The sequence below is a fragment of the Streptomyces sp. NPDC001493 genome (assembly GCF_053597235.1).
On record NZ_JBSFHV010000040.1, the window covers coordinates 1 to 52,745 of the forward strand.

Genomic DNA, 52,745 nt, shown 5'->3' on the forward strand with positions numbered 1-52,745 from the left:
CGGTTGAAGGTCGAGCACCTGTCGAAGGACCGGGACGCCCCACCGGTATGGCTGTGGTCCTCCAGAACAGGCGCCACCCCCGACGACGTGGACCGCTCCTGGCAGGCATACCTCCGCCGCTTCGTATCCCACGTAGTACACGGTCTCAACTTGCAGGCAATTTTGACGACGCGAGCACGCTGCTGGTCAAGGGTGTCGAGGCAGGAGTCGAGGGGCGGCTCATCCTCACCGCAGCCGAGGAAGGCACTGCAGAGCCGGCCGGAACCGCGCACGCACCGCACCAGTAGTCTCAAGATCAGTGAAGGCGCTGGGCTGCCCACGGTCGCTCGGGCGCGATGGCCTGGGCGGCTTACGCCTCGAATGGGGCGTGTCCGGGCGAGACCAGGAACCCTGGTAGACCGACCGACCTCCTCTGTGCTGCTCAGGCGTGGACAGACTGCGCCCGGATCATCCCGAGGGATCCGCCTCGCTCGCCCGCGAGACCGGGTGGCCGCACCAGTCCGGGATTGTCCGCCGTGACGCTCGTTTGACGCTCTGGCCCCCTTCAAGCTGCACATCAAGCCAAGAATGCGCCTCTGACCTCGCCCTTTCTATGGCCTGCTCAGGCCGATATCTTTCCGATGACGCACCACGTGGAGTGCGTGGCGATCCTTGAGCCGGTGAAGAAGGACGACTGACCTGCGGTTTCTCCCGTGCGCATGATGTGCGGTGTGGGCGTTGCGGGCGATATCTCGCCGCCCATTGAGATCCCCGACTGTCGCTCACAGTCCGTGGTGGGGGACGGTGAGCGCCGTGACGGCCAGGCACTCACGGGTGATCCACCGCCCCTCGAAGTGACCGAGTTCTTGGCCGGCCAACAGCGGCTCGGAGCCGAGTAGCTGGGCATGGAAGCTGCCCTGGGCTGCTGCTCCGGGGTCTTGGGCGGAAGGTGATGTCGGCTTCGTCGAAGCCCAGCGATTGGCCGGTCAGCGGGAACCACGCCTTGTAGACGGACTCCTTGGCGCTGAAGAGCAGCCGCTCCCAGCAGATGCTCGGCCGCCTCGTGGACAGGAGGGCGAGGTGGTCGCGTTCGGCGGGGAGCGAGACAGCGGGCAGGATGCCCTCGCGGAGCGGGCTGTGGGGTTCGGATCTCCGCCTGCAACGCCCGCCGCAAGCGCCCGAAGTCCGCACGCCGACTCCGCGATGACCGCCTCGTCGCGGACATCCGCCGCATCCACACGCACTCCGGCGAGACCTGCGGAGCCCGACGAACCCATCGACAGCTGCGGCGTGAAGCCATCACGGCAGCACGCTGCACCGTCGAGCGGCTGATGCGCGAGGACGGCCTGGAAGCCGTCATCCGCGGGCAACGCCGCCGCACGACGATCCCCGAACCCTTGTTCGCGAATGATCGTCGGATGGCAGCTCGCCACCCACATGCGCACCGATCTCCCACTCGACGCCCTGGAAATGGCCCTTGTGGCGGCGCGGGGTCAAGAAAGGATACGGCCTGATTCACCACAGCGACAGAGGCTCGCAATACGTGTCCATCCGCTACGGCGAGCGCCTGATCGAGGCCGGTGCGACCGCGACCGCGTCCGTCGGCTCCGTCGCCGACAGCTACGACAACGCCATGGCCGAGGCCCTCAACGGCTCCTCCAAAGCCGAACCGATCGAACACCACGGCCCCTGGCGAGACGCTGACCAGGTCGAACGTGCAGTCGTCCAGTGGGTCGGGTGGTACAACACCGAACGCCTCTACTCCGCCCTCGACTACCTCCCACCCGAAGAATCCGAGGCCCGAAACCACCGATCCCAGGCGACCACCAACACCGCTTGAAACCAAATAAACCGGCCGCTACGAAACTCAGGGCAACTCACCTTTGGGTGCGCAGGCCCTCGACGCCCTCGGCCTGATAGCGGCGGTGCCAGATGTATTACGCCTGCCGGGAGATCCCGAAGTGCCGGCAGGACATCGCGACGTTCCCGGTGACTTCCTCGACATGACGTATGACAGCGGGGCGCCGATTGGCCTCCCGGTCAAACGGCTTGGCTGGGCTCGAGTTCGACATGGTGATCTCCGTAGTGATCGGAGGCCCAGGTGTAAACCGTGATCCTCCGTTTTCGACTCAACTGTCTGGACTTGCATGTCCAGTTCGACCCGCCGAGCCGTGATCAATTCCCGAAGGTCCGGTTCGGCGTCCTCGGCCACGTTGATGCCCCTCTCGCCCGAATCGTATGGGCGTTTTTGCGCTGCGATGACCGCCCGCGATCGATACGAGTACAAAATCGCCGACTCGCGTCAGCCCCAGTGAGCAGCGGAAACGAAGTTGGTTGTACATTGAACGCCTCCTGCGGTCAGGACCCTTGACGTGCAACTGCCAAGTGAGTCACGATCATGCAACAGCAAGGGCAGTGCGAGGGGAACCTCACGACAACGGTCATTCAACGGTCATGTGCGCCCTCAATTCCGCGTGCATCAGCCGGTTGGTGAGCGGGCGACCCGGGCGGATCGGCGGGACGCAATGTGAGTACTCCGTACCGCCCCTGAGGTCGTAGGCAGTTGATGCGGGGAGGAGAACAACGATGGATGAAGAGACCTTCTACGAAGAGGGCAAGAAGTATCTGCGTGAGATTCTGGGCGAGACCGACCTGGAACTCGGCTCGGATACCGAACTTCTGGAGTCCGGCTTGCTCGACTCATTGTCGGTCCTGGAATTCTTCTTCTTCATAGAGGAAGTCAGGGGCGCGCCGATCGATCCGGAGGAGGCCAGTCCGCAGTCGGTCTCCACGCTGCGCAACGCTTACAAGTTGGTGCAGTTGACATGACACTCACCGTCGGGCAGGTGCACGCGGGTTGGGCCTGGCAGCGGGAGATCTGCAAGAAGGCCGGTTCGGTCGGCTATGTAGGGATGATCACCGGGCTGATGGACCAGCTCGGTCGCGACCCCCGGCTCACCGAGTTGCTCACCTCGGAGACGCAGGACCCCATCCAGTCCGCCCAATGCCTCAGGCTGCTGGGCGCGGTCAACCGGGTCGCCCTGGCGGAGAACGCCTCCTGGATCACCGACTACTACCCGGTCTACGGCGGGCAGTGCGATGTCGATCGACTCGTTCCGGCATTTCTGACCTTCCTTCAGGACCGGTTGCCGGCGGTGCGGCGGGAGCTGTCCGCCAGTGTGCAGACCAATGAGGTGGGACGAGCGGCTCCGCTGTCCGCCGCGATCAATTACGTGGCCGAGGCGACAGGAATGCCGGTCCGGCTCCTCGAGGTCGGTGCCAGCGCCGGTCTCAATCTCCTCCAGGACCAGTTCTTCGTCGCCGCAGGCGAACGGAGCTGGGGGCCCGAGAGCTCGGCCTTGCAGCTGACCGGGCAGTTCAAGGAAGGCGATCCGCCGACCAAAACCCCGGAGGTCGTCGAACGCAGAGGCTGCGACCTCAACCCGATCGACGCGCGCGACTCGAGGTGCATGGACCTCTTGAGATCGTTCGTGTGGCCTGAGCGCGTCGAGCGCATGACCCGGCTCAACGCGGCGCTTGAGATCGCGCGGTCCGCTCCCGCTGTCCCGATCGATGCGGACGACGCCTGTTCGTGGGCATCCGAGCAACTCGCCACCCGCCCGGCAGGCCAGGTCACCGTGCTCTACCACTCCTTGGTCCTCACGTACTTCGATGACGCCGAACGCGCCAAGTTCGCGGACATCGTCCGCGCCCACGGCGCCAGTGCCACCGCCGACCGGCCGCTGGCCTGGATCTCCATGGAGCCGAGCGAGGCCGTCTCGGCCGTGGTCGAGGTCAAATGCGAGCTGTGGCCCGAGGGGCGGCGCCTCCTGCTCGCCCGGTGCACGCCGCACGGCGGGGAGGTGCGGTGGGCCCCGGAGGAGATCCCGGCATGAGTGCGGACACCCTGCTCGAGATCTACGAGCATCAGGCAGCGAGCACGCCGGACGACGAGGCGCTCGTCTACGCCCGCGTTCCCTATGAGGGGACCACGCTGACCTGGCGTGAGCTGCTGGAGCGTAGCCGGGAGCTCGCATCGAAGCTGCGGGAGGCCGGACTCGGCCCGGCAGGCCGCTGCGGCGTGGTCATGATCGACCACCCGGACGTGCTTCCCGGTGTGCTCGCCGTCTGGCAGGTCGGCGGCGTGCCGGTCCTCCTGGACAGCCAATGGGGGCGCGCCGTCACTCACTCGGTGCTGCGGTTGAGTGCCGTTGAGACGATCTTTGACGCGGCCCGTGGCACCTGTGAAAGGGCTCCGGCCGCCGACACGGATCCTCCCCCGTTGCCGGTGGACACCGCGCTGCTCAGCTACACCTCGGGCTCCACCAGCGACCCGAGGGGAGTGGTGCTGTCACACAGTCAGCTGCTCCATGCCTATCGGGCCGGCGGTGCCGCGCTGACCGAGCTCCTGGGGCAAGGACGGCGCCGCTTCGGCGTCACCATGCGTCTGTCAGGTCTTGGCATCCTCGGTATGAACTACCTGTGGCCCGCTGTCATGGGACTGCCCGTCACGGTCCTTCCCGAGCTCTCCGTTGCCACAGCCAAAGACTATTGGGCGAGGCTCAGAGAGCACGATGTCGACGTCACCTATCTGGTTCCGCCGCTCGTCGATCTCCTCACCAAGATGTCGGTGGATCCTGAAGCCGAACACGGGCACACCATCGCCTGTCTGTCGGGTGGCGCAGCCCTCTTCGAGCAGTCGCAGCGGGCCATTCAGGAGAACTGCCAGGCCGTACTCCTGAATGTCTATGGCCTCACCGAGGTCTCCTTCGCAGCATTTTTCGGAGATGTCGGACCTGACGGCCGAGGGACACACTCCATCGGCCGGCCCAGGACCGTGACAGCGAGGCTGCGGGCAGCGGACGGCAGTATCGTCGACGGCCAAGGAGAAGGCGAACTCGAACTGCGTGGGCCAGCGGTAAGCCACGGCTATTACGCAAACGACAGTGCGAACAAGGAATTGTTCCGGGAGGGCTGGGTCAGGTCCGGCGACCTTGCCCGCAGAGACGCAAGCGGCTGCTACTCGATCATTGGCAGGTACAAGGACGTGGTGCTCAGAGGGGCATTCACCATCTATCTGCACGAGATCGAAGAGGTGGCCAACGGGCATCCCGAGGTACTGGAATCGGCGGCAATCCGACTTCAGCTGCCCTCCGGTGAAGATGTGGGTCTTCTCGTGCGAGTGGCACCGGGGCAGGATGCGGAAACCGGGACCGCAGACCTACGTAAACACCTCGCTCTGGAGTTGGGGAACCAGCGGGCACCACGCCGCATCATCAAAACGACGGAACCACTTCCTCGACTGGCACAGCACAAGATCGACCGTCGCGCTGCCCAAGCGCGATGGAATGCGCTGAACTCGACCGACGCCAAGGAGTGAACATGACTGCAACAGAATTCGACCTGGACTGGGCGAAGTTCCGACGCAATGGATTCCTCGAACTCGGACCTCGCCTGTGTGAAAGCGACCGGCTGGCCGTGCTCGAGCACTTCGACAAGCTGGATGCCGCGGACCGGATTCCGCCGGGCTATCAGGCGCAGTACGACGAGGAGGAGGGAGAGGCGCGCAGGCTGCGCAAACTGCGTCGGCTCCTGTGGATGGACAAGAAGCTCTACGCGCCGATTCTCCTGCGGATGGGGGCGGTCGACCTGGCGGAGAAGCTCATCGGTCCGAGTGCCGTGGCGATCCTCCACGCGGCATTCCTGAAGCCTGCCCGTATCGGCACCCACGTCGCTCCTCACCAGGATCAGGCTCTGTGGGAGCGCCATCTCCCCGGCGTGTTCAACATGTGGGTCGCTCTGACCGACGTGTCGCCTGCCAACGGAGGTCTGCACGGCTTTCCGGGCTCGCATGTCCATGGCGTGATCGAACACCGCGACGACCCCGAGCACCCGTGGCACGAGACCCTGAGCTACAAGGTGCCCGAACTCGGCAAGCGGCACGACTTCGTGCTCAAGCCCGGCGATGCCGCGATGTGGGAAGCCACTTTCGTGCACGGGAGTGAGCCGAACACCTCTGACGAGGACCGCCGTGGCATGGTCGTGGTCTTCGCGGACAGCGCCGCGGCGAACTTCCAGGAGCGTGACGTCATGACGCTCGAGCAGATACGTTCCTTCGCCGGGGCTGGAGCCAAGTCGGACTCAGCGTGACCAACGACGGGGTCCAGGTCGAAGAGCGGAACGCCAAGCCAACACTCTGGGTTCCGGGGTTCCGACTCTTCTTCACGGCCCGGGCCACGTCGCTGTTGGGGGACGCGGCGCTCCCGGTCGCGATCACTGCCGCCATGCTGCAGGCCGGCTACGGCATCTCGGGTGTGGGATACGGGCTGGCCGCACAGTTGGCGCCGTTCGCGGGATTCATGATCTTCGGCGGGGTGCTGTCGGACCGGCTCGGCGCACGGCGACTGATGATCTTCGCGGACTTCGTGCGCCTGGCCGTGCAACTCGTCTTGGCCGGCCTGTTGTTGACCGGAAGACCGCACCTCTGGGTGATCCTCGCGCTGCTGGCCATGCTCGGCACCGCCGGTGCACTGTTCCAGCCGGGCGTGGCCAGCGTGACTCCCAGGCTCGCGTCCGATGTGCAGCGAGCCAACGCCACCCTGCGCATAGCGGAGTCGTCCACCGTCGTCTTCGGCCCGGCTGTCGCGGGCGGGCTGCTCGCACTGATGCAGCCCGCCGCTGTGATGGCCTTCGACGCCCTGACGTTCGGCGCCAGCGGCTGCTGTCTGCTGCTGTTGCGCCTGGCGCCACTGCCCGAGACCGACGGGCCGAAGGGATCGCTGCGCAGCGATCTCGTCGTGGGCTGGCGTGAGTTCGTGGCGCGACGGTGGCTGTGGCAAGTCGTAGCGGTCTGGACGTTGTTCCAACTGGGTTCCTGGGGGCCGACCCTGACCCTCACCAACGGCATCCTGGTCGATCGACTCGGCGCTTCGACCTTTGGGTTGGTCATGTCCGCCATGGGACTCGGCAGCGTCCTGGGCGGAGTGATCGCGATCAAACTGCGTCCGACGCGACCGCTTCGTGCGGCCACCATCGCCATGCTCGGCTACGTGCTGATTCCGCTGAGTTCGACATTCGACCTGTCGGCTCCGATGCTCGGCGCCTGCTATTGCGTCGGCGGGGCGAGCATGGCGTTCTGGGGCGTCATGTTCCACACCAGCGTACAGACGCACATACCGGTCCAGTTCCTTGGTCGAGTGCACGCCTATGACGCGGCGGGCTCGCTGATGATGAAGCCGGTGGGGCAGGCGCTGGCCGGCCCTGTGGCCGGAGTCGTAGGTGCTGTTCAGCTACTCCATTTCGCGACCGGCATAGGCATCGTGGTTTGTCTCGTTCTTCTGCTGCTGCCTGCGGTCCGCAATCTCTCCGGAACGAGTGTGGGGGACACATATGCGCATTGACATCGCCAGCAGGGCTTCCCACGGAGCCGCGTGGAATGAGGACTTTGCCGCTGCGGCGTTGCCGGCCGTGGGGCGCGGTGGCGTAGCCATCGTGCTCGACGGCGTCAGCGCGCCTGTCGCCCCTGGAACGGGGTGCTCACACGGCACGCCGTGGTTCACCACCTCGGTCGGGGGCAGCCTGCTGGAGCTCGCGGCCAGGATGGACCGGCCCTTCGCCCAGTGTCTGGCCGATGCGATCTCCAGGACGACCGACCAGCACTTCGGAGTATGCGATCTCGGGCATCCGCGCACTCCACAGGCGACGCTGGCGGCGGTCCGCTGGGACATGGACCACCTCGAGTACCTGGTTCTCGGCGACAGCGAGGCGATGGTCGAGACCACGGCGGCAGCTGCGGCGGAGGTGCACTTCCTCCGTGACACGCGCGTGGAGGACGTCAGGGAACGAGAGGACATGCGGCGCTGGCGGGCTCGGCTCGATGCCCTTCCCATCGGATCCGAGGAGTGGGAGCGCACCACCAAGGATTACCAGAAGTTTGGTGACGCCTTCCGAAATTCAAAAGAGGGCTTCTTTACGGTGGCCGCCGATCCGAGTGTGGCCGCGGAGGCAGTGAGCGGACGCTTCTCGATGGCGGAGCTCGCCGGTGTCGCGCTGCTGACAGACGGCGTGACGCAAATTACCGACATATTCGGCCACAGTGACCGCCGCGAAATCTACCGATCGCTCAAGGCGACCAGTTGCCAAGAGGTGATCGACAAGACCAGGGCGCTGGAGCTGGCCGACGAAGCAGCTACCGAGTTTCCCCGCAGGAAGGCATCGGATGACGCTACTGCCGTCCTGATCGAGTTCTCCGAGTAACCGTCGTTTCGCTGAGAATCCGTCGTGCTGCAGGAAGTTGGATGAGATATGAACGACGACAACGAACTACTGGAACTTAATCCATCCCAGCTGCGAAACCACCGCAATTGGTCCGATGCCGAGCTGCCGGAGCGAGTTCAGACGCTCGTCGTGTCGCCGATTGAGCACACTTCCCTGGACGCCGCAACGCAGGCACTGAGCGAACTGATCAGTGCACACGAGGGACTCCGCAGCCGCTTGTGCCACGACGACCACGGAATCCCGCGGCAGCGGGTGATATCGGCACGTGAGGCACTCGCCAAGATCCAGGACAGCATTGAGACGAGGCCCTACGACCCCGACGAGAACCTCTGGACCACGGTTCTGGTTCAGCCACGGGAGTCGTCGGTCAAAGCGGTGTTCTACGTCGCGGGGGATCACGTATCGGCGATCAAGCTGAGCCTTTCGCATGTCTTCGTCGATGCGCTCGGCAAGCAGGCGGTGGCCGCCCACCTCGCCGAGTTGCTGCGGAAGAGCGGCAACACCGCGCACAGCATCACACCGCAGGCGAGCACCTACGCGCAGGGCATCGAGCACCCGGATGTCCAAGAGAGCACCGCGTACTGGAAATCAGTGCTCGCGACCGCGCCGCGGTCTTGCACGTACGGTGCGGGAGAGCGGCCGGAGACCGAGCAGGCTCAGGTGTGTCAGGTGCCGCTGGACCGGGGTACGACGGACCGGCTGGTGGCGACCTACCGTAAGTTGCGCGTGTCTCCGCAGACGGCGTGGGTGGCCGCGCTGAGCACGGTGGTCGGCCTGTTGTCGGGCCAGCATCGGCACACGTTCAAGACCACTCACGGGAATCGTGCGCTGCCGGCGGAATTCCGGGCAGTCGCGCAGATCGCACAACCCTTCTTCTCCGTCGTGGACGGTGACCTCGAGGACACCCTCCGCACGCGACTGGAGAAGTCGGGCAAGGCGCTCGACGCGGGCACCGGAAACACCATGTACGACGCGAACGCGCTGCTGGACTGGATCAATTCCGAGGAGCGCTCCAGTGGCGCGGTGTTCCAGCCCGCCTTCGAAGTGAACTACGTGCCGACGATCCGCCGCGCACACGCATCGTTCCTCTACGGACCGGCCCCGGAGCGGCTGCGGAACGTGACGATGCGGTACGACCCGGCTGCGGGCAAGCCGGATCTCGCCCTCACCATTCGCCACTTGCCGGATCCGCTCCTCCTGCTCACCGTGCGCGGACCGCTGTGCGCGGAGCGGGACGCACGGAAGATCCTGGACCACGGACTCACCTTCTTGGAGGCGCTGGGGGAGAATCCCGACCTGCCCATCGCGGAGTTGGGGATTCCGGAACTCGGCGCGCGGAGCTCGCTGCTGTACGGGCACCGAAGCGAGGTCGCCATCGATCCGGAGATGACCAGGCGGTTGCTGCTCTCCGTACGTGGCGTCACAGGTTGCGAACTGACTCCCCGGCACACAGAAGACGGCTCGTTGGTGCTGCACGCGCGGCTGTCGGTGCGCGGCGTGCCGGACGAGAAGGAACTGCGGGCCCAGTTGCGCCGAGCGCAGCCGTGGTACGCGGGTGCCGTTGTTCCTGACGTACTTGTCATCGAGCCCCAGGGCGAGGGCGCCGGAGAATCTGAGGAGGGCGCGTGAGCCGGCGGGTTCTGATCACCGGCGGCTGCGGGTACGTCGGATCTGCCCTGGTGAGCAGGCTGGTGCGAGACGGCGGATATCACGTGACCGTTCTCGACAATGGACTGATTCCGGGCTGGCGCATGGAGGGAGGCCCCGTTGACTACATCGAATGCGATGTGCGTGATATCGATGATTGGTCGGCGGTGCTGAAGAACGTGGACTGCGTGGTTCATCTGGCAGCAGTCGTGGGCGATCCGGCAGGCAGCATCAACACCGAGTTGACCTGGGAGGTCAACTACCTTGCCACCGTGCGGCTGGCCACGGAGTGCCGTAAGGCAGGGGTGGCCCGCTTCGTCTTCGCCTCTACCTGCAGTAATTACGGTGTCGTCGACGATGTGGCGGACATCGACTCACCTCTGCAACCGCAGTCGGTGTACGCGGAATCCAAGGTCCGCGCCGAACACCATCTCCTGGTGAGTCAGGATGTCGGATTCACGCCTGTTATTGTGCGCTTCGCCACGCTGTACGGGTTGGCGCCCCGCATGAGATTTGACCTTGCGGTGAACGTGATGACGGCGCACGCGGTCCGTAACAGCAAGGTCGAAGTCCATGGTGGAAAGCAATGGCGGCCATTCCTCCACGTCAACGACGCCGCGAAGGCGCTGCAACTGGCCATGGAAGCAGGCGCCACACCCTCCGTACCGCAGGTGTACAACTGCGGCTCCGATGCGGACTGCTACCAACTCGGTGACATAGGCCGGCAGATCGCGGCCGAGGTGCCAGGATCTGAAGTCGTCACGTTGGATTCCGTCACCGACGTACGTGATTACCGGGTCAGCTTCGAGCGCATGGAGAAGCACCTGGGGTTCCGCCCGGACATGAAGGTCGTCGATGGCATCAGGGAGATAAGGGACTCGCTCATCGCAGGTGAGTTCACCGATTACACCCATGAGCGCCACAGCGACTATCTGTCCATGTCCGCATCCGTCCAGCGCGGTGATCCGGCTGGACGGTGCCGGTCCGGCCGGGGGCATTCGGAGGTCACCACTGATTGCCGCGCGGGAAGTGGTGTATGACCGAGATGCACAGTGCACCGACAGCAGTAGCGGGGGGCTGGCTCGAAGCGGACCTGTCCGCTGACCCTGAACAGTGGCGTCTCCCTGTTCCGCAGGAAGTCGCATACGAACTGCTCATGTTGGCCCGCGATTTCCTTGACGAGGCAGCGGAGAAGAACCCCGACGCATCACCTCCCCCGGTCGGGCCGGCAACGCGTTCCCTGGTCGGACAGGTACAGCGGCGTCTGGCCGGCTTCCCCGGCTTCGTCCAGCTCACCGGGTTCCCGGTGGACGGCGAGTCCGAACTGGTGGAAGCGGCGTACTGGCTGTTCGGCAGGTTGATCGGTACGCCCGTTTCGCAGACACGTGCGGGAAATTTCATCGCCCGGGTCGAGGACCAAGGGGCGAAGATCGCAGTTCCTACCCAGCGTGGCCACCACAGTTCCAGCGCCCTCCCCTTTCACGCTGATCGTACGGACGTCATCGGACTGCTGTGCATCCGCGCCGCCGCCGAGGGCGGACACAGCCAACTCGTTTCGAGCAAAGCCCTCCACAACCTCATATTGCGCGAACATCCCGACCTGCTGGCGGTGTTGTACCAGACGTTCCCGCACGACCAGCGAGGCGAGGCGCCTCCAGGTCGTCCCGACTGGTGTGACCTTCCTGTGTTCAGCCGGTTCGCAGGGGATTTCGCAGCCCGCTATGTGCGGCGCTTCGTCGAGGGTTCCCAGCGTCATGCGCAGGCACCGCGGCTGACCGCCGAGCAGGTCGCTGCCATGGATCTCATGGACGAGCTGCTCCACCGGCCGGGAGTGGCGCTGCAGATGGAACTGCGGCCGGGCGACATTCAATGCATCAACAACTTCCACATCCTGCACGCCAGGAGCGCCTTCCGTGATGCCGCAGGTCCTGACGAGGGCAGGTTGCTTCTGCGGCTGTGGCTCTCCTTCGCGGACAGTCCTGCCCTGCCGCCCGAATACGCCGACATGTACGGCAGTACCACCGGCGGCGCGTACCGGGGCGGGGTGTGTGCGGCAGGTGCTGGTCTGACTCGGGCAACGAAGAGGGGCGACCATGAATGACCGGGCGGTGCGCATCGTCGACGCCACGCTGCGGGAAGGAATGCAGGCTGCCAACGGCGCCTTCACCACGGAGCAGAGCGTGGAAGTGGCTCGATCTCTCATAGCGTGCGGTGTCGACATGGTGGAATGCGGGCACCCGGCGATCGGCCACCAAGAGCAGCTTCGGGTGGCAGCCGTAGTGGAAGCCAGCGGTGAGGTGCCTGTTCTCGCACACGCCAGGGCGAACAACAACGACGTCGATGCGGTGGCCAAGACCGGTGCCGACTGGGTGGGCATTTTCCTCGGGGTGAACGAGATTTCACTCAACAGCAGGCTCCCCGGCTACAGCAGAGACGACGTGCACCGCAAGATCGACGAATCCATCGGATGCGCACGGCAATTGGGCCTGAAGGTGCGGTTCACCGTCGAGGACAGCAGCCGTACCGACTTCGACCTACTGGTGGCGACGTACACCAGAGCGGTCGAAGCGGGCGCTGACCGGATCTGTATCGCCGACACCGTGGGGGTGCTGGAACCGGGGGCAATGGGCGAACTCGTGCGGAGGCTGGTGTCGAGCGGCCTTGACGCCGAGATCGAGGTGCATCTGCACGACGACAGAGGTCTCGCTCTCGCCAACGCACTCGCAGCCATCGACGCCGGCGCCACCTGGGTCTCCACCTCGGTGAACGGGCTCGGGGAGCGGTCCGGAATCGTTGATCTGGGCGCGCTGCTCGCCAACCTGCACCACAGGGGCAGCCGCACGTGTGCGGACGGTCAGCGGCTGCGCGACCTCAGCCGTCGCGTCGGCGCCTACTCCCGGTCGGCGCCGGACGACCGACGGCCCGTCATGGGCAAGAACGCATTCCGCCATGTGTCCAAACTCCATCTCATGGCGGTGGAACGCGATCCCTCCTCCTACGAGTGGATTGCTCCTGAGCTGTTCGGAGCCGAACGGTTCATCGGCGGTGACGGACTGCCGAGGACCGCGGCCGAGTGGATCGTCAAGCCGCCGATCGTGTCCGCGACGGAACTGCGTCACCACCGCGCAGGACCCGGCGACCGATTCGTCCTGGTGGACGACAGGTTCGTGGCCGGCGCCGGCCAGTACTGCATCGCCCGCCGCATCCCCGAACTCGACAACTACGGTGCCGGGCACGTCGATGGCCATGTGCACCACTGCGACAGCCTGTTCGTCTTCCTCGGCACCCAGGAGGAGTACCAGGGTCTCGAAGTGGACGTGCACCTGGGCGAGGAGTCGTTCCGGGTGCTCAGCCCGGCCGCGGTGTTCATCCCCTCGGGGGTGCGGCACAGCTACCAAGTGGTCGCCGGTTCCGGCACCTACCTCAACCACGTCCTGGCCGGCGACTACAACAGCAGTCTCCTCGATCCGCCGGTCTCCGGCAGCGGGGACTGACCGTGTGCGGCGTGGTGGGTGTCTCGCTGACACCGCACACGGGGCGACGGCCGGCCGGCGAAGTCGCAGCCCGGGTCCTGGAGCAGCTACTGCATCGCGGGCCGGACGGCTGCGGCCTCGTCGATCACGGAACCGCGGCCTTGGGGATGGCCCGGCTCCGGATCCGGAGCAGACACCAGGACTCCGTGCCCTTCGCCGAGTCGGATGCCGTCTTCGCGTTCAACGGTGAGGTCTACCGTGCCGACGGCCGCGTGCCGCAGGGCGGTTTCGAAGAGGCCCGGCGGGCCGGCGAACCGGACGCGGCAACCGCGGTGGACGGGATGTACGCGGTGGTCAGCGGGGGCCCTGACGGGACGCTGCGGGCCGTGCGCGATCCGCTGGGCATCAAACCTCTCTACCTGCGCGAATCACCGGACGGCGTCGTGGTCGCTTCCGAGGTGGGGCCACTGGTGGATGTCTTCGGCCAGGCTCCGGTCAGGCCCGCGGCGTTCGCGCAGTTCCTGCTCAGCGGGCGCCGGGTCGTCGACGGCGGATCGTTCTTCGAGGGGATCAGAGCGGTCAGGCCAGGAGAGCGGCTGACCCTGCGCGACGGGCGGATCACGCAGTCGGTCCTGACACCTCCGAGGCCTTCTGCCCCCGGCATGCCCGAGCCGGCGGAGCTGCGGGCCGCCCTCGAGACGTCCGTCGACCAGATGCTGCTGACCGACCGCCAGGTGGGTCTTGCCGTCAGCGGTGGTTTGGATTCCACCTTGGTGGCCCGGCTGCTCGCGCGGCGCGGCATCCGCGATCTGCCCACGGTCAGCGTCCGGCCCCAGGACACCGGCGACGGGGTCAGCGACCTCAGCGACCTGGGTCTTTCCGATGACGTCATCGGAACCTGGCGGCACCGCTCGACTTCGTTCGGCCCGGCTGACCTGCTCGCCGGGCTGCCGGCCGCAGTCCGGTCGATCGGTGAACCGGTGGCCATGTCGAGCCTGCCGATGTACCGGGCGCTGGCGGAGCTGGCCAAGGCCAGTGGGATCACGGTGCTGCTGGTCGGTGAAGGAGCGGACGAACTGTTCGCCGGCTACCACCGCTACCGGGCGCTCTACGCCGGTGCGTTCACGGATCCCGTCGACTTCTACCTCCCGGACGAGCGGCTGGAACTTGTCACCGCACTCCTCGGAAGAGACGCGTGTGCCGACGCCACCGGAGAGCTGAGGAGGGCGATAGACCGATCGCGGACGGCCGCCGCGGAACGCCACGGCGTCGAGCCCAGCGTCGTCGACGTGGTACGGGAGCACGAGTACGAGCACAGCCTCGAACCGCTGCTGCGTCGCACCGACCATCTGTTGATGGCCGAGGGCATCGAAGGCAGAACGCCTTTCCTGCACGGTGGAGTCGCCGAACTCGCCAGGCGGTACCCGGCGCATTCGCTGGTGCGTGGCAGCCTGACGAAGGCGGCGCTGCGCGAGGCATTCGCCGACCTGCTCCCGCCGTCCTACGGCGTGCAGCCGAAGCTGCCCTTCCGCGCCCCCGTTCGCGAGTGGCTACGGGGCGGCCTGCTGCCGCGGGTGGACCGGACTCTGGCCGACGCCACCGAGTCGCTGCACCAGCGCCTGGGTGTGCGGCCTGCGGGAATGCTGCTGTTGCGTGAGCGTCTGGCCGCCGGTGACGCGGTGGCCTCCACCCTGGCGTTCGCGCTGTTGTCCACCGTGGAGTGGTTCTGCTGGCTGGATGACTCCGCGGCCAGGAGCGAGGCGTCGGTCAGTGTCTAGACACCGCCGGCTGATCGTCGCGCTGCACGGGTACGGCGGGACGGGGGCGGGGATCGCCGGAGTCCTGGCCGCGGCCGCGGACGACAGCGAGGGCCAGGACATCCGCACGGTGGTCGTCGGCCCGGACGGGCCGTGCACACCCAGGTTCGCCCGGGAGGGGCATGCCTGGTTCGAAATCTCCTCGCAGCCTTCGGTGATCGCGGAGCGGTCCCGCCGGGCCGCCCCGGCCGTGGCCGAATACATCGCGCGGATGCAGCAGCGCCACCGGGTACCGGCGCGGCATACCGGTGTCGTGGGGTTCTCCCAGGGCGCTTCGGTGGCCGCCATGGCGTTGGCCGGCTCGTCACTGTGCGAGCGAGCCGTGCTGGCCTGCGGCCGGATACCGGCTCCGGACACCGGGCACGCAGGACCTGACGGACCTGACGTCCTGGTGGTGACCGGAGGGCGCGACCGGTTCGTGCGGCACGACGCGGTCCGCGCGGATCTGGACTCGGGATACGGTCGGCGCGCCCGCCACATCGTGCTGCCCGAACTGGCACATGAATTCACCGAAGAAGTTGCGCGGATCGCCTTGGCCTACCTTACGAGCGCGGAGAGTTGAGCTATGGACTACATCAAGGAAATGCGCAACCTGGTGGGAACCAGGCCTCTGCTCCTTCCCGGAGCACTCGTCATCGTGGAAAGGGAAGACGGAAAGATCCTCCTCACCCGGCGCACCGACACGGGTGAGTGGAGTCTGCCCGGCGGTCACATGGAGCCTGGTGAGACCATCCAGGACACGGCGCGGCGAGAGGTCCGAGAGGAGACCAACATCGAGGTCGGCGACCTGGAACTGGTCGGAATCTTCTCCGGGCAGAATTTCTACTACAAGTACCCCAACGGGGACGAAATCTTCAAGGTCACGATCGTCTATTCGGCGCCACTCCTGCCGAGCGAGGTCCGCCCCGATCGCAGCGAGGTTCTGGAACTCTCCTATTTCGACGTCGGCCGGCTGCCCGACAATCTCTTCGACCAGGAGCGCACCATCATCGAGGCGTACGCCGAGTCTCGTACGGCGGAGTAGCGGATGACGGGGCGTACCCGGCCCGAGGTCCGACACGGTACGCCCCGCGGCCTCCTCCAAGAACTTCCTTGGAGCTGCGCTACGACGAGGCCAGCCACACCCCCGACGGCTCCCCGAAAGCTTCCGCGGCCCGGTCCCAGATGATTTCGCCCCGCCTGATCGTGACGTCCGGGCGACCGGTGAAGGTGGATCCCTCGTACGCGGACCAGCCGCACTTCGACTGCACCTGGTCTGCCGTCATGAACCACGTCGCCGCACTGTCGAAGACGACGAAATCAGCGTCGTACCCCACATCGAGGCGGCCCTTGCGTGAGTCGAGGCCGAACAGCTCCGCGGGGTGCTGCGAGCAGAGGCGTGCGATGAGACCGAGCAGTTCGTCGGGCGTACGGTCCGGCCAGCGGCGGCGCATTCCCGTGAAGACCGCGGGCAGCAGTTCCTGAACGCCGGGCAGGCCCGGCGGGGCGTCGGCGGGGGAGAGCGTCTTCTCCTCGGCCGTGTGGGGGGCGTGGTCGCTGCCCAGGGTCGCCAGATCCTGGTGGAGCAGCGCCTCCCAGAGGCGGCTCTGGTCGTGCTCCTCCCGGATCGCGGGGCTCAGCCTGATACGGGCGCCCAGGCGCCGGGTGTCCGTCCGGGTGAACGAGAGGTGATGCGGAGTCGCCTCGAAGGTGAGGGGAAGGCCGGAGTGCCGGGCCGCTGCCAGGAGGTCGCACTCCTCGGCGGAGGAGACGTGCAGGACGTGGGCCGCGGTGCCGTACCGGCGGACCAGTTCCGCGATACGGGCCGCCGCGACGATTCCGCCGCTGCGCGGGCGGGCCGGCTCGTACGCGGAGTACGAGAGCGGCGGCGGCAGATAGGTGTCGAGGAGCGAGAAGACACCGCCGTCCTCTCCGTGGAGCACGACACGGATGCCGTGGTCCGCGGCCACGGAGAAGATCTTGCTGAGCACGCTGTGGTCGTGGATGACATCGGGGGCCGTGTGGTGGCCGGCCATGAAGACCTTGACGGAGGTCGCCACCCGCGGGTCGAGGTCGGCCAGAGCGTCCACGCTCTCCGCACGTACCCCCATGTGGAAGCGGAAGTCCACCAGAGATCTGCCCTCGATGAGGGCGGCCTTGCGGAAGGCGCCCGCCGTGTCGTGCAGGGGCGGGCGCGTGTTGGGCATGTCGATCACCGTTGTCACCCCGCCCGCGGCAGCCGCCCGGCTGCCGTGCTCCCAGTCCTCCTTGTGCGTGAGACCCGGGGTACGGAAATGGACGTGGGAGTCGATCAGGCCGGGCAGGATGTGGCGTCCGGCGGCGTCGATCACGCGCGTGGCGGGCGGCAGGGGAGCGGTCGCGGGGAGGACGGCCGCTATCCGGCCGTCCCGTACGGTGACCGTGCCCGTGCGCACACCCTCCGGGGTGACCAGCTGTCCCCCGTGGAGGACCAGGTCCAGCCGGTCCGGTTCGCGATTGTCGGTCATGACGGGAAGCCCTCCTGGGTAATCAGCTTCAGGCAGAGTTCGTTGGTGGGACCCATCAGGCCGACAGCGCGAACGTCCCGGGCCAGTCGGTTGACGGGGTGGTCGCGCAGGAAGCCCGCGCTGCCGAGTAGTCGCTGCGTCAGCAGGCAGACCTCCTCGGCGACGGTCGACGCGATCACCTTGCTGTGCAGGGTCGCCAGACCGGGGCGGGCGTTGTCGCGGCGGCCCGCGCTCTCGACCGCGGCGCGTGCGCTCTCCACGCGTCCGGCCAGCTCGGCGAGGTGCCGGACGGCGAGGGCGTCGGCGCCGCGCTTGCGGACGTGAACCTCGGCCAGCCGGTGGACCGCGTCCGCGATCCCGACGGCGACGGCTCCGAGAGTCGCACCCGTCTCGCGGACCCCGGCGATGATGGACGCCGCCTTGCCGAGCGGGCCGAGAGCGGCTCCGGCAGGGACGAAGCAGCCGTCGAGTTCGACGGATCCCGTGGCAGAAGCCCGCATGCCCACCAGGTCCATGCCGGTGTCCGCGACCAGCCCGGGTGTGTCCGCTTCGACCAGGAAGAAGCTCTGGCCGTCGCTGCCGTACGTGGTGTCCGTGGAACCGGGCCGGGAGGTCTGTGTCAGTACGAGGTACACCTGCGCGAGCCCGGCCCCGGTGGTGAAGCTCTTGGCGCCGTTGAGCACCCAGCCGCCCGGCGCGGCAACCGCCTCGGTGGCGATGTTGCGCTTGTCCGCGGACGCGCCGGTCTCGCTCCACGCCGACGCGGCCAGCCAACGGCCGTCGGCGAGGCGCGGCAGCCAGTGCGCGCGCTGCTCGTCGGAGGCCCATTCGGCGATCCGGGAGGTGACCGCGAAGTGCTGGAAGAGGATGATGGCGACGGACGGATCGAGGCCGGCGACCTGCTCGACGATCCGGTTCACCAGGAGGGCCCCGCCGCCGTCACCGCCGAACTCGCGCGGCACGGCCGTGGCAAGGATGCCGGATGAGCGCAGGGCGTCCAGGACGGCCCGCGGCAGCCGTCCGGCGCGGTCGGCCTCGGCCGCGTGGGCGTGCAGTACTTCGTAGAGGGCGGCGTACCGCCGGCTGAGTACGGTGCGGTCGGTGACGGCCGGTGGCGCGGTCACACCGTCAATGGCGTCCATGAGGTGGCCTCCTCAGCAGTGTCGAAGGGGTGGACAGCAAGGTCGGTGAGAGGGGCGTCGGGTCCGATCGCGAAGGGACCCGAGAGCAGCCGCGCCTGTTTCCTCCTGACGCTCACCCACTGGAGGAGCGCTTCGGGCTGCTGGTGATCGGACCTGACCTCCGCCACCGCGCGGCCACCGGCGGTGTCGATCTCTATGCGGGCCGATTCCTGAGCCGTCCCGCGGTGGAGGCGCCCGGGCACGGTGCCCGGCACGGTCGCGGCAGTGGCCAGGCACGTGGTGCCGGTCAGCGCGAGGGTGGGATGCCAGGAGGGGACCGAGATGGCCCGCGCGGACAGCCGGTTCTGCTCGTACGAGCCCACGGCCGCGACCTTGGGGAAGACACCGGCGGGGTCCATCTCCAGCATCGCCGAGGCGGCCCGCCTGATGCCCTGCATCTCCTCGAAGACCTCGCGCCCCGCGCCGAACAACGCGGCCCGGGTGTGCAGTCCCAGATCCCGGGCGTCGACGAAGACGTAGGGGTTTCCCAGTGAGACGAGTGAGACGTCGTACTCCGCCCCGGCCGCGGTCACCCGGTCGAGCGGGCGACCCGTCATCAGTACGTTGCTGAGCGCGGTGCCCGGCTGCTGCACCAAGTGCAGGGTGAAGCTGCCGCTGCCGCGGCGGGATTCGTCCACCTCGCAGACGACGTGGTCGCCGTTGTTGAGGACCCGCAGCCGTACGCGGTCTCCCGGCGCGGGCCGCGCCACCAGCCGTCGGGCGCCGGCGACGAGCACCGAGGCCACGATCGAGTGGCCGCAGCTGCCGTGGAAGTCAACCGCGTCGAGCGATTCGGGCAGGCACTGGACGAACCGGTAGTCGAGGTCGAACAGGGGATGGGGCGAGGCCGAGATCAGTGCGATCTTCAGGGTGTTCTGGTGCCCGTCGCGCACGAGCTGACGGCGCACCTCGGTCAGGAGCGGACGCAGCAGGTGGTCGGCTCGGGGGAGGCCTTCGGCGTCGAGCACCAGGGTCGGACACGGCGCCCCCGACGCTTCGGCGAGGTATCCGATCATGCAGCCAGCCCACCGCTCAGGGCGGCGGCCGTCGTGCGTCCCGTCGCTCCGGAACCCGTCGCCGGAGCGAACTGCTCCAGCCACAGTTCGTGGACCAACAGCGACCACAGGGCCAGCGCCGACCGGTCGTTGGGGCGGGCGGCCTGCTCGGCGAAGAGCCGGTCCACCGCGACCGGGTCGAGCAGGGCGTGCCGGCGCAGCCGCGCCGGCTCCAGCAGGTCCCGGGCGAAGGTGTGCAGAGCGGTTCCCGGAACCAGCATCGCGGCGATGGGCAGCGTGAACGGCTGTTTGGGCCGTGCCAGCACGGAGTCGGGCAGCAGCCCTTCGGCGGCCGCGTACAGCACGCGCTTGACCCGGCCGTCCCCCACTTTGAACGCGGTGGGCAGGCCGGTCGCGCAGCGCACCACCGAAGGCTGGCAGAACGGCAGCCGGGCCTCGACGGAGGCCGCCATGCTCAAGTGGTCCACCCTGCGCAGGTGGTAGGCGGGCAGCCGGCTTCCGGTCTCGAACGCCGTGAGGACCTCCAGCCGGTCCCCATCAGCCGAGCCGAGCGTGTCGGCGATCCGGTCGGACGCGGACCGCCGGGACCGGATGAAGTCCCGGTAGGCGGGTGAGTACAGGTTCTCCCGCACGGCCCGCGGCACGGCCGCGAGCGCGTCGAGGTACCCGGTCACCCAGTCGCCGTCGGCCGGCACGTCGAGAGCCGTCCGTATCCGGTCGTAGCCCGAGAAGAGCTCGTCCGCGGCGTCGCCGGTGAGGGCGACCCGGAATCCGGCGTCCCGCACCGCGGTGAACAGCGCGTACGTGGAGAGCGTGATCGGGTCGGCGTTGGGCTGGCCGAGGTGCCAGACGACGTCCTGGAGCAGTGCGGGGAAGTCTCCCGGGTCGATCTCCACCTGATGGTGGCGGGTCCCGCTGCGCCGGGCGACCTCGCGGGCGAAGTGCCGTTCGTCGTGCGGCCACTCGCCCGTGTAGGCAATGTTGAAGCTGTGCAGTTGCGGGGCCGACTCGGCGGCCAGGGCGGTCACCAGGCTGGAGTCCAGGCCACCGCTGGTGATCACCGAAACCGGTACGTCGGCATGGATCAGGCGTTCCGTCTCGAGGCGCAGCAGTTCGCGTACCCGGGCGGCGGCTTCCGCCAGGGTGGCGGGGGCATCGGCGGCCGGCGGCGCCGGGCGGCGGATCGGACGCAGTCCCCGGGAGCGCGTGACGGTCAGTGTCGTGGCGGGCGGCAGGACCCTGATCCCCTCGAACATCGTGCGCTCGCCGAAGGGGGTCTTGGTGGACAGATACTCGTCCAGACCTGCCTCCCGTACGCGGGCGGGGACTCCGGGGAAGGCGAGCAGGGCGGGCAGTTCGGAGGAGAAACACAGCTGCGCGGTGCGCTCGTCCCAGTGGTAGTACAGCGGCTTCATCCCCACCTCGTCGGTGGCCAGCAGCAGGGTCGGCTCCCCGCGCAGGTCCACCACGGCGATCGCGTACATGCCGTCGAGGTGCTGGGTGAAGTCCGGCCCGTACTCGGCGTACAGCGCGGGGAGTACGGATCCGTCACAGGAGTCGTCGAAGCGGTGGCCGAGCGCGGCGAGGCGTGCGCGCAGCTCGGCGTGGTTGTAGATCTCGCCGTTGAAGACGACGGCGAGGTGCGGGCCCAGCCGGTACGGCTGGGCGCCGCCGGACGGGTCCGTGATGGCGAGCCGGTTGGCGCCGAGCGCCCAGCCCGCCCCTACGGCGCAGCTCTGGGCGTCGGGGCCGCCGTGCCGCTGGACGGCGGACACCGTCCGCAGCTCGTGGCGGGACACCTGGGCATCGAAGTGACCGAAGATTCTGCACATGCCGGACTCACCTCACCTCGGGCGACACACGGGCCCGCTGGTAGAGCATCGGATCGAAGGGGGTCGGCCCGCCGCAGGTGGCGAACCGGGGGCCGGCCGGATCCGCGCCGTCGTGCCGGGTGCCGTGCGGGACGCCCGGGGAGGCGTAGAGGACGTCGCCGGGTGCGGCGTCGTACCAGCGGTCCTCGAGGTAGAGCTGTCCCTCTCCCTCGATGACGATGAACGCTTCCTCGCTCTCGGGGTGGATGTGCACGTTGAAGTACTCGCCCGGGCTCATCACCCCGCAGTGCAGGCAGAGTTGGGGCGTGCCGGTGCCCGGCCAGAAGAGGAAGTTCATCGTGGCGGTGCGGTCGGAGGCCGCGGCGTGGCCGGTGCCGCCGAAGCCGCGCAGCTGGGTTTCCTCGTTCCACAGCGTGCTGAAGCGGCGGGGGTCCGTCCCCGGTCGCCGCCCGTCGAGCAGTCGGCTGCGCCATACGTACGCGGTGAGAGTGCCGCCCGTGTGCGCGGTGAGCGAGTACGAGTCCCCCGTGGGCGCGTACACGGCGCCCGCTCGCGCGATCTCGGCCTTCTCGGTGCCCGAGGTCGCGGTGCCCGAGCCGTCGAAGACGACAACGACGTTCTCCTCGTCCGGAGCGTCCCGGGGGTGCCACTCGGCGCCCGGCGGCACCCGGACCACGTCGAGGCGGACGATGCGTGCGCCCAGGTCGGGGCCCACGGCGGTGGCCACGTCGCATCCGTTCTCCGGCCGGAACTCCAGTCCGGCCGCCCGGACGATGGCCCCGTTCGCTCGCTCGGCGGTCATCCGGCACCCTCCTCGGATGCCGGGACGCCACCCTTGCCCCAGTGGCTCCGCTCCACATCACGGACGATCACGGTGACCGCCTCGGCCGGGCAGCCGGCGATGCGGGACACCGAAGCGGTGACCTCCTCGATCAGTTCGCGGCGTTGCTCGTGTTCGGTTCCACTCCACCAGTCGACGGTGACAACAGGCATGGCAGGGCCTTCCATGGGGCGGGTACGGGAGAAGGGGCGCGGGAGCGCCGGTGCGAGCCGGACGACGGGTCAGACGACCTCGGGCGAGAGCCCCGCGGCGATGTAGAGGTTCGCGTCGTACGGCACGGGGCCGCCGACGGAGATGAACTGCGGGGCCGCATCGGCGCCGTCGGGGTTGCGGGTGCCGTGCAGGACCCCGGAGCGGGCGTACACGCCGTCGCCGGGCTCCATGTCGAGCCACTGGTCACCGAGGAAGAACTGGCCGCGGCCCACGAGGGCGAACAGGGCATCCTCGGCGCCCGGGTGTCCGTGGATGTTGAAGGTGTTCCCCGGAGCGGCCACCCCGCTGTTGATGCACAGGTGGGCGCAGCCGTTACCGGGCCAGTGCGGGAAGTTCATGTACGCGCGGGACTCGTTGTCGACCGGGGCGATCTCGCCGGTACCGGCGAACTTGCGGATGGCCGAAGTCGAATCGTGCACGGTGTTGAAGAGCGTGGGGGCGGTGCCGCGCGGTGCGCCCTCGGGGAGCGGAGCCCGCCAGAAGTACACCGTCAGCTCCTCGCTCGTGGCGGTGAAGGAGACAGGGTGGCCGGTGGGCGCGTAGGCGGTGGAGCCGCAGCTCACGTCGGTGGACTCGCCGCCGACCTGGGCGCGTCCCAGGCCCTCGAAGACGATGGCGGTGGTCTCTTCGGTGGTGTACTGGTCGGGCATCCAGCTGGCGCCCTGCGGGATCCGTACGATGTCGACGGAGACGTACTCCGCTCCGACGTGCGGGCCCACGGGACGGCTGATCAGGCAGCCGGCCTCCTCGGTGAACTTCAGCTCCTTGCGGCGGATGATCAGGCCGAAGTCAGGGTGCTGCGCCATGTCGGTTCCTCTCGGTGGAGTGGGACAGGGTGGGCGGATCAGGGTGCGGACACGTGGCGAGTGACGATCGACGCCAACTCGCCCATGGGCCGGTCCAGGGCCGCGTCGAGGGCGGGCACGAGCCGGTCGCCGTACAGCCCGGCGTACAGAGGCAGCGATGGTTGGCCGCCCTGTTCGGTGAGGGCCGCGCCCAGTTCTCCGGGCAGCGGCAGCAGCCGGTCGAGGCTGATGCCGGCGACCCCGAGGAACTGCGGCGGCTTGTGGGGCTCGCCGAGCTCCGCGAAGAACCGGGACAGGACACCGGTCATCTCCGGCTCGTACGACGCCATCCGGTCGGCGCCGATGGCAGCGGAGGGGCCCATCCGATGGGCATGCCCGACGTTGATGTAGTTGGGGCAGATCAGGGTGGTTTCGGGCCGCAGCGGGTCGGGGGCGCCCAGCTCTCCGGCGGCATCGGCGGTCAGTTCCTGGAGCAGGTGGTCAGGACCGATCCTGCGGAGTGTGAAGCCCTGCCGGTAGAGGGTTTCGTGCCAGCGGGGGAACTGCCCCTGGCGCAGGGAGAAGGCGTTCATGAGGTCGACGGGGATCTCGACGGTTCCGTGCGGGAGGTGCAGGCCCACCTCCCGCTCCAGGGCCATCCGGTACATCATCGCGAAGTAGGCGAAGTTGGTGGCGTGCCGGGCCAGTCGCACGGCCCGTGCGTCGCGGGGCGCGAGTTCCCCGCCCTCGGGCGCCTCCGTGCCCGTGGCCCGACCAGGTACGGACTGGGTCAGCAGAACCCGGTGCTTGAAGCGGGGTTGCTTGCTGAACAGCTGAGTGCGTGCGAGCTGTCCCCGTGCGTTCAGCCGCCACCAGACGTGCGGCTTCCAGCGGTTGTCGCTGAGGTTGTTGTGGGTCAGCTGGGTCCGCAGGTGTGATCCCTCGCCGCCGTCGGCGCTGCCCGCGGTGGCGGTCAGCAGCCGCAGGCAGAACCAGGGAAAGGTGACCATGGGGGCGAAGGCGTTCATGCTCACATGGGTGGAACTGTGCACCACCATCGGTGAGTTGATGAACCGGTGCAGGGAGTCGTCGTCCCAGCCGAGCAGGGCTCGCACCTCGTCCCTTTCGGCGGCCGGGGCCCGGTGGACCCGCTGCTCGTTCTCCCGTACGAACTCGGCCAGTTCCCGGCGGCGTTCGCGCGTCCCGGAGTCGGGGGGCCCGGCCGGCTGGAAGGCGCCGATCGCCTCGCCGAGCGTGGGGCCCGCTGGTGCGGCGTCGGGCCGCGCCGGGCCGGGGGAGACGGTCAGGGGTGTACCGGTCAACGCCCCGCCTCCTTGGCGTGCCCCGGCCCGGGCGAAGAGCCGGGCGGGACTGACGGTCCCGATGCCGAGGTCCAGCGCATCCCGGTTCCGCACCTCGGCTCCGAGGCGGCGAGCCGCTCGACGATCTCCGGAGGGAAGCCGGCGCGGTGACGGGTGCAGTCCTCGGCCGTCAGTCCGAAGTCCGGGTTTAATTTAGTGAACACGCAGCTCTCCGATTCTGTGCGTACGGAACGGATGTGCGGGAAATTCAATTGATCAGCGGACGTGAAGCTACCCGCAGTCGAGCACCATGGCAATGAGTCAAAAAGTGAAGCACGTCACATGACAGTCGTGCGGTCCGATCGATAGATTCGCGAACGAATGGAAGAAGCATTCCCCGATAATTCCTCACAGGAGCAATCCATGCAGAAGCCCGTTGCCGTTCTTCACGTCGGATGGATGCCCAGGGCCGTCGCCGCGCTCGTCGCGGCCGGTGCGAACGTGACCTGCGCCGTCGCCCCCGCCGATGCCGTGGCCGCCCGGGCGGCCGGCGCGGCGACGGTCGTCGTGCCGCAGCCCTCGCAGGTGGAGGGCGTGCTCTCCGGGCTCGCGCGCGACGGCCTGGCCCTCGCCGACTACGACGTGATCTGCAGCGTTCTGGAGTTCTGCCTGGTCCCGGCCGCGGTGTTGCAGGAACTGGCCGGGCTGTCGCAGGGTGCGGCCCTGCGCACGCTGGCCATGCGCGACAAGTACGTACAGAAGCGGTTGGTGCGGGGTGCCGGGGTGCCCGCGGCGACGAGCGAGGTGCTGGAGTCGCTGGCGGCGCCGGACCTGGCTGCCCTCACGTTCCCGAAGGTGCTCAAGCCTCTCGACGGTGGCGGCGCCCGGCACACCTATGTGCTCACCGACGAGAAAAGCGCGCGCGAATGCATGGCCCTGGCTGCTGTCGGCGGCGAAGGGCCATGGCTGCTGGAGGAATACATCGACGGAACCGAGTTCCAGGTGGACGGGCTCGTCCGGAATGGTGAAATAAAGGCCCTTTCAGTCTCCCGCTATCTACAGAATCTCATCGAAGTGCACGAGGGCGGACTGGTCGCCCATGTGGCGCTGCCTCCCGCCGAATACCCGCGGTTGTACGAGGAAATTCGGGATGTCGCGGAAACCTCCTTCAAGGCGTTGGAGTACCAGGACGGCCCGTTCCATCTGGAGGTGTTCCAGGAGACGGCCGGCGGGCGGATCGTCTTCGGCGAGTGCGCGGCCCGGGTGGGCGGGGGCCGCACCGACGACGTGGTGGAACTGGCCTTCGGGGTCAACCTCCGATCCGAGTGGGCCCGGCTGATGCTCGGCAGGCCCTCCGCGTTGGCCGCGCCCGCCTCCCACACCACCGAGGGCGCCTACGGCGGCATGAACCTGCCCGCCCCGGCGGGCCGGGTCCTGGCCATGCCCGGCCTGGACGAGGTGCTGGCCCGACCGGGTGTGGTGCGGGCCCAGTTCGACATCGCGCCCGGCCAGGTGATGCCGGACGTCACCGCCGCCTCCCACCTCAGGGCCGGTCTCGCCGTCGTCCGGGGTGCGGACGACAGCGAGGTGACGGCCCGGATGCGTGACCTCGCCGACTGGTTCGCCGGAAGCGTCGAGGTCGCGCCCACCGTCACAGAGTGAGCAGGAGCTCCGACAACGGCCGGTCCGGCTGCCCGGTGAGCAGGCCCAGCGCTGTCACCAGGCGGCCGGCGAAGTCGCTTACGTACGCCGCCGGGTACTCGGACGCGTAGTGCAGGACCTGGAGCCGCAGCGTCTCGCCCTCCCGCAGCAGCCACATGTGCAGGCCGGGGGAGTCCGCGTCCTCCACGAGGTGGTACGGACTCACCTCGACGCCGTCGCCGAAGCCGAGGCCGGAGCCCCATACGTCGTTGTACATGAAGTACACCCCGGGGTCCTTGCGGAAGCCGGCGGGCAGTTGGGGCCAGATCCCGCGCCGGACGTACATGGCGGGCATGTCGCCGTGCGCCGTGGCGCCCAGGATGCTCTCCCGCACGGCGCCGACCAGGTCCCGGAAGGAGCCGGAGAGGTCCACGTCGGTCGTGGGGAAGACGCCGTTGGCGAACCAGCCGACGGTGTCCTGGTACGCGCCGTCCAGCCGGTTCGCGTTGGTGGTCAGCAGGGTGACGCGGGGCTGTCCGGTGACGTGGGCGACCAGTGCCTTCACCACGGCCATCGAGACGCAGTAGGGCGTGGCCCGCAGGGCCAGGGATGTCTCCCGCAGCGTCCGGGCGGTCTGCGGTGCCACGTCCAGGACCAGCGAGGAAGGCTGAGCCAGCTCCCCGGTGCCCTGATGGCCGGGCAGTCGCAGACCGAAGTCGGCGGCATCCGAGGGAAGTTGGCTCTGCCAGTACGAGGTCAGCTCTTGCTGCCGGCCACTCTCCCAGTGCTGCCACTGCCCGGCGGCCCACTCCGCGTAGGCGCCGGATCCGGCGGTAGGAGCGGGGAGTTCACCGGCCGTATAAGCGGCCGACAGGTCTCTGGCGAAGGTGTCGAGCGACCAGCCGTCCGCGATCATGTGGTCGAAGACGAAGACCAGCATGTGTACGTGGGCCTCGCGGCGGACGGCGAGGGTCCGCCACAGCGGGGCCCGCGAGCGGTCGAAGGGCCGGCGCACGTAGCCGCGCAGGAACTCGTCGAGTTCCGCGTCCGGTATCCCCTCGTCGTCCCTCGTCTCCAGGCTGACCTCGGGACAGGGCTCCACCGTCAGCAGCGCGCGGTCCCCCGACGCCCGGAACGAGGTGCGCAGCGACTCGTTCCGCTGTGCCACCTGGCGCAGCGCCGCGCCGAGCCGGTCGGTGTCGAGCGGGCCCGTGACCCGGTACACGACGTGGAACTGCAGGAGGGGCGCCTGCGGATCGCGCAGCGCGGACAGCAGGGCCCACTCCTGGGCCATGGAGGCCCGGCCGCGGTGGGCGGTGTCCCGGCCGGTCGCCGCTCCGGTGCCGAGGGACTGCTCCGCCGTGACCCGCTCCGCCACGTCCCCGATGCTCTGCGCGGTGAAGAACGCCTGGGCGGGTACCTTCACGCCGAGCTCGCGCTCGATGCGGCCCAGCACCTGGAGGGCGAGGATGCTGTCGCCGCCCATGTCGTAGAAGTTGTCCTCGGCCAGGACCGAATCGTCCTCCAGGACGGCGCGGTGGATGCCGAGCACGGCGTCATGGAGCGCCGTGTGGTCGGGTTCTGCTGCGAGGGACATCAGCTCTCCTTGAGGGGGGCCGGGCAGTACTGCGCGTAGAAGTCCTTGATGATCGAGGTGACGGGGCCGTCGGGGCGCACGACGTCGGCGTGTACGCCGTCCATCAGGACGCAGGAGAAAAGGGGGTCGCGACGCGCGCGGAGCGCGGCTCGTTCCGTCTCCGGGACCACATGGCTGTCCCGCGGGACGACCATCAGTACGGGGATCCCGGCAGCCGTCAGCATGCCGAGCAGGTGGGTGTAGTCGTACTCCCATTTGAGGAAGCTCGACTCCGCCCATTCGCCGCCCTCGATCCGCTGCGGCCGCCGCTCCAGGGACTGGTCGAGCAGGACGAGGCTGCGGACCCGGGCCGGTCCCATGGCCACCGCGTGGACCAGGCCGACCAAGGCGCCGTACGAATAGCCGATCACGTGGGCGGGCGAGGGCAGGACGTCGGTGACACGGTGTACGTCGGCCGCGTAGTCCAGGGGCGAGTAACCCCAGGCAGGAGCGGGGCTCGACAGGTGGTCGCGCAGGGTCGGAAGCAGTGCGATCTCGCCCTCGGAGCACAGGGCGTCGCTCAGGAAGCGCAGTTGGGTCCTGTCGTCCCCCAGCCCGTGGAGCAGCAGAAGAGGGGAGTCCGTCCCCCGGACGCCGGGGCGACCGGGAATGATGTCGTATGCGAGCAGGGCCACCCCGTCGACCGCGGTGAGGTAGGGCGTGGACGGGAAGAGGTCCGGCTCAGCCATGGTTCTCCTCCCACTCCTTCATCAGGGCGTCCCGGTCCGTCTTTCCGTTGACCGTGCGGGGCAGCGCGGTGACCACCTGGTACCGGGCCGGCTGCATGTACGAGGGGAGTTTCGCCGCTACGTGGTGGCGCAGCTCGCGGATGTCCGGCAGCTCTCCCTCGCGGGCGAGGAGGACGCAGAACAGGCGCTGCGCACCGCCGGCCGATGCGCGGGGCCAGGCGATCGCCTCCACGACGCCGGGGTGTGAGCGCACCGCGTTCTCGATGTCGCCCAGTTCCACGCGGTGTCCACGGAGTTTGACCTGGAGGTCGGCGCGGCCGTGGTAGGCGAGTTCGCCGTCCTTGGTACGGCTGACCAGGTCGCCCGACCGGTAGTAGCGGATGCCCTCCGGGCCCGGGGGGAAGACGGCGAAGCGCTCCGTGTTCAGCTCCGGACGGTTCAGGTATCCCTCCGTCACCTGTGGCCCGGCCAGCCAGAGTTCACCGCATGCGCCGGAGTCCTGGATCTCGGATCCGTTCCGGTCGACGACGCGTACCGTGAAGCCGGGCAGGGGCGCGCCGATGACGGATGCGTCGCCGTCGGCGTCGGAGCGGGTGACGCGGTGAAAGGTGGCGTGGACGGTGACCTCGGTGATGCCGTACATGTTGACCAGTTGGGGTCGGTCGAGGCCGTGGGCGTCCGCCCAGCCGCGCAGGACCGCGGGGGTGAGCTTTTCGCCGCCGAAGACGACGTACCGCAGGTCGGGCAGGTCACGGCCGTCGGAGCCGCGGGTGTGCAGCAGCATGGCGAACGCGGTCGGTGTCTGGTTGAGGACGGTGATCCGTTCGTCGGCGAGCAGCTCCAGGAGCTGCTCGGGCGCGCGGGTGACCCACTGCGGCGGGACGACCAGGGTCGCGGCCGTGGAGAGCGCTCCCCACACCTCCCACACGGAGAAGTCGAAGGCAAGGGAGTGGAACAGCAGCCACCGGTCCGACGGCCCGAAGGCGAACAGCCCGCGGGTGGTGTCGAGCAGGGTGACGACACTGCCGTGGCGGACCGGTACACCCTTGGGCACGCCGGTGGTTCCCGAGGTGTAGATGACGTACGCGGGACTGTCCGCGGTGGGCGCGGCCATCGGTGGTACGGGCTCGGTCTCCGGCAGCCCGGACACGGGGCCGGAACGCAGCGAGGCCACCTCATCGGTGGTGGTGTGAGCGAGCCCGGCGCCCCAGGAGGGGGCCGGCTCACCGACGAGGTGACAGGCCCCGCTGTCGGCGACGACGAACTCGTTGCGCTCGGCGGGGTTACGCAGGTCGAGCGGGACGTAGGCGGCTCCCGAGCGCAGGATGCCGAGGATGGCGGCGACTGCGTCGCAGCCGGCCTCCATGCGCAGCGCGACCCGGTCGCCCGGGGCCACACCGCGCTCCCGCAGCCGCTGGGCGATGCGCCGACTCCATGTATCCAGTTGGCGATAGGTGAGCTGTGCGGTCCCGTCGGAAACGGCTATGCCGTCCGGATGCCGGACCACGCTGTCGGCGAACACGTCGACGAGGGTGCTTCGGGCCTCCTGCTCCGGCACGGGCACCGGTGATGTGGATGTCATGTCAACCTCTGGTCCCGGAGGGGGTGTCGGCGCGGGTCGATGCCGTCGAGGGCGCGGGGGAACAAGCGGTCACGGTCCTCCGCAGCGCCACCGAGGCGGAGCGGAGAGCCGGTTCGCGGGCGAGGGCCGCCTCGGGTTCATAGGGCGCTCGCGACGGGCCGGGCGGAGGTGAACGGTCGACGGGACATGGCTCTCCAGGGTGTGACAGTAAGTCAGACGGCCGGGTTCATGTGTGTGCCGAGACATCCGGGCGGGAGCGGATCGCCCAGGGCAGGCGCGAGAAGGCGACGGGCGGCCTCGTCGGCTCGGCCGGTGAGGCCACGGAACCCCCCTCGGGGTGGGCGTCAGCTGCGGCTGCCGGCCCGCCACGGCTGCACCATACCCTTGACCAAATACGCCACCAGTGTGATGCGTATCACGTTTGCCGACCGTGATTGGCAATTGGCCCGAAAATCCCCAGCGAATACTGAAATGGGTGCGAAATTGCTCAGTTAAAAACACCTCGGCCGTAATGCGCGTGACTTTTCGATCGTCGGTCCAATAGTCAAGTAGAGGTATGGCAATTTCCTGCGGAGGGGGTGTGACCTGTATCACATTGACGTATTCCGGCGGCCGAGCCTAGGGTTCGGAGATCATGCTATTAGCTGTAATCAATTGAGCGCTAATTAGCTGGCCCGCCTGATGTAGCCAATTGAGTGGGGTGAAAATTTTGCCTACTCCTGTTCGGGTAGAGATTTCTCCGGGGGAACCGCGGATTTCTCGAGTGGGAAAGGGTTGGCTGGGGGCATCGCTGGCCGATGAGGAACAGCAGTGGCGCATCGCGATGGCACCGGAAGTCGCGGCCGAACTGACTGCCGCCGCACGGGCCGCCGTGGCCGCAGGCCGCCGGCCCGACCTCATCTCCCGCAGGCCTGCGGGACTCGGCCTCACCGAGGAGTTCGCCACCGAACTGCGGCGTCGCCTGGCCGGACAGCCGGGCTTCGCGGTGGTCACGGGATTCCCCGTGGGCGCGGACGACCCGCTGGAGACCGAGATGGCCTACTGGCTCTTCGGGCTGCTGGTGGGGCGCCCGGTCTCGCAGAGCCGCAAGGGTGATCTGCTCGGCCGCGTCGAGGACCGCGGCGCGGACATCGCCAGCCCCGTCCAGCGGGGCTATGAGAGCTCCGCCGCGCTCCCGTTCCACGTGGACCGCACCGATGTCATCGGCCTGCTGTGCATACGTCCGGCGGTATCCGGCGGACTGAGCCGGATCGTGTCCTCCAAATCCGTGCACGACCTGCTGCTGGAGGAGTCCCCGGACGCACTGGCCGAGCTGTATCGGCCGTATCCGAACGACAGGCGGGGCGAGGAGCAGCCCGGGGAGTCTCCCTGGTCGGAGATCCCGGTCTTCAGCCGCACCGGCGATTCGTTCGCGGTCCGCTATGTCCGGCGGTTCATCCATGGTTCGCAGCGCCATGACCGCGCGCCGCGGCTCACCGAACGCCAGAGCGCCGCGATGGACGCGCTCGACCGGATTCTCGAGCGGCCGGGGGTCTCCCTCGACATGGAGCTGCGCCAGGGCGATCTCCAGCTCATCAACAACTTCCACATCCTGCACGCGCGGTCCGCGTTCGAGGACGGCGGCGGCCGGGGCAGGCTGCTGCTGCGCCTGTGGCTCGCCTTCGAGGGCAGTCCCGAGCTGCCCGAGCACTACTCCTCGCTGTACGGGGCGGTGGCCGCGGGCAGCTACCGGGGTGGCGTCTGGCCCGTCGGCGCGAGACCCGGGGCATTCGGTCGTCCCGTCGCGGAACTCGGCTGAACGCCACCGACGGGCAACCTGGGAGAAATGCTCGGTTCGCTCCCGTCGGCCATGAGATTCCGCTTTCCGTCCTGCTCGATTATCCGGTCTTGATGTCGTACGGTCTTTTTTGATTTGGCCGTACCGCTTTTCTTGTCGGCGGCCTCGTGGTTCGATTCGGGCCGAGGCCGGTCAGCCGGTCTTCGCTGCCCGTTCGCATTCCTTCTTCGGCACATGCTGACTCGGCACCGACTTTTAACCAGAAGGCAGGTTTCGTATGCCTGGCATCGATCTCGATACCTATCAAAGGGACGGCTGTCAGCTGCTGTCCGGCCTCCTCGCCGACGAGGACATCGGCCGTGCCATGGACCTCTTCGACGACCTCGACGGGGCCGCGGAGGTCACCCCGTCCTACGAGGCCGGCGGTGGCCTCGTCCCCCACCGGGACCGGCCCGCCTACCGCCGGCACGCCGGCCTGGACGCCGCCGAGGACGGTCTGCGCGAGCCCGTCCAGTTCGAACTCGCCCCCGGTGACGGGGTCATGTGGGACCGGTACTTCGCCCACGGCAGTGCCGCCAACACCGCCCCGCACGACCGGCGCGGCATGGTCGTCGTCTTCGCCGACGCCTCCGCGCCCGGTTTCCGTGCGAGGGACAGCTTCCCGCTGACCGATCTGCTCGCCCTCGGAGCCGGATGACATGACCACAGCACACGCCACGAATCCGCTGGCCGGTGGAGGACAGATGACACGCATTATCGACAGCACGCTCCGCGAGGGCATGCAGTCGGCGCACGGCCGCTTCACCCGCGAACAGAGCGTGGAAATAGCCACTTTGCTGGTCCGCTCCGGGGTGGACATGATCGAGTGCGGCCACCCGGCCGTCGACGAGGAGGAACTCCTGCGGGTGGCGGCCGTCGTCGAGGCGGTGCGCGGCACCCCAGTACTCGCCCACGCCCGCGCCCACTTCGAGGACATCGAGGCCGTCGCCAAGACCGGCGCGTCCTGGGTCGGCATCTTCCTCGGCGTCAACGACGTCTCCCGGCGCTCCCGGCTGCCGGGACGCACGCTGTCGCACCTGTACGAGACCATCTCGGAGTGTGTGACGCATGCCCGGGAGCTGGGCCTGCGGGTCCGGTTCACGGTGGAGGACAGCAGCCGCACCGAGCCCGACGAACTCGTCGAGGCGTACCTCGTCGCGACCGAGGCGGGAGCCGAACGGATCTGCTTCGCGGACACCCTCGGCATCCTTGAGCCCCAGGAGACCGCAGCCCGGATCAGGAGGCTGCGCAAGCGATGTCCCGGCACGGACATCGAAGTGCACCTCCACGACGACCGCGGCCTCGCCCTGGCCAACGCCCTGGCCGCCATCGACTCCGGCGCCGACTGGATCTCCACCTCGGTCAATGGCCTCGGCGAGCGCGCCGGCATCACCGACTACGCGGCCCTGCTGGTGAACCTGCACCACCGGGGCACCCGCACCCTGGCCGACGGGACGCTGCTCAGCGACCTCAGCCTGCGCGTCGGCGCCTACGCCCGCTCCATGCCGGACCACCGCAGGCCCGTGGTCGGCCGTGATGTCTTCCACCACGTCGCCAAGCTCCATGTGAAGGCCGTCGAGCGCGAGCCGGGATCGTACGAGTGGCTGGACCCGGCCACGGTCGGCCGGAGCGGCAGCGTGACCCGTCCCGCCCTGCCGGCCGACCCCTCGGACTGGATCGTCAGCCCGCAGGTCATCTCCGCGACCGAACTGCGCCACCACCGGGCCGGCCCCGGCGAGCGTTTCGTGCTGGTCGACAACCGGTTCGTCCCGGGCGCCGACCAGTACTGCATCGCCCGGCGCATTCCGCTGATGGAGGACTACGGCGCGGGCCACGTCGATACACACGTACACCACTGCGACAGCCTGTTCATGTACCTCGGCGAGGAAGCCGGCTACGCCGGACTGACCGTCGAAGTGACCTTGGGCGACCGGGTGTTCCCGGTGCAGAGCCCCGCATCCGTCTTCATCCCCGCGGGCGTCGCGCACGGATACCGGGTGGTCCGAGGCGCCGGTACCTACCTCAACCACGTCCTGGCGGGCGAGTACAACTCCAGCCTGCTCGACCCGATCGGGAGCGACCGATGACGATCCAGACCGAGAACGCCAAAGCCGCTGCCTGGGACCTGATCGGCTCCCTCTTCTGGGAATCGGGGCGCACCACCGCCAAGCCCAGCGACGAGGAGATCGGCCTCTTCCTCGACGGGATCAGCGCCGGCGACCGATGTACCGTCGTGGGCGCCTCCACCAAGGACCTCGCCGAGGCTCTGCTTGCCTTCGGAGCCGAGGTCACGGTCGTCGACTTCTCGGAGCGGATGTGCGCGGACCTGCGGGCGGCGCTGCCCGACGGTTCGTGCCGCATCCTGCGCCACGACATCACCCAGCGGGCGCCCGAAGAGCTGCGCGGCACCCAGCAGTTCGTCCTGAACGACCGTCTGGTCAACCGGTTCAGCGAAGTCGAGGCCCGCAGGGGCCTGGAAGGCATGCTCGATCTGCTCACCGACGGCGGGCAGGTGCGCGCCTCCATCAAGCTGGGCCTGTACCCGATGGACGAGCGGATGATCGCCAACGGCACGGAGCGCGGCACCCTCGAGACCTTCTACGACGCCAGGACGAGGGTCATCGACTTCGCCGCGGCCGGCGATGTCCTCAGCGACTCGCTGCTGCCCCACGGCGGCATCGACCCCGAGCTGCTGCTCCAGTGGTACCAGGGGCGCGGCCGGGAGCAGCGCTTCGACCACGAGGACATCGCGGCGCTGCTGACCACGGTCGACGTCGAGGGCCGCGGCCTGCGTCTGGCCACGGCCACCGAGTTCGGCCAGGCGCCGGAGACCAGGATGTACACCGCGACGGCCGTCCGCTCCGGCCAGGACGCCTGACCCATGTGCGGAGTCGTCGCGGTGAGCCTGGTCCCGGCCGCGCCCGGGACCAGGCCGGTGCCCGACGCGACGGGTCTGGCCCGGCGCGCCGTCGTCCGGCTCGTGCACCGCGGGCCCGACGGATTCGGGGTGGCAGGGGACGCCAGGTCGGCGGTGGCCATGTGCAGGCTGCGGGTACGCAGCCTGCCGACCGACCGGGTCCCCTTTCCGAACCGTTCCGGCAGCACCTGCTACGCGTACAACGGTGAGATCTACGCGGTCGGCCCCGGGGCGCTGTACGGCGCCGCCGGGGTGACAGTGCCTCGAGGCGGTCTTGACGAGGCGCAGGCCGTCGAGGATCACGGCGCGGACGCCCTCGACGGGATGTACGCGCTGGCACGCCGGTCCCCCGACGGCACCGTGGAGATCACGCGCGACCCGCTCGGCATCAAGCCCCTGTATCTGCGGCGCCATCGGCACGGCGTCGTGGTGGCCTCCGAAATACCCGCCCTGCTCGATCCGTTCGGCCCGGCGCGGATCAGGCCGGCCGCGATCGCCCAGTTCCTGCTGCTGGGCCGGGTGGTGGACGGCGGCACCTGCTACGAGGACATCGAGCCGGTACCGCCGGGTGCCCGGCTCCTGCTGAAGGAGGGACGCGCCGAGACCGTGTCGGTGGTTCCCGCCCCGTCGGCCGGCTCCGGCCCGGCCGGGTGGCCGACCACTTCCGAGGGCATCCGGGCGGCGGTCTCGCGCGCCGTGGACCGGGTGCTCGTTTCGGACCGGCCGCTCGGGCTCGCCCTGAGCGGGGGCCTGGACTCGACGGTGGTGGCGCTGGAACTGGCCCGCCGGGGCATCGAGGACCTCGCCACCGTCAGCGTCGTACCGCAGGGCAACGGCGACGGGGTGCGTGAGGTCGCGGACCTGGCGCTGCCCGGCACCGCCTGGCGCGGCTGGCGGCACCGCTGGACCGGATTCGGCCCCGCCGATCTGCTCGCGGGCGTGGCCGACGCGGCCGCCGTGCTGGGCGAACCGACGGCCATGACCAGCGTTCCGATGTACGCGGCCCTCGCCCGGCTGGCCCGCGAGGCCGGCGTCGTCGTCCTGCTCCTCGGCGAGGGCGCGGACGAGGTCTTCGGCGGCTACCGGAGCTACCTCGGTCTTGACGGGCTGGGCAACGCGGAGGAGTTCTACGTCGCGCCCGGCCGCATCGAGCTGGCCCGGGCCCTGCTGGGGCCGGACGTCTGCGCCGAGGCGCACGCCGCGTTGCGGGCCGCACTGCCCGCCGCGCGCGACAGGCCGGCGGCCGAGGCGGTGCGGGACTTCGAGTACGAACACAGCCTGGAGCCACTGCTGCGCCGTGCCGATCACCTGCTGATGGCCCAGGGAGTCGAAGGCCGCACCCCTTTCCTGCACGGCGGACTCCCGGCGCTCGGGCGCGCCTACCCCCTGACGGCGTTGGTACGGGACGGCCAGACGAAACTGCCGCTGCGCCACGCGTACGCGAGCGAACTGCCGCGTTGGCGGGCAGAGGTCAAGAAGCCCTTCCGCGCACCGGTGGACGACTGGCTGACCGGATCCCGGCGGACGGCCGCGATGGCCGAACTGGCGCTACGGCGGGATCTGTTCGCTGCCGCGGGGCTCCGCCCCGAAGGCATCGAGCGGACGCTCCGGGAGGCGGACGCCGGCGGCGCCGCCGCCACCGGTCTGCTCTTCCCCCTGCTGAGCCTCGGCGCGTGGCTGGAGCAGGCCGATTCCGAGGCCCTGCGCGGCGGGCAGTGACCACGCGGGACATCGACCACACCAGAAAACCTGAGGAGACAGGACCTTCGTGAACGAGCGGGACAAGTCCGTTCTCCCGGCAGCCATCGGTCCCGCACCGCTGGATGCGCTGGGGCCCGGCGCAGTGCACTATCCGCTGCCTGACATCGCGGCGGAGGCGGGCGCCGACCTGGACACCTTGCCGTACACCGTGCGGCTGCTGCTGGAGAACACCGCCCATCTGGTGGCGACGGGGAAGGCGGGCCCCGAGGGGCTGCGCGCGCTCGTCCGCCCCGGGCCGGCGCGAGCGGGCGGCGCGGCCGTGGCCTTCCAGCCCGCCCGGGTGGTGCTGCAGGACTTCTCGGGCGTTCCCGTGGTCCTCGACCTTGCCGCGCTGCGGGCCTCGGCGGTACGGAGCGGCCTCGACGCCCGCGCGGTGGGTCCCGTGATCCCCGCCGACCTTGTCGTAGACCATTCGGTACGGGTCGACCGGTCGGGCACCGCGGACGCGCTGCGGATCAACATGGACCTCGAATTCGCTCGCAACCACGAGCGATACGCACTGCTGCGCTGGGCGGAGCAGGCCTTCGACGGGTTCCGTGTGGTCCCGCCGGGCGCCGGCATCGTGCACCAGGTCAACCTGGAGCGGTTGGCCCGGGTGGTGACCCTGACCGAGGGACCGGGACCCCGACTCGCCCGCCCGGACACCGTGCTCGGCACGGACTCGCACACACCGATGGTCGGCGCCCTCGGGGTGCTCGGCTGGGGCGTCGGCGGCATCGAGGCGACTTCGGTGCTGCTCGGAGAGCCCGTACTGCTCACCCCATCGCGCGTGGTGGGCGTCCGGCTGACCGGCCGGCTGCCGGCCGGGAGCACCGCGACCGATCTGGTGCTGACGCTCACCGAACGGCTGCGCCGGCACGGCGTGGTCGGAGCCTTCGTGGAGTTCTTCGGGGACGGCTGCGCGCGGCTCACGGTGCCGGACCGGGCGACCGTCGCCAACATGGCGCCCGACTACGGGGCGACCACCGCGCTCTTCCCGGTGGACGAGGAGACGCTGCGGTACCTGCGCGCCACCGGCCGGACCGCGGAACACGTAGAGCTGGTGGAGCGCTTTCTGAAGGCGCAAGGGCTGTTCCGCGCGGAGGGCTCGGACGCGAAGGTGTGCTACTCCGAGGAAGTGACGCTCGATCTCGGTGAGGTGGAGCCGTGCGTGGCGGGGCCGCGCCGCCCCGATCAACGGTTGCCGCTGCACGCGGTGGCGCACAGCCTGGAGGCGGTACGCGCGAGTGGGCCGGCCGAGCAGCGCACCCCGCGTCCGGGCGACGGTTCGGTGTTCATCGCGGCCCTGACGAGTTGTACGAACACCTCGCATCCCGGCGCGATGCTGACGGCGGGCCTGGTGGCGGAGCGTGCCGTGCGGTACGGGCTCGAGGTGCCGCCGTGGGTCAAGACCAGTCTGGCGCCCGGCAGCCGGGCCGTACCCGCGTACCTGGACCGGGCCGGCGTGCTGCCCGCCCTGGAGCAGCTCGGCTTCCAGGTGGTCGCCTTCGGCTGCACCACCTGCCACGGAATGAGCGGTGACCTGTTGCCGGAGGCGGCCCGTGCGGTCGCGGCCGACGGGGTGCTGGGGGCCGCCGTGCTCAGCGGCAACCGGAACTTCGAGGGACGGGTGCATCCCCAGGTGAAGGCCGCGTACCTGGCATCGCCGGGGCTGGTCGTCGCCTATGCCCTCGCCGGAACCGTCGCACGGGATCTGACGAAGGAGCCGGTCGGCGTCACGCCCGACGGGCAGGAGGTGTACCTCGCCGACCTGTGGCCCTCGCCCGAGGAGGTCGAGGCGGCGGTCCGTACGGTGGTGGGCCCCGAGCTGTACGAGTCGGCGTACGCGAATCTGTACGGAGGCGGCGAACGCTGGCGAGCCCTCGACGCGGCGGACGGGGATCTGTACGTCTGGCCGGACGGCTCGGACTACATCCTGGAACCGCCGTACATCGAGCCGGTGAGCGGGACCGCCGAGGTGTCCGCGCCAGGCGGGGCGGAGGGGGACCTGGTGGGCGCCCGGATCCTCGCGCTGCTGGGAGACGCCGTCTCGACGGACCACATCTCACCCGTCGGCCCGATCCAGCCCGACAGCGATCCGGGTCGCTATCTGTCCGGACTCGGCCTGAGCACGGCGGAGTTCAACAGTTTCGGGGCGCGGCGCGGCAACCACCATGTGATGGTTCGGGGCACGTTCGGCAATCCGCGGCTGCGCAACGCGCTGGCGGGCGGCCGCGAGGGCCCGTGGACCCGGACGCAGCCGGACGGCGAGCTGGAGTCGATCCATGACGCGGCCGAGCGCTACCGCGCGGACGGGGTGCCGCTGATCGTGGTCGCCGGCCGCGAGTACGGCTGCGGCAGCGCCCGCGACTGGGCCGCCAAGGGCACCGCTCTGCTGGGGGTGAGGGCGGTTCTCGCCGAGAGCTTCGAGCGCATCCACCGCAGCAACCTGGTGGGCATGGGGGTCCTGCCCCTGCTCTTCCCGGCCGGCACGGACCGCGATTCCCTGCGCCTCGACGGGACGGAGGAGATCGATCTGCTCGGTGTCGCCGGACTCTCCCCGGGCGGGGAGATCCCTGTTCGGGTCCGGCGGGCCAGTGGTTCCGTCACGGTCTTCGCGGCGGTGGCAGCGGTGGAAACCGACCGTGAGGTGGCCTACCTCGCCGTGGGCGGGGTCCTGCCGTACACCGCTGCGCGCCTGCTGCGGGAGCGCGGGCGTACGGCGGCGGACTCCGCGTGACCGTATCGCCCGCGTGTTCCCGGGCGGACCTCAGCGAACGCCGGGCTCCCCGGCGTTCGCGACGACGACGTGGTGGGCGTACCAGTCGGCCAGGTCCCGCATGCGCGCCTCGACCTCCCGGTCGTCGGTGCCGCAGACCACGACGACGCCGGCCCTCAGATGGGAGGCGGCGGTGACATCGGGCATGGTCCAGCCCGGCACACAGCGCAGCTCGGCGTGGACGACCCCGGGACGGGCGAGCACCTCGTCGTGGGTGGGTGCCTGCAGCACCGGTCCGTGGGGGGCGTGCAGGTTCATCCCGCCGTGGACGACGCCGGCGGCGTGCTCGGGGGGCACGGACACGGCCGAGGGCCGGCCGAGCAGGGCACGCGCCCACTCGTCGTGCAGATCGATTCCGAAGGAGCGCCGGACCACTTCGTCGGTCCGGCCGCCGCCCACACGGCCGCCGCATTCACCGAACACAATCTCGTCGCCACGCCGGAAAACTTCCAGATGGAAAACACCGTCGTGGTGCGCGAGGGCCTTCAGTGAGGAATGGGCCAGCAGCCGGATCCTCTCGTACAGATCCGGGTACGACTTCGGGGGGAGGGCGATATGCGCAACAAGTCCGCCGTCGTGGATATCGATGAGGTTCTCAAGGTACCGGGAGACTGAAAGGAGCTTTATTTCTCCGTTGAGGACCACTCCGTCCACCTGGAATTCTTCACCGGATATGTATTCCTCGACCAGCCACGGTCCCTTTCCGGCCTCGGCGTCCAGGTACGCGTCCAGGCTCTCCGGCCGTTCGAGACGGTACGTGCTCTGCGCACCGCTTCCATTCAGTGGCTTGATGACGGCCGGGAACCGGTCCGCCCGTCGGGACACCTCGTTCAGGGTGTCGGCGGTGACGCAGTCCGCAGTTGCCATTCCAGCGGCTCTGACCAGGGCTTTCTGTACTGCCTTGTCGCGCATGGCGATGGCTCGGCGGGTGGCCGAAGCGGTCAGCCGGCCCAGATCCGAGAGGACCGCCGCGGCCGCCAGACAGAACTCGAGCCCGCTGCACACCGCGTCGAACCCACTGATGCTCAACGACTCGCGGGTCAGTCCGGCGAGAATTCCCTCGACGTTCGTCTGGTCTGGTACGACGACGGTCCGCATACGCGGATGAGCGGCGCGGGCGTCTTTCAGATCGGCCGGAGTGAGTACGCAGGTGACATCGGCTCCGGCATGCGTCAGGGCGGCGACCGCACGGGACATCCAGCCGATGTGCAGCACTGCGGTGTTTTCCTGCGGCATGCGTCTCCCTTATTGATCATCGAGGTCCGACAATTTAAGTCAAACTCGCGGAGAATCTCTACGTGAGGAACGTCACAAGGGTCTTTTGGGGATTCGGTTGATCGCCCGAATCCGCTCTGGTGAAATCATTCCCGATCATTCGGAAGCGCAAGGGGTACGTGATGGAATTGAATAAAAAAGGACACTTTCTCCGTTCCTTGCTGCCGCAGTCGAAGCCGATGTGGGTGCTTGCGCTGAGCACGCTGGCGCGGAGTACCGGCAACGGTGTCGTCGTCTCGATCGTCGTCCTCTACTTCACCCGCTCCGTGAAGATCGATTCGGCCGATGTGGGTCTGGGGCTGACCGCCGCCGGCGTCGCCGGGATGCTCGCCAGCATCCCGGCCGGTCATGCGGCCGATGTCATCGGAGCGCGTTCCGCCGCGCTCGGGTCCGTGGTCCTGCACGGCGTGGCGATCTGCGGCTACGTCCTTGTCGGCGGGTTCGGTGGACTGCTGGTCGCGGCCGGCCTCGTGGCCGTCGCGGAAGCTGCGTCGAACGCCTCACGGGGAGCGCTCGTCGCGCTCGCCGTGCCACCGGGGGACCGGGTGCGCACGCGCGCCTATCTGCGTTCGGTCACCAACGTCGGCTTCTCCCTCGGAGCGCTCCTCGGCGGCCTGGCGCTCAGCCGCGACACGGCGGGTGGCTACGCCACCGCGCTGCTCGCCTCCGGGGCTCTCTTCGTCGTCGCCGGCCTGGCCTTCCTCGCTCTGGACGGAACGCCGCCGGTGCCCCGGCCCGAGGGCGCCTCCCCCTGGCAGGTCCTGCGCGACGGCCCGTTCGTCGCCGTCGGCGCGATCAACGCCGTGCTGATGATGAACGCCGGCATCCTCAACGTCGCCCTGCCCCTCTGGATCGCCGAGAACACCGACGCCCCGATATCCGTTTTCGCGCCGCTGCTGCTGGTCAACACCGTCATGGTGGTGTTCCTTCAAGTTCCCGTCAGCAAGGGCGCCGAGGACATCCGCAGTGGCGCCCGCGCACTGGCCAAGTCCGGACTGTGGCTGGCCGTCTGCTGCGCCGTGATCGCCCTGGCCGCAGGCCGTACGCCCTGGGTGGCCGTGGCGTTCCTCGTCGCCGGTGTCGTCCTGCACACTGTGGGCGAGCTGCTCTACAGCGCGGGCTCCTGGGCTCTTTCGTACGAGCTGGCCCCGGAGCACGCCCAGGGCCAGTACCAGGGCTTGTTCGGCCTGACCACCCAGCTCGGCACCGCCATCACCCCCGCGGTCACCGCGCTGCTCATCGTGCGGCAGGGCTGGATCGGGTGGCTGGTGATGGGCGCGCTGCTGGCGGCCGCCGGTCTGGCGGCGCCGGCGGTGGCGCGCTGGGCCGAGCGCACCCGGCGGACCGGGGCCGCACCCGTCGCGCAGGCGAGCGCGTGACGCCTTGCCCCGCCGCCCGCCCGGGTTCGGCGGCCACCGGAGAACAAGATCAATTCCTGGATAGGGTGCCCCTCATGCCGAATCTCCCCCTCCTCGCCGTCGTGTACGACCGCGGGTCCGCCGGAGCCGTCGAGATCGTGGCCTCGGCCCGCAAGCTGTGCTCCGTCGTCTTCGTCTGCGACGAGAGCTCGCCCGGTGCGGCCGGCACGGCCCGGCAACTGGGCGAACTGGCGCAGGTCCTCGACGTCACCGGGATGTCTCCCGAGGAGGCAGGCGCCGCGCTGTCCGCCCTGAACGTGGGGGGCATCGTGACGTTCAGTGAGTACCGGCTGGCCGCTACGGCCGAGCTGGCGGCGGTGTGCGGGCTGCCCTTCCACACCGTGGAGGTGGCGGGCGCACTGGTGGACAAGCAGCGGCAGCGGGCGCGCCTGCACGTAGCCGGCGTCCAGTCGACCCGGTGCGAGGTGGTGCGGTCGGTCGACGATGTGCCCGAGGCCGCGGCACGGGTCGGCCTGCCCGCGGTGCTCAAGCCACGCAGCGGGGCGGGCAGCGTGAACACCTGCCGGGTCGACGACCTCGGTCAACTGAAAGAGCTGGCCGCTGAGTTCACGGCCGGGGGCGCCGCGGAGTACGTTCTGGAGGAGCTGCTGGTCGGGGATCCCGACGGGGCGGGTGCGGGCTTCGGGGACTACGTGTCGGTGGAATCGGTCACCTCCGGAGGCGTCGTGCACCATGTGTGCGTCACCGGCAAGCTGCCGCTGGCCGAACCCTTCCGGGAGACCGGTATGTTCCAGCCGGCGAGCCTGTCCCCGGCGCTGCGTTCGGAGGTGCTCGCCCTGACCGAGGCCGCGATCCACGCCCTCGGCATCACCGGTGGCGTCACTCACGTGGAGATCAAGCTGACCCCGGACGGCCCCCGGTTGATCGAGGTCAACGGCCGGATGGGCGGCTACGTCGGGGCGCTGCTCCGGCGGCTGGCCCGCTTCGACCTGCTGCGCGCGGCCTTGCGCGAAGCCCTGTCCCTCCCGGTCGAGCTGCCTGAACTGTCCTTCGCCTCCGTGGAGTACGTCTACTTCGTGACGCCGCCCGCCGACTCCGGGCAGACCCTGACGGCCCTGCACGGCCTGGACGAAGTGGCGGGCCTCGACGGCGTGTGGCAGGTCAAGGCCGAGGCGGCCGCAGGGCGCTCCCTGGACTGGCGCAACGGCACGGAAGGACACCTCGGCACGGTGCACGGCACGGCTGCGGACCACGACCGGCTGCGTGCCGCGGTTGCCGCGATCGAATCCACGATCGTCCTCGAATCCGCGTGACACAGCCGGCCGGAGCGCACGCTCAGAGCGGGATCGTGGGATCGAGCGGCTGTCTGACGCGCCGCCACACCAGCCCCCGCACCGAGGCCGCGAAGGGGGCCGCGGCCCACCACCGGCCGGGGAACAGCAGCCTGTACAGCCGGAGGTTGCGGCGCGCCACCGCCGTCGGACGCAGCGGCACGCAGGACACCAGCAGGGCCGCGCGCAGCGCACGGATCTCGGCGGCCGGCCGCGGAGAGGCCAGGACGGACTGGGCGAAGGCGTTGCGGTAGGCCCACCACATCATCTCGTGCTTCTCCGCGCCGATCTGCATACGGGTGTTGGGTTCACCGGCGTGCGGATCGGCGGAGTGGGCCAGGTCCTCAGGGATGTGGTGGAGGGAGGGGTAGCGGTCGGCGACGCGCCACAGCAGGGTGCCGTCGAGCCCCAGGCCGTGACTGAAGTCGAAGGGGAGGTTCGTCGGCAGTTCGTCCTGGAAGGCGTCGAGCAGATCCGTCCGGCGCATCAGCGTGCACGAGGCGCTGACCGGCACCTGATCCTCCACGGTCGCCGACCGCACCAGGAACTCCAGGGACGACATCCGCCCGGCGTCGCGGCGGTAGCACGTCTCGGGCACCTCGTAGTGCCATGTCATCGCCGTGTAGACGAAACCGACGTCGGGCTCCCGTTCCAGCACTTCGACCGAGCGCTCGACCGCGGTGGCCGATATCCAGTCGTCGGAGTAGAGCAACTTGACGTAGTCCCCCTTGGCCAACTCGACCGCCCGGCGCCAGTTCTGCACTCGCGGCAGCACTGTTTCGTTGCGGTGTGCCCGAATTCTGGGATCGGACGCGGCCAGTTTCGTCAGAACCTCCCAAGTTGAATCCGTGCTGGCGTTATCCACCACCACGACCTCAATATCCGAGTAGGTCTGTTCCAGTGCGCTACGTATTGCCCGTTCCATCTCCTGCGCCCGGTTGTACACCGGTATGCAGATGCTGACATTTCTCATTCCGTTCCCCTCTTCTCCCTGCTCACCCAGTGACGTGCATCCCGGCAAGAAGGTTGCATGTCACCAGCGTTGGCAATATGAAACACTATGTTCACCCGAGCTTGACCTTTCGTCCATGCGCATGTTGGATTGCTCATGCAACCGGTTCTGGCGCCCGATCGCACAGTGCAAATCGACCGGCAGTTTCTTGCGTGTGTTCATGACGCCGGAACCGTCGGCTTTTTCTTGGGGGATTCTTTGCCGTCCGACGACAATTCCTTCGGATTCGTATTCTGCGGCGGCGGCCCCGCCGCGCTCGGGCCCATCGTCACAGCGAGCAGGAGCGGCCGGCTCGACGCTCTGCTGGATCGCGGCATCGCCCTCGTCGAACCGGGGCCGATCGGCCCCGGAGGCCTGGCGCACTACCGCATCAGCGCCAACTCCCTCGGCGGGCCGTTCATGGAGTGCCTCGACGGCCTGGAGGCCGGGACGCCGCTCGCCGCGCTGCGCGACCTGCCCGTGACCCGCCGACTGCGCGCCCTCGCCGACGAGCACCCGCCCCTGTCGGTGGTCGCCCCCTTCCTCGCCCGCCTCGGTGAGGTGGTGGCCGGCCTCCTGGAGGCACACCCGCGCTGCGCCGTCGTACGGCAGAAGGTCACCGGCATCGACCTGTGCGAAGACGGAGTCCGAGTCAGCACCGACGACGGCCGGGAGCTCACCGCCCAGCGGACGGTGATCGCCACCGGCGGACGCCCCCGGGCCGACTTCGCGAAGGCCGAGATCGTCCCCGGCCTGAGCCTGGCGCCTCATCAGGACCGCGTCCGCCACTCGGAGTCGTTCGTCGACACGCGCAAGGACGACACCGGGGCGAGCGGCAAGGTCGTCGTCGTGGGCGGGTCGCACAGCGCCTGGTCGGTGGTCCATCTGCTGCTCCCCGCCGCGGACGAGATCACGGTGATCCACCGCACGGGCCTCCGCCTGTTCTACGACAGCGCCGACCGGGCCGGGGCCGACGGATACGTCTTCGATCCCGTGCTCGACGTCTGTCCCATGAACGGACGGGTCAACCGCTACGGAGGCCTGCGGGGCCGCGCCCATGAACTGGCCCGTGCCGCACTGCGGTTGCCCGGCAGCGACCCGCTGCCGGTGCGGTTGGTCCAGGTGGACACCCCGGCCGCCCGGGACGCGGCGGCACAGGCACTCGCCGAAGCCGACACCATCGTCATGGCCAACGGCTTCGAGGCCGACCTCCCGCCCATCCACTACGCCGACGGCATGCCGTTCACGGCGGCGACCGGCCCCACCGGCACCGTCGTCAACGACCGAGGACACCTGGTCGACGCGCGTGGCACGGCGTACCCGCAGCTCGTCGCCTACGGCCTGGGGGCCGGCCTGGCCCCGTCCCAGGAGGTCGGCGGTGAGCCGAGCTACACCCGCAGGGCCGACGGCGTGTGGCTGTACCAGCACGACATAGGCGAGGTCGTCCTCGACGACCTGCTGAACCAGGTGACGACAGAGGGGGAGACGCAGCGATGAGCACGCCGACCAAAGCGGTCGTCCTGGCGGCCGGTCTGGGCCGCAGGCTCGGACTCGGCGACGCCAAAACGTTGATCCCCGTCGCGGGCAAGCCGATTCTCTTCCGCACGCTGGAGAACCTGGCGGCCGCGGGGGTGCGCGAGGTGGTCCTGGTGGTCGGCCACCTGGCCGACGAGGTGCGCTCCGCCGTCGGGGAGGAGTTCGCCGGCCTGGACATCGGCTACGTGGAGTCCGACGCCTACCGCACCACGAACAACGCCTACTCGCTGTGGCTGGCCCACAAGCATCTCGACCAGGACGTCTACCTGGTCGAGGGCGACGTGGTGTTCGACGGCGAACTGCTCGGCAGACTGGCGGCGGCGGACGGCGAGGCCGTGACGGCGATCGCCCCGTACCGGCGGGAGATGGACGGCACCGTCGTCACCCTCGACGCCGACGAGACGGTCTCGGCGATGATCCTGCCCGCCCAGCAGGAGCGGGGCAGCGACCTGACGCAGACCTACAAGACCGTCAACGTGCACCTGCTCCGCGAGCGTTACCTGCGTGAGGAGTTCGTCCCCGGCCTGGGGTCGTTGATAGCCGGCGGCGGCCAAAACGCCTACTACGAGCTGGTCATAGCCGATACCGTGGCGGCCGGCCGGTTCCCGGTCAGCGGCGTGAACTGCGGCGACCTGCGCTGGTACGAGGTCGACGACCTGACCGACCACAGTGCCGCGGAGTACCTCTTCCGCGGCTCCGACGACCGCCTGGAGATGCTCCAGGGCCTCTACGGCGGCTACTGGCGCTACGACCTGGTGGACCACCGCCTGCTGTACAACCTCTACTTCCCCCCGGCCCGGCTGATCGACCAGCTGATGGAGGACTTCCGGGAGACCCTGGTGCACTACCCGGTCGGCCACAGGGCGTTGCAGTCGCTCCTCGGCGCGGCGATCGGCCAGCCGTCGGACCGGCTGGTGGTGGCGAACGGCGCATCGGAACTGATCAAGATCCTCGGTGGTCTGCTCGGCCGGGTCGCACTGGTGGTGCCCGGCTTCAACGAGTACGAGGCCGTCTTCACCGAGCAGGACATCCACCGCATCCACCTGCCCGCGCCCGCCTTCACCATGGACCCGGCCGCGGTCGCCGAGGACGCGCTGCGCGCCGGTGTCGCAGCGGTCATCATTACCTCGCCCAACAATCCGACGGCGATGGCGGTCCCGCGGGCCGACCTGGTCACCCTCGCCCGGCTCCTTGCCGACGGCGGGATCCGCCTGGTCGTCGACGAGTCCTTCGTGGACTTCTGCGAGCCCGGCCACAGCCTCGAACCGGACCTGGCCGAACTGCCGGGACTGACCGTGGTCAAGAGCATGAGCAAGGTCTACGGCATCGGCGGCCTGCGCCTCGGCTACCTCGCCTCGGCCGACCTCGACTTCGTCGCCGACGTCCGAGCCGCGCTGCCGATCTGGAATGTCAACGGCCTCGCCGAACGCTTCCTGCGGCTGCTGCCCCGCTACCAGGACGCCTTCGCCGCCAGCTGCGAACAGGTCCGGCGCGACCGCGACGAACTGGCCGCGTGGCTCACCGAACTGCCCGGCGTGACGGTCTATCCGCCGGACGCCAACTACGTGATGGTGAGGCTGCCGGAGGGCGCCTCCGCGCTGGCAGTCGTGCGCCGGGTCTTCGCCGACCACGGCATCCTCGTCAAGGACTGCGGAGGGAAGTCCATGCCGGACGGCGACCGTTACCTGCGGGTGGCGTGCCGTACTCCGCAGGAGAACCGGCGCCTGGTGGAGGCGCTGGCGGCCGTCCTCGGTGTGGCCGTCGCCGCCCAGGCGGCGGGCGGAGCGTTCTGATGGGCGGCACGTCACGGCGCGACGAGCTGTACGCCGCCCTGCGGTCCGCCATCGACCCGGCGGACCGGCTGGTGGTGCTGCACTCGTCCCTCTTCGCCTTCCGGACCCCGGCCGACGGGCTGCGCGGCGACCTGCTGGCCGCGCTGCGCGGCCTGCTCGCCGACGGAGTGACCCTGGCGCTGCCCGCGGTGACCTTCGAGTTCTGCCGTACGAAGGAGTACCACCACCGCCGTTCCGTCCCGAACACCGGCGTACTGGTGGAGTGGTTCCTGGACCTTCCCGAGGTGCGCCGCACCCCGCATCCGGTGTACTCGTTCGCCGTCGCCGGACCGCTGGCCGAAGAGCTGACGGCCTGCCGGCCGGACACGGCGTTCGGCGCCGACACCGTCTTCGAGGTCTTCGAGCGCGAGGCGGCCCGCATCGTCACGGTCGGCGCGAGCTGGAACTCCTGCACACAGGTGCACCGTTACGAGGAACTGGCGGAGGTCCCCTACCGGCACCACATGAAGGTCGCCGGTACGGCCGACTTCGGCGACGGGCCCGCCGGGCTCGACCTGACGATGATCGTCCGCGATACGGCGCTGGACTCCACCCTCGACTTCACGCCGGTCTTCGACCGTCTCCGGGACACCGGCCGGATGGCGAGCGCCGGGCTGTGGGGGACCGCCCTGGAGTCGGTGTCCACGACGGACCTGGCCCAGGTCTGCGGCGAGATGCTGGCCGAGGACCCGTGGGTGCTGCTGCGCGAGCCCAGGGTGATCGAGCACCGGGCGCGGGAACTGGCCCGCGAGCCCGTACGGCTGGCGCTGCTCGGCTCGCGGAACCAGGAGATCCTGGCCGCCGAGGTGGCCGCCGAGGGCCGACGGGTCCTCGGCCACGAGCCCCATGCCGTCCATGTACCCGAGTACGGTCTGCTCGCGCGCGAGATCCACGACCCGGCCTCCGCGCTGCGCGGCTTCGACGCGCACGCGACCTTCTTCACCGACCGGTTGGAGGACGTGCTCTCCGTCGACGGTCTCGACGAGGGCGTCGACGGCCGGCTCCGGGAAGCCGTGGAGCACTACACCGGCCTGGTGAGCTCCTACGCCGCCACCACCGACCAGCCGGTGTTCGTGCTGTCCTTCGCGCCGCTTCAGCCGTCCGCGATCGACATCAGCGGGATCGTGACCGAGGCCAACCGGCTGCTGCGCGACGGACTCCGCGGCCAGGAGCACATCCATGTCGTCGACCTGGCCGAGGTCGTCGCGCGCTCGGGCGGCGGCCCGCTGGTGGACGCGCGGCTGTGGCAGGTGGGCCGGATCCCGTACGGTGTCGCCCTGAGCGCCGCACTGGCCCGCCGCTTGTGGGGCCTGACGCTCTCGGTACTCGGCCGCACCGCCAGGGTCATCGTCACCGACCTCGACAACACCCTGTGGCACGGCGTCGTGGGCGAGGACGGCATCGACGGTATTCAGGTCGGCACCGATCACCCCGGCAACGCCCACCGCAAGCTGCAGCTCGTGCTGAAGTCGCTGCGCGAGCGGGGCATCGCGCTCGCGGTGTGCAGCAAGAACGACGAGGACCTGGCCCTGCGCGCGATCCGGCAGCACTCGGGGATGGTGCTGCGGGAGGACGACTTCGTGGCCCTGGAGATCGGCTGGCGACCCAAGCCGGAGGCGATCGCCGACATCGCCTCGCGTCTCAACGTGGGCCTGGCCAATGTGCTGTTCCTCGACGACAACCCCGTGGAGCGCGCGCGGGTGCGCGAGTTCCTGCCGCAGGTCGTCGTGCCGGAACTGTCCGAGGACCCGTCCGGCTACGCGCACGCACTGCTGGACGACCCGTTCGTCACCGTGTTCAACGTGACCGACGCCGACCGCCGGCGTACCGAGCAGTACCGGGCCCGCGAACGGACCGAGCGGCAGCGGCGCGGCTACGAGCGCGTCGAGGACTTCTACGCCTCGCTCGGCACCGAGCTGCACATCAGCCCGCTCACCGAGGGCAACGTGGCCCGCGCGGCCCAACTGTGCGCCAAGACGAACCAGTTCAACACGACGACCCGGCGCCAGTCCCGTGCCGAACTGCGCCGGCTGGCCGCCGCGCCGGACTCGGACGTGCTGGTTCTCAGCGTGGCCGACCGGTTCAGCGACCGCGAGGAACTCGGCGTCGTGGTGCTGACCCACCAGGGCACGGAGACCACCGTGGACTCCTACCTGCTGTCCTGCCGTGTCCTGGGCCGGGGCGTCGAGACGGGTGTGCTGCGCTGGCTGGCGGCCGGCCTGGCTGCAGACGGGCGCACCCGCCTGCACGGCCTCGTGCTGCCGACCGAGCGCAACGCCCCTTGCCGCACCGTGTTCGCCGACGAGGGCTACACGCCGGACGACGCGGACGGCAGCTGGCACCTGGATCTCACCGGCGACCACAGCACCCCCGGCTGGCTGCGGGTCGTCGACCACACGGACGCGGAGGCCGACCATGCATGACCTCGAACCGGGCGCCGTAGCCCACAGCAGCCACACCTTCACCGGGGAGGAGTTCGCCGCCTTCGCGGCGGCCACCGGCGACCACAACCCGATCCACCACGATCCCGAGCACGCGGCCCAGACCGGGTTCGGTGCGCCCATCGTGCCGCTGACCATGGTGCTGGGGCCGGTGTCGGCCCTGATCGGGATGGTCCTGCCCGGCCCCGGCGCGGTCATCCTCGACACGGCGTTCCGCCCGGTGCGCGCCGTCGCCTTCGACCGGCCCGTCAACTACTCCCTGCGGCTGCGTTCGAAGAGCGCGGGGACCGGGGTGCTGACCTGCCGGGTACGGGCCCATCAGGACCGCGAGCTGGTCCTGGACGGCGAGGTGAAGACGACCGTACGTGCGCCGCGTCCCCGGCCGGACGACAACCCCGGGGGCGGCTTCCTGCCCGCCGACGCGCCCAGGCTCGCCGCGGTGACCGGCGCCGCCGGTGACATCGGCGCCGCGGTCGCCCGGGCACTGGCCAAGGCCGGATGGGACCTCGCCCTCGTACACCGGGGCGGCATCGACGACGTGGCCCGCCAGTGCGAGGAAACCGGCGTCACCGTCCACTCGGTGACGGCCGATATGACCGTGCCGGCCGACCGCGCCGCAGCCGCGGAGAAGCTTGCCGCACTCGCGCCCACAGCCCTTGTGCACGCCGCCGCCGCACCCCTGGCGGCCGGGCACCAGGAACACTTCGAGACCGCTTACGCCGGGCTGCGGGACCTGGCCGACGCCGTGCTGGACGGCATGCTGCTGCGCCAGCAAGGGTGCGTCCTGCTGCTTGGGTCGGAGGCCTCGCGCCACCACCCGAAGGGCTGGTCCGACTATGTCGCCGCCAAGGCGGCGGCCGAAAGCGTACTGCGCGGCATCGACCGGCACCACGGAGTCTGCGGGGTGCGCGCGGTGGTCGTCGAACCCGGCTATGTCCAGGGCCGGTACTCCGCCGACGTCCGCCCTGCCGGGATGCTCGGTCTGCTGCCGGAGGAGGTCGCGGAACTGGTCGTCACCGAGGTGTCCGACGTGGCAGCCCCCTCGCGCCGGGTGTGGCTGTCCACGGACGGGGCCACCAGGTACGCCCTGGACGGCGGCGCCGCCCCGGAGGACGAGGCCGCGTCGGCCTCCGGGCCGGCCGCTCAGGCATCCGCGCCCCGGGGCGGGCCGGTCGTGAGCGGGCACACGGAGCGGGTGGAGGCCGCCGTCCGCCGCGTCCTCGGCCCGGACGTGGACGTGCGAGGCGGCGGCGTAGGACTCACACCGGGCTGGGACTCACTGGGACAGATCCAGGTCGTGCTCGCCGTGGAGGAGGAGTTCGGCATCAGCCTGCCCGCCGAGAGCCTCACCGCGACGGGCCGCTTCGACCAGCTCTGCCGTGTCGTGGCCGAACAGGTCGGGGAGTGAACGTGCGGTCAGCTCCAGCAGACGCAGGGCGCCGGCCGTTCCGAGAACGCCTTGTCGGCGTCCGGTGCGGCCTCGACCTGCCCTGCGGGCGGGGCGAGCGAGAAGTCCGCGGCGGGGTCGATCTCGTCGAAGGAGCCGAACAGGTGCGTACGCGGGAACCACGCGCCGAACGGCTTCGTCGACGCACCGATGCCGATGAACTGGCTGCCCGTGGCCACGGCGGCCCGCACGTCCCACGGCCCGTCGCCGACGCACACCACCCGGTCGAAGCCCTCGCCCGCCTGGTGGATCGCCTCCCGGACCACGTGTTCCCGGAACGTGTGGTCACTGGCCGTGGACACCGGGCCGGACGCTTCCAGCGGAGCCAGCTTCACCGCCGTGACCTCGCGCATGCCGCCGGTCGCGAACGCCACCGTGTAGTTGCCCGACGCCTCGAGGCCGCGCAGGAACGCGGCCGCGCCGGGGACCTGTTCGACCTTCTCGAGCTCGGTGGCGGCGACGAACCGGGCGTGCAGCCGGTCGGCGAACCACTGGGTCTCGGTCTCGTCGGGGAGCCGTCCCCTGTTGCGCCGGAAGACCTCCCGGAAGATCCACGAGTCCGTGTGGTGGGCGTAACCGCCCCAGGCGGAGTCGACCTTTTCGAGTCCGCAGTCGCGCAGTGCGCTGTGGAAGGCCAGTTGGTGCGGGGCCACGCTGTCCAGCAGCGTCCCGTCGATATCGAAGACGATCAAGGTGTTCATGGCCTGCTCTCCTGGTCGTACGCGCTCAGGGACCTTGATCCTAGATCGTGTCGTCAAAGTGCCGTCGTCCGGCCGGAGGCCGGGCCGGGCGGCGTCCGGTGCGTGCGATCGCAAGGCGGAGGATCGTCCTCGTACTGGGCGTACGAGGACGATTCCGACAACGC

The 52,745-nt window shown here is 69.4% G+C and carries 43 protein-coding genes and 1 pseudogene; 28 read left to right on the top strand and 16 right to left on the bottom strand.

Annotated features, from left to right (window positions below; all coding sequences use genetic code 11):
- Positions 1-807: 807 nt before the first annotated feature.
- The gene (locus tag ACWCWD_RS34645) at positions 808-1,170 is read right to left on the bottom strand and encodes a 4'-phosphopantetheinyl transferase superfamily protein (RefSeq protein WP_450779222.1); all 363 of its coding nucleotides are present in this window, start codon (positions 1,168-1,170) and stop codon (positions 808-810) included.
- Between ACWCWD_RS34645 and ACWCWD_RS34650 the strand changes: the two genes are divergently transcribed.
- Both ACWCWD_RS34650 and ACWCWD_RS34655 read left to right on the top strand, forming a co-directional pair.
- Positions 1,128-1,493, top strand: coding sequence for an IS3 family transposase (locus ACWCWD_RS34650; RefSeq protein WP_450779304.1), 366 nt, complete (start codon positions 1,128-1,130; stop codon positions 1,491-1,493). The genes ACWCWD_RS34645 and ACWCWD_RS34650 overlap by 43 nt on opposite strands.
- Positions 1,494-1,522: 29 nt before the next feature.
- Positions 1,523-1,819 (top strand): integrase core domain-containing protein, encoded by a 297-nt coding sequence (locus tag ACWCWD_RS34655; protein ID WP_450779224.1) that lies wholly within the window; start codon positions 1,523-1,525, stop codon positions 1,817-1,819.
- Between the two features lie 100 nt (positions 1,820-1,919).
- Here ACWCWD_RS34655 and ACWCWD_RS34660 read toward each other — a convergent pair.
- A pseudogene (locus ACWCWD_RS34660) lies at positions 1,920-2,051 on the bottom strand (IS481 family transposase); the annotation flags it as partial.
- 514 nt (positions 2,052-2,565) lie between these two features.
- On the opposite strand from ACWCWD_RS34660, the gene ACWCWD_RS34665 reads away from it, so the two are divergent.
- From ACWCWD_RS34665 to ACWCWD_RS34725, 13 genes are all read left to right on the top strand, one after another.
- Positions 2,566-2,808, top strand: coding sequence for a phosphopantetheine-binding protein (locus ACWCWD_RS34665; RefSeq protein WP_450779226.1), 243 nt, complete (start codon positions 2,566-2,568; stop codon positions 2,806-2,808).
- Positions 2,805-3,875 carry a DUF2332 domain-containing protein gene (locus ACWCWD_RS34670; RefSeq protein ID WP_450779228.1) on the top strand — a complete coding sequence of 357 codons (1,071 nt, stop codon included), beginning with the start codon at positions 2,805-2,807 and terminating at the stop codon, positions 3,873-3,875. The genes ACWCWD_RS34665 and ACWCWD_RS34670 overlap by 4 nt, the downstream gene beginning before the upstream one ends.
- Positions 3,872-5,359, top strand: coding sequence for a class I adenylate-forming enzyme family protein (locus ACWCWD_RS34675; RefSeq protein ID WP_450779230.1), 1,488 nt, complete (start codon positions 3,872-3,874; stop codon positions 5,357-5,359). Before ACWCWD_RS34670 ends, ACWCWD_RS34675 begins: the two co-directional genes overlap by 4 nt.
- A gap of 2 nt (positions 5,360-5,361) precedes the next feature.
- Complete coding sequence (locus ACWCWD_RS34680; protein ID WP_450779232.1) at positions 5,362-6,129, top strand: phytanoyl-CoA dioxygenase family protein; 768 nt, start codon at positions 5,362-5,364, stop codon at positions 6,127-6,129.
- Positions 6,126-7,379 carry an MFS transporter gene (locus ACWCWD_RS34685; protein WP_450779234.1) on the top strand — a complete coding sequence of 418 codons (1,254 nt, stop codon included), beginning with the start codon at positions 6,126-6,128 and terminating at the stop codon, positions 7,377-7,379. Before ACWCWD_RS34680 ends, ACWCWD_RS34685 begins: the two co-directional genes overlap by 4 nt.
- Positions 7,369-8,235, top strand: coding sequence for a hypothetical protein (locus ACWCWD_RS34690; RefSeq protein ID WP_450779236.1), 867 nt, complete (start codon positions 7,369-7,371; stop codon positions 8,233-8,235). Before ACWCWD_RS34685 ends, ACWCWD_RS34690 begins: the two co-directional genes overlap by 11 nt.
- Before the next feature lie 48 nt (positions 8,236-8,283).
- Positions 8,284-9,885, top strand: a complete 1,602-nt coding sequence (locus tag ACWCWD_RS34695) for a condensation domain-containing protein (protein ID WP_450779238.1) — start codon at positions 8,284-8,286, stop codon at positions 9,883-9,885.
- Positions 9,882-10,943 (top strand): NAD-dependent epimerase/dehydratase family protein, encoded by a 1,062-nt coding sequence (locus ACWCWD_RS34700; protein WP_450779240.1) that lies wholly within the window; start codon positions 9,882-9,884, stop codon positions 10,941-10,943. The genes ACWCWD_RS34695 and ACWCWD_RS34700 overlap by 4 nt, the downstream gene beginning before the upstream one ends.
- A complete protein-coding gene (locus ACWCWD_RS34705) occupies positions 10,940-12,004 on the top strand; it encodes a TauD/TfdA family dioxygenase (protein ID WP_450779242.1) in 1,065 nt (354 codons plus the stop codon). Before ACWCWD_RS34700 ends, ACWCWD_RS34705 begins: the two co-directional genes overlap by 4 nt.
- Positions 11,997-13,397 (top strand): homocitrate synthase/isopropylmalate synthase family protein, encoded by a 1,401-nt coding sequence (locus tag ACWCWD_RS34710; protein WP_450779244.1) that lies wholly within the window; start codon positions 11,997-11,999, stop codon positions 13,395-13,397. The genes ACWCWD_RS34705 and ACWCWD_RS34710 overlap by 8 nt, the downstream gene beginning before the upstream one ends.
- Before the next feature lie 185 nt (positions 13,398-13,582).
- Entirely contained in the window at positions 13,583-15,154 is a 1,572-nt protein-coding gene (locus ACWCWD_RS34715; protein WP_450779246.1) for an asparagine synthetase B family protein, read from the top strand.
- Positions 15,147-15,755, top strand: a complete 609-nt coding sequence (locus tag ACWCWD_RS34720) for an alpha/beta hydrolase (protein ID WP_450779248.1) — start codon at positions 15,147-15,149, stop codon at positions 15,753-15,755. The genes ACWCWD_RS34715 and ACWCWD_RS34720 overlap by 8 nt, the downstream gene beginning before the upstream one ends.
- Positions 15,756-15,758: 3 nt before the next feature.
- The gene (locus ACWCWD_RS34725; RefSeq protein ID WP_450779250.1) at positions 15,759-16,217 is read left to right on the top strand and encodes an NUDIX hydrolase; all 459 of its coding nucleotides are present in this window, start codon (positions 15,759-15,761) and stop codon (positions 16,215-16,217) included.
- A gap of 79 nt (positions 16,218-16,296) precedes the next feature.
- Here the strand turns inward: ACWCWD_RS34725 and ACWCWD_RS34730 are convergent, their stop codons facing one another.
- The 8 genes from ACWCWD_RS34730 to ACWCWD_RS34765 form a co-directional block, all read right to left on the bottom strand.
- Entirely contained in the window at positions 16,297-17,679 is a 1,383-nt protein-coding gene (locus ACWCWD_RS34730; protein ID WP_450779252.1) for a dihydroorotase, read from the bottom strand.
- Positions 17,676-18,821, bottom strand: coding sequence for an acyl-CoA dehydrogenase family protein (locus ACWCWD_RS34735; RefSeq protein ID WP_450779254.1), 1,146 nt, complete (start codon positions 18,819-18,821; stop codon positions 17,676-17,678). Before ACWCWD_RS34735 ends, ACWCWD_RS34730 begins: the two co-directional genes overlap by 4 nt.
- A complete protein-coding gene (locus ACWCWD_RS34740; protein WP_450779256.1) occupies positions 18,800-19,876 on the bottom strand; it encodes a PrpF domain-containing protein in 1,077 nt (358 codons plus the stop codon). Before ACWCWD_RS34740 ends, ACWCWD_RS34735 begins: the two co-directional genes overlap by 22 nt.
- Entirely contained in the window at positions 19,873-21,708 is a 1,836-nt protein-coding gene (asnB, locus tag ACWCWD_RS34745; RefSeq protein WP_450779258.1) for an asparagine synthase (glutamine-hydrolyzing), read from the bottom strand. The genes ACWCWD_RS34740 and asnB overlap by 4 nt, the downstream gene beginning before the upstream one ends.
- Positions 21,709-21,715: 7 nt before the next feature.
- Complete coding sequence (locus ACWCWD_RS34750) at positions 21,716-22,510, bottom strand: cupin domain-containing protein (RefSeq protein ID WP_450779260.1); 795 nt, start codon at positions 22,508-22,510, stop codon at positions 21,716-21,718.
- Positions 22,507-22,701, bottom strand: a complete 195-nt coding sequence (locus ACWCWD_RS34755) for a tautomerase family protein (RefSeq protein WP_390957799.1) — start codon at positions 22,699-22,701, stop codon at positions 22,507-22,509. Before ACWCWD_RS34755 ends, ACWCWD_RS34750 begins: the two co-directional genes overlap by 4 nt.
- A 69-nt stretch (positions 22,702-22,770) precedes the next feature.
- Positions 22,771-23,568: a cupin domain-containing protein gene (locus ACWCWD_RS34760; RefSeq protein ID WP_450779262.1), complete on the bottom strand. Its 798-nt coding sequence runs from the start codon at positions 23,566-23,568 to the stop codon at positions 22,771-22,773.
- A gap of 38 nt (positions 23,569-23,606) precedes the next feature.
- Positions 23,607-24,869 carry a hypothetical protein gene (locus tag ACWCWD_RS34765; protein ID WP_450779264.1) on the bottom strand — a complete coding sequence of 421 codons (1,263 nt, stop codon included), beginning with the start codon at positions 24,867-24,869 and terminating at the stop codon, positions 23,607-23,609.
- 402 nt (positions 24,870-25,271) lie between these two features.
- Between ACWCWD_RS34765 and ACWCWD_RS34770 the strand changes: the two genes are divergently transcribed.
- Positions 25,272-26,510 (top strand): ATP-grasp domain-containing protein, encoded by a 1,239-nt coding sequence (locus tag ACWCWD_RS34770; RefSeq protein WP_450779266.1) that lies wholly within the window; start codon positions 25,272-25,274, stop codon positions 26,508-26,510.
- On the opposite strand, the gene ACWCWD_RS34775 is transcribed toward ACWCWD_RS34770, so the two are convergent.
- From ACWCWD_RS34775 to ACWCWD_RS34785, 3 genes are read right to left on the bottom strand one after another with little or no spacing between them, the layout of a single operon-like run.
- The gene (locus tag ACWCWD_RS34775) at positions 26,500-28,086 is read right to left on the bottom strand and encodes a condensation domain-containing protein (protein WP_450779268.1); all 1,587 of its coding nucleotides are present in this window, start codon (positions 28,084-28,086) and stop codon (positions 26,500-26,502) included. The two genes, ACWCWD_RS34770 and ACWCWD_RS34775, sit on opposite strands and share 11 nt — an antisense overlap.
- Positions 28,086-28,814: an alpha/beta fold hydrolase gene (locus tag ACWCWD_RS34780; protein WP_450779270.1), complete on the bottom strand. Its 729-nt coding sequence runs from the start codon at positions 28,812-28,814 to the stop codon at positions 28,086-28,088. Before ACWCWD_RS34780 ends, ACWCWD_RS34775 begins: the two co-directional genes overlap by 1 nt.
- Positions 28,807-30,396, bottom strand: coding sequence for an amino acid adenylation domain-containing protein (locus tag ACWCWD_RS34785; RefSeq protein WP_450779272.1), 1,590 nt, complete (start codon positions 30,394-30,396; stop codon positions 28,807-28,809). Before ACWCWD_RS34785 ends, ACWCWD_RS34780 begins: the two co-directional genes overlap by 8 nt.
- A 763-nt stretch (positions 30,397-31,159) precedes the next feature.
- On the opposite strand from ACWCWD_RS34785, the gene ACWCWD_RS34790 reads away from it, so the two are divergent.
- From ACWCWD_RS34790 to acnA, 6 genes are all read left to right on the top strand, one after another.
- A complete protein-coding gene (locus ACWCWD_RS34790) occupies positions 31,160-32,194 on the top strand; it encodes a TauD/TfdA family dioxygenase (protein WP_450779274.1) in 1,035 nt (344 codons plus the stop codon).
- Between the two features lie 256 nt (positions 32,195-32,450).
- Complete coding sequence (locus ACWCWD_RS34795; protein WP_450779276.1) at positions 32,451-32,870, top strand: hypothetical protein; 420 nt, start codon at positions 32,451-32,453, stop codon at positions 32,868-32,870.
- Between the two features lie 46 nt (positions 32,871-32,916).
- On the top strand, positions 32,917-34,299 hold the full coding sequence (locus tag ACWCWD_RS34800; RefSeq protein WP_450779278.1) for a hypothetical protein: 1,383 nt from the start codon (positions 32,917-32,919) through the stop codon (positions 34,297-34,299).
- Positions 34,296-35,090 (top strand): hypothetical protein, encoded by a 795-nt coding sequence (locus tag ACWCWD_RS34805; protein WP_450779280.1) that lies wholly within the window; start codon positions 34,296-34,298, stop codon positions 35,088-35,090. The genes ACWCWD_RS34800 and ACWCWD_RS34805 overlap by 4 nt, the downstream gene beginning before the upstream one ends.
- Positions 35,091-35,093: 3 nt before the next feature.
- Complete coding sequence (locus tag ACWCWD_RS34810) at positions 35,094-36,848, top strand: asparagine synthetase B family protein (RefSeq protein WP_450779282.1); 1,755 nt, start codon at positions 35,094-35,096, stop codon at positions 36,846-36,848.
- 49 nt (positions 36,849-36,897) lie between these two features.
- Positions 36,898-39,609, top strand: coding sequence for an aconitate hydratase AcnA (acnA, locus tag ACWCWD_RS34815; RefSeq protein ID WP_450779284.1), 2,712 nt, complete (start codon positions 36,898-36,900; stop codon positions 39,607-39,609).
- Positions 39,610-39,639: 30 nt separating this feature from the next.
- Here the strand turns inward: acnA and ACWCWD_RS34820 are convergent, their stop codons facing one another.
- Positions 39,640-40,884 (bottom strand): ATP-grasp domain-containing protein, encoded by a 1,245-nt coding sequence (locus ACWCWD_RS34820; protein ID WP_450779286.1) that lies wholly within the window; start codon positions 40,882-40,884, stop codon positions 39,640-39,642.
- 197 nt (positions 40,885-41,081) lie between these two features.
- On the opposite strand from ACWCWD_RS34820, the gene ACWCWD_RS34825 reads away from it, so the two are divergent.
- Positions 41,082-42,302: an MFS transporter gene (locus ACWCWD_RS34825; protein ID WP_450779288.1), complete on the top strand. Its 1,221-nt coding sequence runs from the start codon at positions 41,082-41,084 to the stop codon at positions 42,300-42,302.
- 74 nt (positions 42,303-42,376) lie between these two features.
- Positions 42,377-43,615, top strand: coding sequence for an ATP-grasp domain-containing protein (locus ACWCWD_RS34830; RefSeq protein WP_450779290.1), 1,239 nt, complete (start codon positions 42,377-42,379; stop codon positions 43,613-43,615).
- 22 nt (positions 43,616-43,637) lie between these two features.
- Here the strand turns inward: ACWCWD_RS34830 and ACWCWD_RS34835 are convergent, their stop codons facing one another.
- On the bottom strand, positions 43,638-44,606 hold the full coding sequence (locus tag ACWCWD_RS34835; RefSeq protein WP_450779292.1) for a glycosyltransferase family 2 protein: 969 nt from the start codon (positions 44,604-44,606) through the stop codon (positions 43,638-43,640).
- 237 nt (positions 44,607-44,843) lie between these two features.
- Here ACWCWD_RS34835 and ACWCWD_RS34840 point away from each other — a divergent pair, with 237 nt between their 5' ends.
- The 4 genes from ACWCWD_RS34840 to ACWCWD_RS34855 are packed head-to-tail and all read left to right on the top strand — an operon-like array spanning position 44,844 to position 51,841.
- Positions 44,844-46,121 (top strand): FAD-dependent oxidoreductase, encoded by a 1,278-nt coding sequence (locus ACWCWD_RS34840; RefSeq protein ID WP_450779294.1) that lies wholly within the window; start codon positions 44,844-44,846, stop codon positions 46,119-46,121.
- On the top strand, positions 46,118-47,953 hold the full coding sequence (locus ACWCWD_RS34845) for an aminotransferase class I/II-fold pyridoxal phosphate-dependent enzyme (RefSeq protein WP_450779296.1): 1,836 nt from the start codon (positions 46,118-46,120) through the stop codon (positions 47,951-47,953). The genes ACWCWD_RS34840 and ACWCWD_RS34845 overlap by 4 nt, the downstream gene beginning before the upstream one ends.
- Complete coding sequence (locus ACWCWD_RS34850) at positions 47,953-50,415, top strand: HAD-IIIC family phosphatase (RefSeq protein ID WP_450779298.1); 2,463 nt, start codon at positions 47,953-47,955, stop codon at positions 50,413-50,415. The genes ACWCWD_RS34845 and ACWCWD_RS34850 overlap by 1 nt, the downstream gene beginning before the upstream one ends.
- Complete coding sequence (locus tag ACWCWD_RS34855) at positions 50,408-51,841, top strand: SDR family NAD(P)-dependent oxidoreductase (protein ID WP_450779300.1); 1,434 nt, start codon at positions 50,408-50,410, stop codon at positions 51,839-51,841. The genes ACWCWD_RS34850 and ACWCWD_RS34855 overlap by 8 nt, the downstream gene beginning before the upstream one ends.
- Positions 51,842-51,849: 8 nt before the next feature.
- Here ACWCWD_RS34855 and ACWCWD_RS34860 read toward each other — a convergent pair whose 3' ends face one another.
- A complete protein-coding gene (locus ACWCWD_RS34860; protein WP_450779302.1) occupies positions 51,850-52,581 on the bottom strand; it encodes an HAD family hydrolase in 732 nt (243 codons plus the stop codon).
- Positions 52,582-52,745 lie beyond the last annotated feature (164 nt).

What these genes read in the sequence shown, in the direction of transcription:
- ACWCWD_RS34665 (WP_450779226.1), top strand. Translation starts at nt 2,566, where the DNA reads ATGGATGAAGAGACCTTCTACGAAGAGGGCAAGAAGTATCTGCGTGAG.
- ACWCWD_RS34670 (WP_450779228.1), top strand. Translation starts at nt 2,805, where the DNA reads ATGACACTCACCGTCGGGCAGGTGCACGCGGGTTGGGCCTGGCAGCGG.
- ACWCWD_RS34675 (WP_450779230.1), top strand. Translation starts at nt 3,872, where the DNA reads ATGAGTGCGGACACCCTGCTCGAGATCTACGAGCATCAGGCAGCGAGC.
- ACWCWD_RS34680 (WP_450779232.1), top strand. Translation starts at nt 5,362, where the DNA reads ATGACTGCAACAGAATTCGACCTGGACTGGGCGAAGTTCCGACGCAAT.
- ACWCWD_RS34690 (WP_450779236.1), top strand. Translation starts at nt 7,369, where the DNA reads ATGCGCATTGACATCGCCAGCAGGGCTTCCCACGGAGCCGCGTGGAAT.
- ACWCWD_RS34695 (WP_450779238.1), top strand. Translation starts at nt 8,284, where the DNA reads ATGAACGACGACAACGAACTACTGGAACTTAATCCATCCCAGCTGCGA.
- ACWCWD_RS34705 (WP_450779242.1), top strand. Translation starts at nt 10,940, where the DNA reads ATGACCGAGATGCACAGTGCACCGACAGCAGTAGCGGGGGGCTGGCTC.
- ACWCWD_RS34710 (WP_450779244.1), top strand. Translation starts at nt 11,997, where the DNA reads ATGAATGACCGGGCGGTGCGCATCGTCGACGCCACGCTGCGGGAAGGA.
- ACWCWD_RS34725 (WP_450779250.1), top strand. Translation starts at nt 15,759, where the DNA reads ATGGACTACATCAAGGAAATGCGCAACCTGGTGGGAACCAGGCCTCTG.
- ACWCWD_RS34730 (WP_450779252.1), bottom strand. Translation starts at nt 17,679, where the DNA reads ATGACCGACAATCGCGAACCGGACCGGCTGGACCTGGTCCTCCACGGG.
- ACWCWD_RS34735 (WP_450779254.1), bottom strand. Translation starts at nt 18,821, where the DNA reads ATGGACGCCATTGACGGTGTGACCGCGCCACCGGCCGTCACCGACCGC.
- ACWCWD_RS34740 (WP_450779256.1), bottom strand. Translation starts at nt 19,876, where the DNA reads ATGATCGGATACCTCGCCGAAGCGTCGGGGGCGCCGTGTCCGACCCTG.
- asnB (WP_450779258.1), bottom strand. Translation starts at nt 21,708, where the DNA reads ATGTGCAGAATCTTCGGTCACTTCGATGCCCAGGTGTCCCGCCACGAG.
- ACWCWD_RS34750 (WP_450779260.1), bottom strand. Translation starts at nt 22,510, where the DNA reads ATGACCGCCGAGCGAGCGAACGGGGCCATCGTCCGGGCGGCCGGACTG.
- ACWCWD_RS34755 (WP_390957799.1), bottom strand. Translation starts at nt 22,701, where the DNA reads ATGCCTGTTGTCACCGTCGACTGGTGGAGTGGAACCGAACACGAGCAA.
- ACWCWD_RS34760 (WP_450779262.1), bottom strand. Translation starts at nt 23,568, where the DNA reads ATGGCGCAGCACCCTGACTTCGGCCTGATCATCCGCCGCAAGGAGCTG.
- ACWCWD_RS34770 (WP_450779266.1), top strand. Translation starts at nt 25,272, where the DNA reads ATGCAGAAGCCCGTTGCCGTTCTTCACGTCGGATGGATGCCCAGGGCC.
- ACWCWD_RS34775 (WP_450779268.1), bottom strand. Translation starts at nt 28,086, where the DNA reads ATGTCCCTCGCAGCAGAACCCGACCACACGGCGCTCCATGACGCCGTG.
- ACWCWD_RS34780 (WP_450779270.1), bottom strand. Translation starts at nt 28,814, where the DNA reads ATGGCTGAGCCGGACCTCTTCCCGTCCACGCCCTACCTCACCGCGGTC.
- ACWCWD_RS34785 (WP_450779272.1), bottom strand. Translation starts at nt 30,396, where the DNA reads ATGACATCCACATCACCGGTGCCCGTGCCGGAGCAGGAGGCCCGAAGC.
- ACWCWD_RS34795 (WP_450779276.1), top strand. Translation starts at nt 32,451, where the DNA reads ATGCCTGGCATCGATCTCGATACCTATCAAAGGGACGGCTGTCAGCTG.
- ACWCWD_RS34800 (WP_450779278.1), top strand. Translation starts at nt 32,917, where the DNA reads ATGACACGCATTATCGACAGCACGCTCCGCGAGGGCATGCAGTCGGCG.
- ACWCWD_RS34805 (WP_450779280.1), top strand. Translation starts at nt 34,296, where the DNA reads ATGACGATCCAGACCGAGAACGCCAAAGCCGCTGCCTGGGACCTGATC.
- ACWCWD_RS34810 (WP_450779282.1), top strand. Translation starts at nt 35,094, where the DNA reads ATGTGCGGAGTCGTCGCGGTGAGCCTGGTCCCGGCCGCGCCCGGGACC.
- ACWCWD_RS34820 (WP_450779286.1), bottom strand. Translation starts at nt 40,884, where the DNA reads ATGCCGCAGGAAAACACCGCAGTGCTGCACATCGGCTGGATGTCCCGT.
- ACWCWD_RS34830 (WP_450779290.1), top strand. Translation starts at nt 42,377, where the DNA reads ATGCCGAATCTCCCCCTCCTCGCCGTCGTGTACGACCGCGGGTCCGCC.
- ACWCWD_RS34835 (WP_450779292.1), bottom strand. Translation starts at nt 44,606, where the DNA reads ATGAGAAATGTCAGCATCTGCATACCGGTGTACAACCGGGCGCAGGAG.
- ACWCWD_RS34845 (WP_450779296.1), top strand. Translation starts at nt 46,118, where the DNA reads ATGAGCACGCCGACCAAAGCGGTCGTCCTGGCGGCCGGTCTGGGCCGC.
- ACWCWD_RS34850 (WP_450779298.1), top strand. Translation starts at nt 47,953, where the DNA reads ATGGGCGGCACGTCACGGCGCGACGAGCTGTACGCCGCCCTGCGGTCC.
- ACWCWD_RS34855 (WP_450779300.1), top strand. Translation starts at nt 50,408, where the DNA reads ATGCATGACCTCGAACCGGGCGCCGTAGCCCACAGCAGCCACACCTTC.
- ACWCWD_RS34860 (WP_450779302.1), bottom strand. Translation starts at nt 52,581, where the DNA reads ATGAACACCTTGATCGTCTTCGATATCGACGGGACGCTGCTGGACAGC.